Origin of the sequence: Limnomicrobium aquaticum (assembly GCF_040545545.1) — a bacterium.
Classification (GTDB): domain Bacteria; phylum Pseudomonadota; class Alphaproteobacteria; order Rhizobiales; family Rhizobiaceae; genus Ensifer_A; species Ensifer_A aquaticum.
On the sequence record NZ_JBEPMB010000010.1, the window covers coordinates 57,194 to 111,808 of the forward strand.

Here is a 54,615-nt window from a genome sequence, read left to right on the forward strand (position 1 = left end):
TCGATGAACTTCCCGTTCCCCGCCTCGTGATCGTGACAATTGATGAAAGCGCGCCGCCTGATTTCGCGGCTCTGCGCGATGCGCTGGCGAAGAAAATTCCGCAGGCCTCGCTCGATGATCACCGCACATGGGTCAACAGGCTGGTCTCCATGGCCCGGACCACAGTTGCCATCGGCACCGGCGTGCTGATCCTTGTCTTTTCCGCCATGGTTCTGACGGTCATCTTCGCGACACGCGGCGCGCTCTCCGGCAACCGCCATATCGTGGAAGTGCTGCATTTCGTCGGCGCCGAAGCCTCCTTCGTCGCGAATGAGTTCCAGAAGCACTTTCTCATCATCAGCCTCAAGGGGTCCGGCGCCGGCAGTGCGCTCGCCGCCCTCTTCTTCATGATCGCCTCCTGGTGGCAGTCGCGTTCGCTGGCGACGCCAGCCAGCGACCAGGCCACCGCCCTCTTCGGCACGTTCTCCGTCGGCTGGCTCGGCTATGTCGGTATTGCGCTGACCATGATCCTGATAGCGGCCCTGACCACGCTGACCGCCCGGCTCACCGTCATGCGCACCATCTACGAGATCGACCAGATCCGCTCCGATCCCGCCCGCAGCGATGGATTGAACACATGAGCGCGCCTGTCTGTCACCCGCCACAATCGGATGGTAGAAAATAGCCATGGCCCATGTGAACGCACGGACCCAGAGGGACAGTCGAGGCACGTGGCAACCCGCGCGCCCCATCTACCGCGTCTTCCTGCGCCGGCTGAGCTATGTCGTGCTGATTCTCGCCGGTCTTCTCTTCGGCGGCTTCCTGCGCTTTGCCGACGCGGTGGCAGGGCTCACTCCGCCCGAAAAGCCGAAAGCCGACGCCGTCGTCGTGCTGACGGGCGGCACGCAGCGGATCGACCAGGCCGTCAATCTGCTTGAAACCGGCACAGGCCAGCGGCTTCTTATTTCCGGCGTTCACCCCGATACGTCGGCCGCCCGCATCCGCGAGATGACCCGCGCGCCGCAAAGCCTCTTCGTCTGCTGCGTCGACCTCGGCTATGACGCGATCGACACGGTCGGCAACGCGCTGGAAACCGCGAAATGGGTCAACGCGCATAAATATCGCCGCGTCCTCGTCGTCACCAGCAACTACCACATGCCACGCAGCCTGCTGGAGCTGCACCGCATCGACCCAGAGACGCAATATATCGGCTACCCGATCGTCTACACCGATCTGAAATCGGAGAACTGGATGGCGATGCCTGAAGTGGTCAAGGCCATGGTCTCGGAATATGTGAAGCTGCTCGGCGCAACCATCCGCGCCCATCTCTTTACGCCCGACACGTCGAGCCTGCGCAGCAGGAAAAACGAGCGCTGAGAAGTTTGCGCGCAACGCGTTTTCCTTGCTTTTGTCCGGAATGGTTTTCGTGTAGCTCTTCCCCGACCTCCGCCCGGACGGGCAGGAGAGAGCTGAATGAAAGCGGAAGACAAGGTATGGTCTGGGTCCGGTCGGTCATCTTCAACGTGCTGTTCTACATGATGTTCATCGCCGAGATGATCATCTTCACGCCGATCTACTTCATCCTGCCGCGCAAGAAGGCCTATTTCGTCCCCAAGTTCTGGGCGCGCTCGAATCTCTGGCTGATGAAGGTCATCGTCGGAACGCGGGTGAAAATCGAAGGGCTGGAGAACTTGCCGAAGGGGCCCTTCATCTTCGCGCCCAAGCATCAGAACTTCTGGGACACTTTCGCCTTCCTGCCACATATCGAGGACCCGCTTTATATCCTCAAGCGCGAGCTTCTCTGGATACCGGTCTTCGGCTGGTATGTCGCCAAACAACGTATGATCGGGATCGACCGATCCGCCCGCGGCAAGGCCATGGCCGAGGTGATGACGCGTACGCTGAAAGAAATGAAGGGCGGCCGCCAGTTGATCATCTATCCGGAAGGCACGCGCCGCCCGCCAGGAGCCGAGCCCGTCTACAAATACGGCATTGCGCGGCTCTATCGCGATCTGCAGATGCCTGTCGTTCCCGTTGTCCACCAGGCGGGTATCTTCTGGCCGCGCCGATCCATTCTGCGTCAGGGCGGCACCATCATCGCGCGAATTCTGCCGCCCATCCAGCCGGGCATGGAGGAAAAGGAATTCTTCGAACATCTGGTGAAGACGATGGAAGCGGCAAGCGACCAGTGCCTTCTCGACACGGTCGAAGCCAATCCTCATCTCATCCTGCCCGATACGGTGAAGAAGCGTCTGGCGGAGCTCAACGCCCGCTGACGCGCGACGTCAGCCCGTCGGCATGATGCAGCACGCTCTCGAGCCAGTGATCCCGTATGCCAAGCTCGCGCATATGCGTAACCGTGTTGCGCACATAATCAAGATTGTCGCCGGATGCCCCAACGGCGCTGGCCACGATGTCCGCCGCCTCTTCCGGACTTGAGGGGCGCTCGAACTGTTCGTGCGTCGGATCGGCCACATAGATCAGCGTGCGGACCCAACGCCCGTCGGCAAGACGGGCCTGGGCGAAACGCTCCAGATAAACATTGGTGACCAGTTCCCGCTCGCGCAGATAGGCAATCACCGCCTCGCGCTCCGCCTTCGAAACCCGAAACGCGACACCCTTGCAGCTGCCGCCGCGATCGAGCCCAAGCACCAGACCCGGCTTTTCGCGCGTGCCGCGATGAACCCACGAGCGGATGCAGAGCGAGCGCCGATAGCCATAGGCTCGGGCAATCTGCCGCTCTTCAAAGGCAAAGCCCGGCTTCCACATCAGCGAGCCATAGCCAAAGACCCAAAAATCTTCCATATCGCGCATCAGTATACGCCTGTTCGATCATCAACACGGAGTTTTCCATGCCGACTTACAGCGAGCCCGTCAATCGCCGCCGCCGATTTCCCTGGTGGGCCAAACTGATCCTGCTCGTTGTCGTGCTCTACGGCGCAGCGCTTTACGTCGCCGCGCATCAGGCAAAGGTTTACCTGAATGCGGTTGTCGCACCGCCCGGCACAGGGGCGGAAGAATGCGCGAAACTCGATTTCGGGGGGCTGCCGACACGTGTCTCCGCCGTCTGCCAGTCCGCCAAGTTCGTCGATCCGGTTACAGGCCTCGACCTCAGCACCGGCTCGGTGCGCACCACCACTTTTGTCCACAATCCGACACACGCCAGCTTTTCCATTGCAAGCCCGGTGAAGGCGAAGCTGGCGAACGGCCTGACGACTGACACGAACTGGCAGAGCCTCGACAGCGATATCGGCGGCGACCTGTCAGGCATCACATATGGAACGGTCACGATTGGGAAGATCGACAGTGCAATCACGCTGCCCGGCGCACCGGCACCGCTGAAGATCACCAGCGACCACGCGGATTTCAACGTCCGCCAGAACGGCCCCGATCTGGACATCGCATCCCGCTCGACCGGATCGAAGCTCGAAACCGGCATTATTCCGGTCAACCTTCCCGGCTTTTCGACGCGCTTTGAAGCAACATTGGATGGACGCGGCAATGTTCTCTCCGGCGCACCGATCGTTCCGGGCGAAGCCGTACAGGGCAGCATCAAGCGCCTCGCGATCGATTTCGGCAATAACGGAACGCTCGCCGTTTCCGGACCGTTCCGCGTCGCCGAAAACGGTCTGCTCTCCGGCGACTTCACGATCGACGTGGAGAACTACGCCGCGCTGCAGGCGACGCTGAGCAAGAGCTTCCCGCAGGCCATCACGGTGATCGACACGGCAACGATCTTGCTCAAAAGCCTCTCACCCGACGGCAAGACCGGCAAGGTAACGCTGAACGTGCGCGACGGGCGCGTGCAGCTCGGCATCATTCCGCTGGGAACTATTCCCCCGCTTTGAGCTCGGGCGCGGCACCGTTGCGGCCAAAGTTCGGTGCGGCAGTGTCCTGCCCCGCCTCGATGATCGAGCGGCGGATGGCGCGGGTGCGGGTGAAGAGGTCGAAGAGCTTCTCGCCATCGCCCCAGCGGATGGCCCGCTGCAGATAGGCGAGGTCTTCCGAAAAACGCGCCAGCATTTCCAGGATCGCATCCTTGTTGTGCAGGCACACATCCCGCCACATGGTCGGATCGGAGGAGGCCAGACGCGTGAAGTCGCGGAAGCCGGAGGCGGAATATTTGATGACTTCCGATTCTGTCACCGTCTCCAGGTCGTCCGCCGTGCCGACAATGTTGTAGGCGATGATATGCGGCAGATGCGACACGATGGCGAGCACCTTGTCGTGATGCACCGGATCCATTTCCTCGACCTTGGAGCCGAGCGAATTCCAGAAATCGCGCAGTCTGGCAACCGCGCCGGCATCCGTTCCGGAAACGGGGGTCAAAATGCACCAGCGGCCGACAAACAGACCGGTAAAGCCCGCATCGGGACCCGAATGCTCGGTGCCGGCCAGCGGATGGCCCGGAATGAAATGCACATTCTCCGGCATATGCGGCTGCATTTGCGCAATGACGGATGCCTTGGTGGACCCGACGTCGGTGACTGTCGCGCCGGGCTTCAGCGAGCCGGCAATTTGCCGGGCAACCGCCTCGGACGCACCGACGGGAACCGAAACGATGACAAGATCAGCATCACGCACGGCCTCAGCCGCGTCAGCGACATAGGCATCGCCGAGTTCCAGTTCTTCCGCGCGCTTCAGCGTCGCGGCACTGCGCGACGAGATCGTCACCTTGCTCGCCAGACCATGCGCCTTGATGTCGCGCGCAATCGACGAGCCGATGAGGCCGATGCCGATCAGGGCGATGTTTTCGTAAAGATGTGTCACGTTATGCCTGCCCCCCGTTCTGGGCCATAAATTCGCCGAGCGCTTCGATGACACCGCGATTGGCCTCTTCGGTCCCGACCGTCATGCGCAGCGCATTGGGCAAGCCATAGCCGGCCACACCGCGCAGGATATAGCCGCGCGAAGACAGGAACGCATCCGCATCCGGCGCGCGCTTGCCATCCAAATCGGGGAAATGGATGAGCACGAAATTGGCCACCGACGGGGTGACCTTCAGCCCGATCGCTTCGAACGCATGCGTCAGCTTCTCAAGCCATAGAGAATTATGCGCCACAGCCTTTTCGACAAAAGCCTGATCGCGCACCGCTGCGGCAGCTGCCGCAAGACCCGGCACCGTCATGTTGAACGGCCCGCGCACCCGGTTCAGCGCCGCGAGAATCTCCGCCGGCCCGTAGAGCCAGCCGACTCGGAGTGCGGCGAGACCGTAAGCCTTGGAGAAGGTGCGGCACATCACGACATTGCGATTGGCCGAGACCAGTTCAACGCCCGTTTCGTAATCGTTGCGGCGGACATATTCGGCATAGGCCGCATCCAGCACCAGCAGCACATGTGCAGGCAGGCCGGCATGCAGACGGCGAATATCGGACATCGGGACATAGGAGCCGGTCGGGTTGCCCGGATTGGCGATAAAGACCGCCTTGGTCTTTTCGGTCACAGCGGCGAGAATGTGGTCGACATTCACCCGGCAGTCGTCTTCCTTGACTGTCACCGGCGCTGCACCGGATGCCATGATCTGGATGCGATAGACGAGGAACCCGTGTTCGGTGATGATCGCTTCATCTCCGCTTCCGAGATAGCAACGGCAAATGAGGCCCAAAAGCTCGTCAGAACCGGCACCACAAACGATATTGGCCGCATTCAGCCCATGCACCGCACCGATTGCCTCGCGCAGCTCCGTCGCCTGCCCGTCCGGATAAAGCTCCAGATGTTCCGCCGCATGCCGATAGGCTTCGATCGCAGCCGGGCTCGGGCCCAGCGGGGTCTCGTTGGAAGACAGCTTGAAGATGCGGCCGGAAAAGCCTGCCCCATCCTTGCCCGGCACATAGGCCGAAATCTCCATCACGCCGGGACGCGGAACGGGTGCGGATGCAGTCGTAGTCATGCCAAAAGCCCCTGAGTTGGAAGCCAAAGGCAATAGTGCGGAATGGGGTTCTTGTCGAGGGCGGGGATTTGGGACGGATCAGCGCAGATTGAACCTCATCTAATTTTAGAGGCACACTCGACGACGCTTCTGTCCGTCTCCCCCCTTGTGGTGGAGATGGCGGCAGCCAGAGGGGGAAGCGGCAAATTCCGACTTTGCGAAGAAGACCCCTCTCGAACCCTCCACAAGGGGGAGGGAGAGGAGCTCGCCGCTCCCTAGCGTTCACCTTGCGAGCCAGTCGGGCAATTCACCCTCCGACGGCCAATCGTCGTCAGAAATCTGCGGTCCATCGGGGAGTTCCGGCTGCTCTCGTCCGTTCGCGAGGAAATCTTCACTGAGGCCGCGCGCGCGATTGCAGCTTTCAGGGACGCCCAAGGGTCATCATCGGCCACTTGAGGCTCGGTCAAAGCGACATCGCGATCCTGAGTTTTCTTACTGGATTCGATAACGGTCATCCCTCTCCTCCGGATAAAAACAAAAGATATCCGCCTCGCAAAGGTCTTTCAATCCACCCCAACCCGCGTTGTCGGCACGCCTTGCGGCGCCAGCACCGGGACGAACACCCGGCGAGAGGCGCGGACCGCAACGGGCAGCCCCTGATAGAGCCGCTTGTGCGCCTCGATGATCACGACACCGGAAAAGGCGGGCCAGAGCTTGCGGCCGACAGTTTCCATGCCCTGCCACATTCCGAGCAGCGACCGCCGCGCGGCGGGCGGGAAGAACAGGGCCTCACTCATCGCGCCGGGCGTGAAATTCGTTTCGCGCAACAGGCCGATGAGCTGGCTGCGGGAATAGGGCCGCCCGGTTCCGAACGGCGTATTATCGAGCCGCGCCCAGAGCCCGCGCCGGTTCGGCACGACGATGACGAGGCGCCCGCCGGGGGCAAGCACGCGCCATAGCTCCTTCAGCGTCTCGCGCGGGCTTTCGGCAAATTCCAGCGAATGCACCATCAGCACGCGGTCGATGGCCGCATCGGGAAGCGGCAATTCCTCGTCAAAGACGAGCGCTGCGGCAGAAAGGCCCGGAACCGGCCAGTTCACCGCCCCCTGCCCTGCCGGCATGAAGGCGAAGGTACGTTCCGCTCCGGCCTTGAAACGATCAAGATAGGGCAGCGCATAGCCGAGCCCCATCAACCGTTCGTCGGGCACGCCCTGCCAGATTGCAGAGAGCGCCATGGTGATGGACTGCTCCGCCATCCGCCCGACAGGCGACAGGTAGAATTCTCTCAAATCGACGATATCGGCATACATGAAACGATTGTTACCAGCTGACGGGTGGACATCAAGCGTCGAGCGACTAGATTCAGAGATAAGGTCAACAACCGGGAAAACCAAATGACAGCGCTGGATATCGATCTCTTCCCCTGCCTCTCGGACAATTTCGGCGTCCTCATCCACGATCCGGAAACCGGCCAGACGGCCGCCATCGACGCACCGGAAGAAGGCCCGATCCTCGAAGCCTTGGAAAGGCGCGGCTGGACGCTGAGCCATATCTTCATCACGCATCACCATCACGACCACGTCGGTGCCATCGCCCCACTTTCGGCCCGTTTCAAGCTTGATGTGATCGGCCCCGAAGGCGAGAAGGACAAGATTGCAGGCCTCACGCACACCGTCGAGGATGGCGAGCGATTCGAATTCGCGGGCCACCCGGTTGAGGTGATCCTGACACCCGGCCACACGCTCGGCCATATCTGCTACCACCTGCCCGAAGACAAACTGCTCTTTGCCGCAGATACGCTCTTCGCGCTCGGCTGCGGCCGCGTCTTCGAAGGTACGATGGAGCAGATGCACAATTCGCTCCAGCGGCTCGGCCAGTTGCCGGACGACACGACCGTCTATTTCGGGCACGAATACACACTCTCCAACGCCCGCTACGCGCTGACGGTGGAGCCGGAAAACCCGACGCTGGTGGCCCGCGCCGAGGAGATTTCCGAACTGCGTGACAAGAACCGTTTCACCGCACCGACAACGATCGCGCTGGAAAAGCTGACGAACCCCTTCCTGCGCGCGAAGGATGCGGCGAAATTCGCCGAAATCCGCAAGGGCAAGGACAATTTCAAGTGAGTGTTGCGAACATGAAGCCCGCCGACATCATCCAGGCGCTGAACATGGAGCGTCATCCGGAAGGTGGGTGGTATGTCGAGACTTTCCGCGATTCGGCAGGCGGCCCCCGCGGCCATTCCACCGCAATTTACTATCTGCTGGAAAAGGGTGAGCGCTCGCATTGGCACAAGGTGACGGATGCCAGCGAAGTCTGGCTCTATCATGCGGGCGCGCCGCTGACGCTGTCCCTTTCGGAACATGGCAAAACGATCGAGACCTACAGCCTCGGCCCCGACGTTGTTGCAGGCGAGCGACCGCAGGTCGTGGTACCGGCCGGCTGGTGGCAATCGGCGGAACCGACAGGCGATTTCACGCTCGTCAGCTGCACGGTCGCTCCTGGCTTCACCTTCGACAGCTTCGAAATGGCCCCGCCGGACTGGCGGCCGGGTCCGTAACTCCTATGTAGCAGCGCGGCGCTTGAAGATCATGTCGCGCGCCGCGATGATCGCGCCGGCAGTGATCAGCAGCCCCGCGCCAGCAATCCGCCAGGACGGCTCGGCAAAGCCGCCGAGGATCAGCGCGCCAGTCGACAAGAGCGGCGCGGCATAGCTGGCAGCACCGAGCAGCTGGATATCGCCCTTCTTCACCCCGTAATCCCAGGTGTAGAAGGCAAGCCCGACCGGAAAGAGGCCAAGCCCGATCACGGCGACCCATTGGCTTGTCGTTTCCGGCCAGACCGTCTGTTCGAGCGCCAGATGGCTGATCAGCGAGAGCGCCGAGGTGGCAAGGCAAAAGGCCGTCACCGCATCCGTCGGCACCGAGCCGAATTTCCGCGACATCAGCGAATAGACCGCCCAGGTGAAGGCGCACAGGAAAGCCATGACATAGCCGAGCGTATAGGCACCCTCGAAGGAAAGGCCGTTGCGCGAGACGATGAGGAAGGAGCCGGAAAGCCCCAGCATCGCGCCGATGACATGATGCGGCCTCAGCCGCTCGCCCGGCAGCAGCGCGGAGCCCAGCACGATGAAGAGCGGCCAGAGATAGGCAATGAGCCCGGCCTCCGCCGGCGGCGCGTTGCGCAGCGCGGTGAAATAGAGAAAGTGATAGCCGAAAAGCCCGGCAATGCCTGTCAGCCAGACCGGCCAGGGTTGCCGAAATGCGGCAATGCGGGAGGGCTTTGCCGCCAGCATGATCAGCCCCGGTAGACTGCCGATCAGAAAGGTCACGGCGGCAAGCTGGAAAGGCGGCATCTTGCCCGAAGCCGCCGTCATTAGCGCCAGCAGCGACCACATGAGAATGGCGGTAAACCCGATGAGGGTAGCGCGGGATTTCATCGGCTCGTCTCCGGCCTGCGGCCGGAAAAGCCAGCCGTCAGGCACCAAATCGGGTTGCAGCGATCTCGACTGATCCGAACCCTGTCGGCACGAGGATCTTCACCGGCGCATATACATCCGCAACCGGAGATTTGGCAAACCAGATCTCCATATCCTTGAGCTTGGCGACATATTCCATGTCGCTCTTGCCCTTGCGATAGCCGGCCTTCAGTCCGATCCTGAAACCGCAGACATGCGCTTCGAGCTTTTCGCGCCCGTTGCTATAGGTCTTCACACCCTTGTCGGTCAGCTGAAAATCCGTCCGTGCCTCGCCGTCAAAGACGGGAATGGTCGCGGCGCATGGATTGGTATCCGCCGGCAGGATCAGACCGGACAACGGATCGACCGCACGGGCGATATCGGCAGGCGTGACCGGCACCCAATTGGCCGGCGGATTGAGCGGCGGCTCTGCCTGGAACGACTTCACGCCCCCGCCGGCAAACGACACCTGATAGACCTTGTGGGCCGTGCCCGCGACATAGTCGGACCGGTAGCTCTCGGCGACGAAATTGTCGCCCTTGAGTTTGCCCGACACATTGGCCGTGCCCTCGACCTTTCTGAACAGGCGGGCAAGGCCGGTTGTCTTGAACTGACCCTGAATCTGGAAGTCCTTGCCGGCGATTTCGGTGCGGAAGGAAGCCTTGGCGAGGCTCAGGCCCGAAAGCGTGATCGAATAATCGGTCACATGGCTGATGGTCGCCGCCGGCAGGGCTGAATTCAAAGGTGCGGCAACACCAAGTGCGGACAGGGCAAGCAAGGCCAGACGGGCCGGGCGATAAAGGGCAATCACGCGTATCTGATCCATGGTTTCAAACCGAAAAGGAGGAAAACGATCCGGAAGCGATCCTCTCACCGGCCCGCTGAATGCCGGCTGAACGATCTCGTCGGCAGATATCAGGCCTGAATTTCGGCCTTTTCATGAGGTTTGGCTTGACGTGTGTCCGCCGTATGACTATAGAACCGCAACTTTCCAATCACGGCCAGATGGAAAAAGCCGTTCCGGCAACGGAAACCTTTTGCCCGGCCGCACGAAAAACATAGGGTGTAACCATGTCGCGCAGCTGCGAATTGACCGCCAAGGGCGTCCAGGTTGGCAACAACGTCAGCCATGCAAACAACAAGACGAAGCGCCGCTTCCTGCCGAACCTCGTCAACGTGACGCTGATTTCGGATGCACTCGGCCAGAGCTTCCGCCTGCGCGTTTCCGCTGCAGCGCTCCGCTCTGTCGAGCATCGCGGTGGCCTTGATGCCTTCCTCGCCAAGGCAAACGAAAACGAACTCAGCATGCGCGCCCGCCTGCTGAAGCGCCAGATCGCCAAGAAGCTCGCTGAAGCTGCTTGATCGACTGAGCTTTGAAATTTCTGGCAAAGGCTTGGATGCCCCGCATCCGAGCCTTTTGTCATGAATGAGACCTCGTCGGTCTCCCCACATCACATTGTCGTTCCTCCAACTGGTGGCATCACCCAGGATAAAAAAATGCTGATAGACAAGCGTACTCTGCCCTATGTGGCCCTGATGACCCTCGTGGTCGTCGCCTCCAACTATCTCGTCCAGTTCCCGTTCAACGCGACGCTCTTCGGCATCAATCTCGCCGACCTGCTGACCTATGGGGCCTTCACCTATCCCTTCGCCTTTCTGGTCACCGACCTGACGAACCGGCAGTTCGGCACGTCGGCTGCGCGCAAGGTGGTTGCCGTCGGCTTTGCCGTTGCGGTTTTCTTCTCCATCTTCGCCTCCACCCATCGCATCGCGATTGCCTCGGGAACGGCCTATCTGGTCGGCCAGCTTCTGGACATAACCGTATTCAACCACCTGCGCCGCCTGTCCTGGTGGAAGGCGCCGCTGGTTGCCAGCCTGCTTGGCTCGGCCATCGACACGGTCATCTTCTTCTCGCTGGCCTTCGCACCGATCTTCGCCTTCATCGGCCCGAATGACGACTTCGCCACCGGCTGGTCCTCCATCCTCGGCGTCTTTGCAACGGAAGCCCCGCGCTGGATCTCCTGGCTGATCGGCGACTTCGTGGTGAAGCTCATCTGCGGCGTGGTGCTGCTGCTGCCCTACGGCGCCTTCATCTCGGTGGTGAAGCCGATGCCGGCAGCTGCGAAGGCCTGAAACAGCCATCGAGCGCGCGTCTCCCCACACCGTCATACCGGACTATATCCGGCATCCAGCCAGCCCGCGTCTGCGGGCTGAAGGACTCTTGGAAGTCAGAGTCTCTGCAACATGAGAGTATTCCGCGCGTTGGATAACGGGTCGAGCCCGGTATGACGGAGAGGTAGGAGGGCTTCGCGCAGCTCTCAAAGCTTCCGCCCCCCCGATGCCCTCAATCCTTCAGCCGGAACTCCAGCATGAGATTGCTCTGCAGGAAGGAATTATTATCGTCGGAGACGAGGATCAGATGCGTCGAACCGTCGGCAGCGCGGAAGGCGTCGACGCCTTCCATATTGTCGATCCGATAGCTCGAATCGGCCACCATCAGTTCTTCGCCATCCACCGTCGCATCGGGCTTGATATCATCGGCGCGGATCAGCCTGAGCCGCATCGCAACACCCTGCAACAGGCTGAAGCTGCGCTCCAGCAGCACGAGATCGCCACTCGGCAGGAAGGTGCCATCGCTGATGTCGAAAGAGCCGTGACGCCGGACATAGAAAATGCCCTTGCGCGGTCCCTCAAGCACGGCCGCATAATTGTCGCCCGCCGCATTCAGGCTCTCTTCCGCCACGATGACCGGCGCTCCGGCCAGAGGTCCGTCGGTAGGGGCAACAACGACCGTTTCGAGGCTCTTGTTCGCCTTCAGCCGCGCATCCGGGATGAGCTTCGACAGCGTCCGTTTCGGCGGCGAGGTCGCAAAGCCGGGGTCGGGATAGACGTCGACGCGGTGAACACGCTCGAAACTCACCAGCACCTCGCCCGGCCGAAACGCCAGGCTTTCGGCATCGACCATCTGCTTGCGCGCGTCCGGCTTGCCGGATTTTGTCAGCATCGGCGTCACATCGACATCCGTGATCCCGGCGAGACGACCGGCGGCATCACGCACCAGCGAACCGCTGATCCAGTCGCCATTGTCGATCACCCCGACAAAATGCATCTGACCCGGCCGCAGACGTATGGAAGACCAGCCGCCGAAATTCGGGTCCGACGATTTCATGACCAGACCGCCGAGGAATTCGAGACGGCCGAAGATGGTCTCGGAACTCTTCCCGCGAAAAGTCTCGATCCGCTCGCTCGTCACCATGACGGGAGCGGAAAATACCGGGCCAGCCAGCAAGGCGAAGATAGCAACGGAGGACAAGAACCATTTCGGCAAATCAGAACGTCCTTGTCCGTGGTACGACGTGTTACGCGGTCAATCAGCCTGCGCGGCGCAAACCGCGCCGGCCGCTACCACCCGCTTCGCTCTCGTCTGCAAAGAGTGCCGCCAGCTGCTCGGTCATGGCGCCGGCAAGCTCGTCCGCATCCACGATGGTCACGGCCTTGCGATAATAGCGCGTCACGTCGTGACCGATGCCGATAGCGAGCAGTTCGACCGGCGACTTCGTCTCGATCTGTTCGATGACGGCGCGCAGGTGCCGCTCGAGATAATTGCCGGGGTTCACCGAGAGCGTCGAATCGTCGACCGGCGCACCATCCGAGATCATCATCAGGATACGGCGCTGCTCGGGCCGGGCGAGAAGACGGTTATGCGCCCAGATCAGCGCCTCGCCGTCGATGTTTTCCTTGAGCAGGCCTTCGCGCATCATGAGGCCCAGATTGGCCCGCGCGCGCCGCCACGGCGTCGCCGCCGACTTGTAGATGATGTGGCGGAGATCGTTGAGGCGGCCGGGCGTCACCGGCTTGCCGTCGGCCAGCCACTTCTCGCGCGACAGACCGCCCTTCCACGCCTTGGTGGTAAAGCCGAGGATTTCGACCTTCACGCCGCAGCGCTCCAGCGTGCGCGCCAGGATATCGGCGCAGGTGGCGGCCACCGTGATCGGCCGACCACGCATCGAGCCGGAATTGTCGATGAGCAGAGTCACGACCGTATCGCGGAACTTGGTGTCGCGCTCCTGCTTGAAGGAGAGCGGCTGCATCGGGTCGATGACCATGCGCACCAGCCGCGCCGGGTCGAGATAGCCCTCTTCCAGATCGAAGTCCCAGGAGCGGTTCTGCTGCGCCATCAGGCGGCGCTGCAGGCGGTTGGCAAGACGGCCCACCGCGCCCTGAAGATGCGCCAGCTGCTTGTCGAGGAAGGCGCGCAGGCGCAAGAGTTCCGATTCGTCGCACAGCTCTTCCGCCGGGATTTCCTCATCGAATTCCTGCGTGAAGACCTTGTAGTCGACCTTGTCGTTAAAATCGTCGAAGGGGCTCATCGGCCGCTTCATTTCGCCGGGCGTTTCGCTGTCCTCGTCGCCGTCGTCGCTCATGTCGTCGTCGGAGATTTCCGCGCCGTCCATCTCGCCGTCGTCCAGCTGTTCGTCCGAGGTCTCGCTGTCCTCGGACGGGGCGGCATCGTCGCCGGCCTCTTCCTCGACATTGTCCTGATTTTCCTCGTCGCTGCGCGGGCTATCGTCCTCGGAGGAATTGTCCTCGTCGTTATTGTCTTCCGTGTCGTTGTCGCCGTAATTCTCGGCCATTTCCATCGAGGTCAGCAGATTGCGCACGAGCTTGGCAAAGGCCTGCTGGTCTTCGATCGCCGACGGCAGCTTGTCGAGATCGACCGCGCCCTTTTCTTCCAGAAATTCGCGCCACAGATCAAGCACCGGACCAGCCTCAGCCGGCGTCTTGCGCCCCGTCAGCCGCTCGCGCACCAGAAGTGCAACGGCATCATGGATCGGCGCATCCTCACGCCGCGTCACGGTGCGATAGTTGGACTTCGCCAGACGGTCGGAGAGCACGACATCGAGATTGTCGCCCATGCCCGCCATGCGGTTGGAGCCGATCGCCTCCACACGGGCCTGCTCGACGGCATCGAACACGGCCTTGGCATCCTCGCCCTGCGGCGACATGACGGCATGAACCTTGGCATTGTGGCAGGCCTTGCGAAGCGCCATGGAATCGCCAAGACCGCGCGTCATCGACACATCGTGCGCGGTCGGACGCTTGGAAAGCTCGGGCAGGCGCATGCGGTCGCCGGCAAAGCCGGGCCGCTCGCTCGAAAAGACAACCTCGATCTCCGGGCTGCCGGCAACCGCGCGGATGCAGCCCGTGATCGCCTGCCGCAACGGCTCGGTATCAACCCCGCCGCCCGGTTTGGCCTTCGAATTGTCGCCTCTGCCTGCCATCGTTCAGATCCCTCAAGCGGTCAGAACGATATTGGCAGCGCTTTCCTTGAGCTCGACGCCAAAGGCGCGCTGGTAATGTTCAGCCACCAGCGTCCGCTCCAGCTCGTCGCACTTGTTGAGGAAGGTGAGGCGGAAGGCAAAAGCGACATCGCCGAAGATTTCCGCATTTTCCGCCCAGGTGATGACAGTGCGCGGGCTCATGACGGTCGACAGATCACCGTTGATGAAGGACGCACGCGTCAGATCGGCCACGCGGACCATCTTGGAAACCGTGTCACGGCCGTTCTTCTCGCGGAAGCTCTTCACCTTGGCGAGAATGATATCGACTTCCTGCTCATGCGGCAGGTAGTTCAACGTGGTGACGATCGACCAGCGGTCCATCTGCGCCTGGTTGATCTGCTGCGTGCCATGATAGAGGCCCGTCGTGTCGCCGAGGCCGACCGTGTTGGCGGTCGCAAACAGGCGGAAGGCGGGGTGCGGACGAATGACGCGGCTCTGGTCGAGCAGGGTCAGGCGGCCGGAGGACTCCAGCACGCGCTGGATGACGAACATCACGTCCGGGCGGCCGGCGTCGTATTCGTCGAAGACGAGCGCGACATTGTGCTGGTAGGCCCAGGGCAGGATTCCGTCCTTGAACTCGGTGATCTGCTTGCCGTCCTTCAGGACGATCGCATCCTTGCCGACGAGATCGATACGGCTGACATGGCTGTCAAGATTGACGCGTACGCACGGCCAGTTGAGGCGGGCAGCAACCTGCTCGATATGGGTCGACTTGCCCGTGCCGTGATAGCCGGAGACCATCACGCGGCGGTTATGGGCAAAGCCTGCGAGAATGGCCAGCGTCGTGTCGCGGTCGAAGAGATAGTCCGGATCCAGATCGGGAACGTAGGGGTCACCTTGCGAATAGGCCGGGACCATCAGGTCGCTGTCGATGCCGAAAACCTTGCGAACCGAGACTTTGGTGTCAGGGAGGTTGGAAATTTCCAAATCGATCTTGCTCATTGCGTCTCCATCGCGGCGGACCCTGTCCGGCCGACCGCGCAAGGCCTTCCCTGGCGGCTTTGTTCAATCTTGTCCTATCTCGACGGGTTAGCAGAAACCCGCCTGCTTTAGCAACTGATAGGCCTGGACGACGGCGCGAAAACGCTCCTCCGATCCACGGTCGCCGCCATTTGCATCCGGATGATGCTTTTTGACAAGCTCTTTATAGCGCGACTTGATGTCTTCCGGCGTCGCATTTGCGGCAAGGCCCAGCGTCTCGAAGGCCTTGCCTTCCAGAGGCTTCAGTTTCTTCACCCGCGGCTCGAAACGCGGACCGCGCCCGCGCCCCTGCTCGACAAAGCCGAACGGGTCCTTCATGCGTGCCTGCGAAGCGGCAGAGCCTGAGCGGGTGGTCCCCTGCGTCGGTCCATGTTTGGCGTTCTTGTTGACGCCCACGGTCCAGGTCGGGCGATGGCCGGTGATCGCCTCTTTCTGGTAGCGCGCGATCTCGGTGTCGGAGAGACCCGAGAAGTAGTTGAAGCCCTTGTTGTATTTCTGAACGTGTTCGAAACAGAAGAGAAAATACTGCCCCTCCGCGTGACGCCCGACAGGCGCGCGGTGCTTTCCCGGTTCGTCACAGCCGTCCCACTGGCAGGAGGGAGCGGAAGGCTCCGGCCTCGCCTGGGCATGCTTGCGCGTGCGGATGCGATCAAAGTATTTGGAATCAAGTTTCATGAGGCGCTGAGTATGGGGTTTGAAAAGCCCCACAACAAGAATTGACAAGCAAGAATGTTGGTGGCCTTCTGGAACCCTTTTTCCCGCTTTGCAAGGGTAGATATGTCCGTTCAATCCGAGATTGAGGAACTGCTGGAAACACACTTCCAGCCAGAACGCCTCGCCGTGCTCAATGAAAGCGACCGCCACGCCGGTCATCGCCCGGAGGAAGAGGGTAATGAAACGCATATGCGCGTGCGCATCGTCTCCCCCGCATTCGCCGGCCTGACCCGCATCGCCCGCCATCGCGCCATCAACGATGCGCTGAAACCCGCCTTCGACAAGGGCCTGCATGCGCTGGCCATCGAGGCAGCCGCCCCCGGCGAGGCAACCCGGTGGTAACGCCCGCCGTGACGCGGCCGTCTTTTGCTGGTAATGCGCAGCCAGCAATGTAAATGTACAACACATGAGAGACGACAAGACAGTGCGTGACAAGCGCGGCTATCATCACGGCAATCTGCGCGAGGCGCTGATTGAGGCAGCACTCAAGCTCATCAACGAGCATGGCTCGGATGGCGTCACGCTGTCTGAGGCCGCACGTCTTGCCGGTGTCAGCGCCGCAGCCCCCTATCGCCATTTCAAGGACCGCAACAGCCTGATGACGGCGGTCGCCGAACAGGGCTTTTCGACCTTCGCCGAGGTTCTCGAAAAGGCCCGCGCCGTCACGCCCGGCAATCCGGTGAAATCCCTCCTGGCAATCGGCGAGGCCTATCTTGATTTCGCCCGCCGTGCGCCCGCCCATTACGCGGCGATGTTCGAGGCCGGTATCGCGCAAGGCTCGACGCCCGATCTTGCCCGCGAAAGCGCCCGCGCCTTCAACGTGCTGCGCGATGCCGCCGCCGACATACACGCCATCCTTCCCGCAGACCGCCGTGCCCCGGCGCTGATGATCGCGCTCCATATCTGGTCCCTGATCCACGGCATTTCTTCCCTCTTCCTGCGCGGCGACAATGCGCGGCGCAACCTGCCGGTCAAGCCGGAAGAACTGCTGGAATCCGGTGTCCTGATCTATCTCGACGGCCTCGGCTACGCGCCGCGCTGACAACAGCTGCAACCCACCCGATCAAATATTTTCGCCGCCTTCTTGACTTTCTCCCGCACTCCGCCAATCTATGTGAATGTTATTAACATTAACACCAACGGAGGCAGCGATGAGCATCGCCACCAAACTTGATGAAGTGGGACGTCCCGCATGGATCGTGGCGATGATTGCCGGCTTCATAATCTTCTGGCCGATTGGCTTGGCCATTCTGGCTTTCACCATATGGAGTGGACGAATGGGTTGCAGATCTTACGCATATGCCGGCTATCGTGACGAACGCCGCGCATGGAAGGAAGCATGGCGGGAACGCAAGCGCGAAATGCGCGAGATGTTCCGCTCCGAGCGCAACCGCTTCGGCGGCGCGATGAGCACCGGCAACAGCGCCTTCGACGACTACAAGGCCGAAACGCTTCGCCGCCTCGAAGAAGAACAGGCCGAGTTCAACGAGTTCCTCGAAAACCTGCGCCGATCCCGCGACAAGGCCGAGTTCGAGCAGTTCATGCAGAGCCGCCGCAACGCGACCACGCCGGCAACGACCGAGAACAACAACGGCGCGTCGAATGGCTCGAACAACCTTGAGCCATGGCGCGACCAGTCCGGCGAAAGCAACACGCCGAACTACTGACGATCGGTTTGAAATGACATGAAGAACGGCGTCGCTCTCAGGGCGGCGCCGTTTTCGCTTGTCGCCCTCACAGGAACAAATCGCGCGTACCCCGCGTTAGCCTCTCCGAATGTCGCAGGCTCAAGCGGCATTGTTCAGCGCAGCAGTGCGGAGGTAAAGACTATGCTGAAATGGGCTCTGATATTTCTCATCATTTCCGTCGTCGCCGGTCTTTTCGGCTTCACCGGCATTTCCGCGGCAGCAGGTGGCGTTGCGCGCATCCTGTTCTTTATCGCGATCGTGATCTTCCTGATCTTCGTGGTACTGGCCCTGCTCGGCATCGGCGCAGTCGCCTAAAAAGCGAGCTCGATCAGATATCGTCCTCGGCAGCGGGGCGGATGCGCAGCTTGGTGATCCGGTTGCGCTCCCGTTTCATCACGATGAAGCGCTTGCCGTAGAAGGTGAAGGCCTGCCGCTCGTCGGGGATGGATTTAGACTCGTGGATGACGAGGCCGGCAATGGTCGTTGCCTCCTCATCCGGCAGGTTCCATTCGAGCGCGCGATTGAGGTCGCGGATCGGAACGGACCCATCGACCACCATCGACCCGTCCGCTTCTTGGCGGACCCCCTGCATGTCGAGGTCGTATTCGTCGGAAATGTCGCCGACAATCTCCTCCAGAATATCTTCCAGCGTCACCAGACCCTGCACCTCGCCATATTCGTCTACGACGATGGCGAAGTGGCCCTTGCGGCGGAGAAACGCGTTGAGCTGGTCTTTCAGGTTCGTCGTATCCGGTACGAACCAGGGCTTTTGCGATAGCTTGACGATGTCGATCTTCGATGCGTCGGAATCGACATCGGCCATCGCCCGCAACAGGTCCTTGGCATGCAACACGCCGATGATGTTGTCCGTCGAACCGCGCCAGATCGGCATGCGCGTATAGGGACTGTCGAGGATGATGCGGACATTGATATCCACCGGATCGTCAGCATTGATCGCCCGCATCGCCACGCGATGCACCATGATGTCGGAAACTTCCAGTTCGCCGAGATCGAGCACGCCGCCGAGGCGGTCGCGGTCGGCCTTCACCACAGAGCCTTCCTTGTGAAGATAATCCACCGCGCCGCGCAATTCCTCATGCGCGGTCAGCATCGAGACTTCGCTGGAGAGCCTGACGCCGAAAAAGGCCAGGATCGCACGTACCAGCCAATTCACGGCCGCAGAGACGGGCCCAACGACCAGCACGAAGAGGCGAACCATCGGCGCAACAGCCAGCGCAAAGCGGTCAGGCCCGGCAATCGCCCAGCTTTTCGGCAGCACTTCGGAGAAAACAACGACGATGGCCGAGGTAACCAGCGTCGCAATTGCCACGCCGGAATCGCCGAACACATCGAGAAACAGGCTCGTCATGAGCGAGCCGGCCAGAATGTTGACGATCGTGTTGCCGATGAGCAGCGCACCAATCAACCGGTCGCGGCGCTCGATCAGATGCGTGACGATGCCGGCCCGCACCTCGCCATTGTTGCCGAGCGTGTGCATGCGCGATTTGGACGTCGCCGTTAAAGCGGTCTCCGACCCTGAGAAGAACCCCGACAGCAGCACCAGCGCAAGAATGCTGGCAATGCTGATCCAGTAATTTCCCAGAAACGTCAGGATCGCGTCGAACGTCATTGGCCGAGTTTCTCCTCCAGGAAGCGAACGACTTCCGATGCGGGGACGTCATCGGCAATGAAGGATTCACCGATGCCGCGTGTGAGGATGAAGGTGAGCTTGCCGCCCTTGACCTTCTTGTCCTGCGCAATCGCGTCCATCAGCCTGTCTACCGTGGGCATCTCGCCGGGGATATCTTGCAGGGTTGTCGGTAGGCCGACTTCCTTGAGGTGACGAATGACGCGCGCCGCCGCATCCGGGCTTGCGAGATTCATACGCGCCGAGAACTGATGCGCCAGCACCATGCCGATCGAAACGCCCTCGCCATGGACGAGGCGGGCGCTGTCATATTGCGTATAGGCTTCCAGCGCATGGCCAAACGTGTGGCCGAGATTGAGCAGCGCGCGAGCACCGTTTTCGCGCTCGTCGGCTGCCACGACATCGGCCTTGGCCTGACAGCTTGCCGCGACAGCCTCGATGCGAGCCTCGCCACCGGCAAACACATCGCGCCAGCTCTTCTCCAGCCAGGCAAAGAAATCAGGTTTGTCGATGAGGCCATATTTCGCGACTTCCGCATAGCCGGCGCGGAACTCGCGCGGGGTGAGCGTGTCGAGCACATCGGTGTCGGCCAGTACCAGATCCGGCTGATGGAAGACGCCGACAAGGTTCTTGCCATGGCGCGTGTTGATGCCAGTCTTGCCGCCAACAGAACTGTCGACCTGCGAAAGCAGCGAGGTCGGCACCTGGATAAAGCGTGAGCCGCGCCTTACGATCCCGGCCGCAAAGCCTGTCAGATCGCCGATGACCCCACCGCCCAAAGCAATCACGGCATCGCCACGCTCGATCCGCGCTTCGAGGACATGATCGACGACGCTGATCAGATGTTCGAAGCTCTTGGTCTTCTCGCCGGCCGGCAGCGTCAGTGACGTCGCCGTAAGCCCGGACTGACCGAGACTTTCCATGAAGGCCGGCAGATAGAGCGCGCCGACATTCTCATCGGTGATGATCGCTAGTTTACGACCCTTCAGCCGTGCGGAAATTTCGCGACCGGCGGACGCGATCAGGCCGGGGCCGATCAGGATGTCGTAGGATCGGTCCCCGAGCGGGACGCGAACGGTGCGTTTTGCTTCAGCCAGCATGATCGGCCTCTTGTATGGAGGCGGGAACGGCATGGGCGGCGACAGCCTCCAGCACCTCCCGCAGGATAACTTCCTTCTTGGCGTCGCGCGACATCACCTCGATATCAGCCTCGGCATAGATCGGGTAGCGCGCCGCCATGAGATTGGCGAGCGTTTCGCGCGGATTGGCGGTTTTCAGCAGCGGACGATTGTCGCGCTTGGACACACGCGCCCAGAGCGTTTCCAGGTCGGCATTGATCCAGACGGTCAGTGCGCCCATGTCGCGGATGACACGGCGGGTATTGTCGTTGATGAAGGCACCGCCGCCGGTGGAAATGACACGCGGCCCCGTTTTCAGCAGGCGCTCGATCACGCGCGTTTCCAGGGCCCGGAATTCCGGCTCGCCATAGGCGGCGAAAAGCTCGTTTATCGTCATGCGCGACACGCGCTCGATCTCATGATCGGAATCGACAAAAGGAATGTCCAGCGCCTGCGCCGCGATCTTGCCGATGGCGGACTTGCCGGCACCCATCAGCCCGACAAAGACGAGATCGCGCTTGCCCAGCGCCCGCCGTGCCAGCGTCACCACATCGTCGTCATGGATCACTTCGGACACGCTTCATCCTCAAGTCTTGCCGTCTCTTCAGTTCCTATCGGCAAAAGGACAGCAGGCGTCAAGTGCGCGTTGACCACTGTTGCCTAGCGTTACCTTGTGTTGTCGACCGGAAGGCCGCATATAGACAAGAACTCGAATCGCTTGCGGATAGCACATGCCCACTCTGTTCCGCCTCGTCCTTTGGTGCGCGATGATCGCCGGAACCGGCTATGCAATCCTCTATGTGCTGGCCTATGGCGTTCAGCCGACACCGCGCGAGGCCTATGTCAAAATCCCCTCCGAGCGCGTCAATGTTCAATCGACGGGGCAGTGATATGGCGGACCTCTCCGGTGCCCATGTCGAAGCCTTTCTGGAAATGATGAGCGCGGAACGGGGTGCTGCCCAGAACACACTCGCCTCCTACAAGCGCGACCTCGATGACGCCCGCGCCTTCATGAAACGGCGCGGCGTTGCGCTGACCGAGGCCGCCTCCGCCGATCTCTCCGCCTATCTGTCCGATTTGGCCGCTCAAGGCTTCGAAACCTCCTCGCAGGCCCGCAGGCTTTCGTCACTCCGGCAATTCTACAAGTTCCTCTATGCCGAAAACCTGCGCGGCGACGACCCGTCCGGCATTATCGATGCGCCGAAGAAGAACCGGCCGCTGCCGAAGATCCTGAACGAGGACACGGTCGGCAAGATGCTGACGCTGGCGGCGGAAGAGGCGCAACGCACCGGTCCCGGCCAGACCGACCGGCTGCGGATGGCCGCCCTTCTCGAGCTTCTCTACGCCACGGGAATGCGCGTCAGCGAACTCGTCTCGCTCCCCGCTCGCGTTTTGAACGGCGAAGGCCGCTTCCTGCTGATCAAGGGTAAGGGCAACAAGGAACGCATGGTGCCGCTCTCGCGGCCGGCCATTGCCGCGCTCGACGCCTATGGCGCGGCGCTCAAGGCGGAGTTCGCGGCCAAGGACGGCCCTGACAGCCCGTGGCTTTTCCCGGCCCGCAGCAAGGAGGGCTACCTGCCCCGCCAGGTCTTCGCCCGCGACCTCAAGGCGCTGGCCGCCCGCGCCGGCGTTCCGGCCGCCTCCGTCTCGCCGCATGTGCTGCGCCACGCCTTTGCCAGCCACCTCCTGCAGAACGGCGCGGACCTTCGCGCCGTGCAGGAATTGCTCGGTCATTCCGACATTTCGACCACGCAGATCTACACGCATGTGCTCGACGAACAGCTGCAGAAATTGGTCCACGAGCATCACCCCCTTGCAAAAAAGCCAAAAACCGACGATTAGGGTCCGCGTAACCTGAAGCTGCCAGCGCCGAGAGCGCGGCTCACGCGTGCGCCATGAAGCGACCGGAACGGATCAGATGCACAATTACCTCGACTTCGAGAAGCCGATCTCCGACCTGGAGGGCAAGATCATCGAGCTGAAGAAGCTCGCTGAACAGGACGACAGCGTCGACACGTCCGATGAAATCCAGAAGCTGGAAGCCCGCGCCCATGAGGCGATGGTGGAAATCTATGCCAAGCTTTCCGCATGGCAGAAGACGCAGGTGGCCCGCCATCCGCAGCGCCCGCATTTCGTCGACTATATGGAAGCGCTCTTCGAAGACTTCACGCCGCTTGCCGGCGACCGCGCCTTTGCCGAAGACGCCGCGATTCAGGCCGGCCTTGCCCGTTTCCGCGGCCAGCCCGTTGCTCTGATCGGCCAGGAAAAGGGCAACGATACGAAGTCGCGCATCAAGCACAATTTCGGCAGTCCGCGCCCTGAAGGCTATCGCAAGGCGATCCGCGTGATGGAACTGGCCGACCGTTTCGGCCTGCCGATCGTCTCGCTCATCGACACCGCCGGCGCCTATCCGGGTGTTGACGCCGAAGAACGCGGCCAGGCTGAGGCCATCGCCCGTTCCACTGAAATGTGCCTGAACGTCAAGGTCCCGGTCATCTGCATCGTGCTCGGCGAAGGCGGCTCGGGAGGCGCAATCGCCATTGCCACCGGCAACCGCGTCTATATGCTCGAACATGCGATCTACAGCGTGATCTCGCCGGAAGGTGCCGCCTCGATCCTCTGGCGCGATTCCGCCCGCGCCAAGGAAGCCGCGACCAGCATGAAGATCACGGCCGAAGACCTGAAGGGCCTCGGCGTGATCGACGGCATCATTCCTGAACCCGTCGGTGGTGCGCATCGCGATCCGGAAGCCGTGATTGCCGCAACGGGCGACGTGATTGCCCGCGCGCTCGCGGATCTCAAGAGCGTGAAGGACCTGCGCAAGCAGCGCCGCGAGAAGTTCCTGGCCATCGGCCGCAACCTCTAAGGAAGGGGCTCGATAGCCCCTTCTCCGCCCAAAGCGCCCAATAGGGATTGTCAGCCAGCGAACATTCATGTTTTAGCTGGTCACAGTCCTTCCACATTTGCCCAAACTTCAACACATTTGGGCTGTTTGCAGTGGATAAAGTTCGAATCCATCCTGCGGCGGTGCGTCCTGATAAGGTCCGCTTAACGATTTGTGAACTATAACAGGCTGCCGGTCTCCAGGCCGGGTGTCAGGCGTCAGTTTATCGAGCGGTGAAAATGCGGTTCAAAGCCTTTATCGTCATGGCCTTCGCGGCGACCATGCTTTCGGCGTGCCAGCAGGAAGACGTGCTGGACGTTTCGCGCCTCCACGGCAAGCCGGAGCTGCGCCTCACGAACGCGACACTCTCGCGCATGAAGGCGCTGAACATGGATCGGAATTCACCGATCATGATCCGCATTTTCAAGGAAGAAGGTGTGATGGAGGTCTGGAAGGCCAATACCTCCAACCGCTATGCACTCCTGAAAAGCTATCAGATCTGCGCCTGGTCGGGCATGCTCGGCCCGAAGACGAAGGAAGGCGACCGTCAGGCGCCGGAAGGCTTCTACGACATTACCAAGGCGCAGATGAACCCCAATTCGCGCTACTATCTCGCCTTCAACATCGGCTATCCCAACGCCTATGATCGCTCGCTCAACCGCGGCGGCACGAACCTCATGGTCCACGGCGCGTGCTCGTCCTCGGGCTGCTATTCGATGACGGATGCGCAGGTTCAGGAAATCTTCGCCCTGGCGAATGACGCCTTTGCAGGCGGCCAGGAGGCCTTCCAGATTCAGGCCCTGCCCTTCCGCATGACGGCCGAAAACATGGCGCGCCACAAGGCGAGCCCGAATATCGACTTCTGGAAAATGCTGAAGGTTGGCTACGACCAGTTCGAGATCAGCCACCGCCCGCCGGTCGTCAACGTCTGCAACCATGCCTATGTTTTCAATCAGGTCGCGGCCCCCGGCCAGAGCTTCAATCCGTCGGGCGCCTGCCCCGCCACCTCGACCCCGCCGGAAATGGCGCAGGCCTATGCGGCTTATCAGGCAAAGTACAACACGGACTATGCCGCGGCAGAGAAGAAATATGCAGGCTATATCTGGAATGAGCCGACCGAAGCGCAGCGCAAGGCCGCCGTCGCTGACCTGAAGAAGAAGAGCACCGACCTCGCCTTCGCCCCCACCGGCAACGGTCTTCAGGCCGGCAAGTTGGTAAAAATCGAGGAATTCCAGGCCGCTGAACAGCAGCGCGCCCAGACCGAGGCCGACAAGGCGCTTGCCGCCGCAGCCATCAAGGCCGTCGAAAAGACGAAGCGCGCGCCGGTTCCACAGGCCAACCCGCTGGCGCCTGCCGCCCAGCCGACCACGGCCAGCGTCGCCTCCAACGTGCCGGAAAACCGGCCCTTCTGGAAGCTCTGGAACTGACCGGCATGTCCGGTCAGGTGTCGTCTGACACGCCGTCTGATAAACCAGACCTGATCCTCGACCTCAAGGGCCTGAAATGCCCCCTGCCGGTCTTGCGCACCCGCAAGGCCCTGAAGCCTCTTGCCCCCGGCACCCTCATCGAACTCGAAACCACCGACCCGCTGGCCGGCCTCGACATCCCGCATATGTGCAACGAGGATGGCCACACGCTCGTCTCGTCGGAACGGACGGAGACGGGGCATCGGTTTCGGGTGCGGCGGGGTTAGGGACGTAATTCCAGCCCAACACCGTCCTCTAGAACTTCATCCCCGGCACCGCCAGCGGATTGTCCGTCAGCGCCGCGCGATCCGCCCCGCCCACACGGGGTTTCCCGATGAACGCATCAAACAACTCGCGCACGAAATGCTCGTCGAGATCCTTGGTAATCAGCACCAGCCGCGTGCGGCGATCCTCGCCGGGCCAGGCCTCCAGCCGCGCCGGCGGGTGGAGCGTCGATTGGGCGGCATGCAGAACAAGCGGCCGCGACGGATCGTCGGAGAGCATGACGATGGCCTTCATGCGTAACAGCTTCTCGCCATGGGCCGAGCGCAGGAGGTCCACGAACATGGCAACGGCGTTCCGGTCAATCGGCTGGTCATGCACGATGGAGAAGGAGCGGATGCTGGCGTCGTGGCGGTTCACGTCGTCATGATGATGGTGAAGATGGTGGCCATGGGCGTGATGGTCGTGGCCGTGGCCGTCATGGTGATGATGGCCGTGATCATGATGCGCGTGGTCATCGTGATGATGATCCTGCGCCTTGTCCTCGTCCGCCAGCCAACGCGCCACATCCGGGCTCTTGGCCGTCACGTCGAAATAACCGGCGCGCAGAAGGGCGGCCGTGCCCGCCTCCTCGCCATCGGCATCGACAATCCGCGCATTGGGATTGATCGCCACCAGCCGCGCGGCCAGCGCATTGACCTCGGACGGCTGCGCCATCGTCGTCTTGGACATCGCCAGCCGGTCAGCCACCGCCGCCTGCCGACGCGCCTCCTCGTGATTGTCGAGCGATCGCATGCCGTTCAGCGCGTCGATCACCGTCACGACGCCGTCGAGATGGAAATTCTGCGCCAGAACCGGGTTGCCGATGACCGATTGCAGCACCGGCACCGGATCGGCCAAGCCGGTCGTTTCGATGACGACGCGCGAGATCGGCTTCATCTTGCCCGTCTGCATCAGGTCGATGAAGGAGGCGAGCGTATCGACCAGTTCGCCGCGCACCGTGCAGCAGAGGCATCCGTCGGAGAGCTCCACCATCTGGTCGCCGGAGGTCTCGACCAGCATATGATCGATCCCGACATCGCCGAACTCGTTGATGATGACGGCGCAGTCCGAAAGCTGCCGATCCTTCAGCAGCCGGTTCAGCAGCGTCGATTTACCGGCGCCGAGAAAGCCGGTGATGATGGAAACGGGGATGCTGTTCACCGGCCTGCCCCGTCCTTATTCCTGCGACGGGCGCGGCGTCGGAACGGGCACGCGCTTGAGCTTCGGCCCACCATCGCCCTGTTCGATCCCGTCAACCTGCGCAGCGCCCGGCTCCGGCGGCAGAAGATCGGCAACGACAAAGCGCGGATCGTGATCCATCTCATGCAGATAGGCAGATTTGAGCTTCATCTTGCCTTCCTCGTCGCGCCCCTCGGATCGGATCTTGGCCGCCTTGGGGTTGCAGATCACGTCGCGGATATCGGCGACCTGATCGCGCGTCGAGCCGTAAGGCACGAGGCTCGACAGCGTGTCGCTGCCCGCCGAAGGTTTGGTAAGCCCCATCTGCAACAGGTCTGCCGCCTGGTCGGCGCGTCCGCCGAGACTGTCCGCGCCAAGAACCACGGCCACCACTGTGCGGCCGCCACGCGTCGCCGAGCCTATCTGGTTGAAGCCGGAGGAGCAGATGAAGCCCGTCTTCATCCCGTCCGCGCCATCGAAGCGGCCGATCAGGAGATTATAGTTCGTGTATTTCTTGGTGCCGTTGATGAACCCTTCCGTCGCGAAATAGCCGGCATATTCCGGGAAATCGCGGCGCAGCGCGACCGTCAGCACGGCGAGATCGCGCGCGGTCGTATACTGACCCGGCTCCGGCATACCATTGGCATTGACGAAATGGCTGGAGAACATGCCGAGCCGAGCCGCTTCCGCATTCATCATCGACACGAAATTATCGTCCGAACCGCCGACCGTCTCGCCAATCGCCATGGCGATATCGTTGGCGGATTTGACCAGCATGATCGTCAGCGCCGTATTCATGGTCATGCGCGCGCCGGGCTTGAAATACATCTTGCTCGGCTTCTGCGCAGCGGCCTGTTTCGACATGACAACCGGCGTGTCGAGGGTGATGCGGCCGCTCTTCAGCGCCTTGAAGGTGACGTAAGTGGTCATCAGCTTCGTGAGCGAAGCCGGATACCAGCGCTGGAAGGCTTCCTCGTGATAGATCACCTTGCCGGTCGCGACATCGACAACGATCTTCGGATTGGCAAGCGCATCCGCAGGCAGGGCCATCGTTGCCGCCAGAGCCAGCGCCACCGCGCCACCCATGATCTTCCGCAGGATGCCAACCGCTACCATGTGTGAAACTCCTTGAATTGATCGCCCGTCGCTCGAAACCTCGGGTCTCTTACCCTATATGGACGGGACGAGGAAAGGCCATTGATTGATTTGGCCTGCCGGTCCAAGATCGGCGGCATATTGATCTTGCCCGCCGCATAGCCACCAAAGAAGACAGGATTTCGACCATGCCGATTTTGAACCGCGCCGCAGAGCTTCAGGACGAAGTTGCCGGCTGGCGGCGGAAGCTGCACGAGAACCCGGAACTTCTCTTCGACGTTCACGCCACCGCCGCGTTCGTCGCCGACAAGCTGAAGGAACTGGGTGTTGACGAGGTCGTCACCGGCCTTGGCCGCACCGGCGTCGTCGGCATCATCAAAGGCAAGGGACCAGGCCGCACGATCGGTCTTCGCGCCGACATGGACGCGCTGCCGATCAACGAGCAGACCGGCAAGCCCTGGGCCTCGAAAACACCCGGCAAGATGCATGCCTGCGGCCATGACGGCCACACGGCGATGCTGCTTGGTGCGGCAAAATACCTCGCCGAAACGCGTAATTTCACCGGTTCCGTGGCGGTCATCTTCCAGCCGGCCGAAGAAGGCGGCGGCGGCGGCAACGAGATGGTAAAAGATGGCATGATGGAGCGCTTCGGCATTGCCGAGGTCTATGGCATGCACAATTTTCCCGGCATCCCGGTCGGCACGTTCGCCATCCGCAAGGGCGCCATCATGGCCTCGACGGACGAGTTCATCATCACCGTCAAGGGGCTCGGCGGCCATGCCGCCATGCCCAACCGAGGCGTCGACCCGGTCGTTATCGGCGCGCAGATCGTCATGGCGCTTCAGACGATTGCCTCGCGCAACGCCGACCCGCTGGAATCCGTCGTCGTGTCGGTGACCAAATTCAACGCCGGCAATGCGCATAACGTCATTCCCAACGAAGCGAAGCTTGCAGGCACTGTCCGAACCCTGAAAAAGGAAATACGCGATCTCGCCGAAAAGCGCCTGAAGGAGATCGCCCACGGCATCGCGCTGGCTGCCGGCGGAAGCGCCGAAATCTGGTACGACCGCAACTATCCGGTGACCTATAACCACGATCTGGAAACCGAACACGCCATTGAAACCGCGATTTCGATTGCCGGCGAGGCCAATGTCGAGAAGAACGTCAACGCCACCATGGGCGGCGAGGATTTCTCCTACATGCTCGAAGCCCGCCCCGGCGCCTTCATCATGATCGGCAACGGCGACACCGCCGGCCTGCATCATCCCCTTTATGACTTCAACGACGAGATCATCCCGCACGGGATTTCCTATTGGGTGAAGCTGGCCGAGAGCCGGTTGGCGGGGTGAGGGAAAAATACCCCCTCTCTTGCAAAATCTAACACTTAGCCTTTGGCTAAGAGTTAGATTTTGCTTTCTCCCCCACCAAGGGGGAGACTGGAATTCGCGGGAACGGCATTCTCTCAATCTCCCCCCTTGTGGGGGAGAAAGCGATTTCGATGGCTTAGCCGAAGGCTAAACATCTGAAATCACAAGAGAGGGGGCGACGTCGAGGACTCATATCGTCCCCGAGCCCGCTACCCCACATTCTCCGCAAACAATGCCAGCGTCCGCTCCCAGGCGAGCTTGGCAGAAACCGGCTCATAGGCCGAGCGCGCGTCGCAGCTGAAACCATGCCCCGCCGGATAGATATAGACCGGCACTTCCAGGCGCTTGCTCTTGACGATTTCCGCCTTTTCGAGCGGAATCGACTGGTCGGTCTCGCCGAAATGCACGATGGTCGGACACTTGGGCGCCATGTCGGCCATGTCGGAAACCATGCCGCCATAATAGCAGGAGGCCGCCGCCAGATCGTCGCGGGAGATCGCCGCGCGATAGGCCAACGACCCGCCGAGGCAGTAGCCAACGACGCCGACCTTGCCATACTGCTTCACCGCATCGACAGCGGCACCGATGTCCAGCATCACGGCATCACGGTCAAAGTTCTGCATCATGGCGATGCCCGCCTGCACATCTTCGGGCGCGTAGCCGCGCTCGTAGCCGGGTGACTGCCGATCAAAGATCGCGGGCGCGGCAGCCACATAGCCTTCCGCTGCATAACGCTCGCAGACCGCGCGGATATGTTCGTTGACCCCGAAAATCTCCTGGAGCACGACAATCGCGCCCTTCACCTTGTCATCGGGGATAGCGATATACATCTTAATGGTCTTCCCGTCGGAAGCGGTAATGTCCAGCCATTCCGTTTTCAAAGCACTCTCCATTTTTCGCTGATAAGCGGACGTAACAAACCCGAGGCGCAAGGCCGTTTCAAGTGAAGATGCGGTAACAAATCGGAACTTCGTACATTTTCGTCACCAGCATTGACCACCCAAAGAGGATATCCCCATGGATCAACCGACAATCCAGTTCAACGACGGCAAAACCATTCCGCAGATCGGCCTCGGCGTTTGGCAGACGCCCAACGCGGAAGCCGCGCCCGCCGTGCGCAAGGCGCTCGAAGTTGGCTATCGCCATGTCGACACCGCCGCGATCTACGAGAACGAGGAAGGCGTGGGCGAAGGCATCCGCCAGTCGGGCGTAGCGCGCGGCGATATCTTCCTGACGACGAAACTCTGGAACGATCGCCAGAGCTACGACGCCGCCCTGAAGGCCTTCGACGAGAGCCTGACGCGGCTCGGCACCGACTATGTCGACCTCTTCCTCATCCACTGGCCCTCGCCCCATCGCAGCACCTATGTCGAGGCCTGGAAAGCGCTGGTGGAACTCAAGAAACAGGGCCGCGCCCGCTCCATCGGCGTCTCCAACTTCGCCGAAGAGCACCTTGAACGGATCGTTGGCGAGACCGGCGAAACGCCCGTGCTGAACCAGATCGAGCTGCATCCAGACTTCCAGCAGAAGGCGCTGCGCGCCGTGCATGAGCGGCTGGGCATACGCACACAGTCCTGGAGCCCGCTGGGCCAGGGCAAGCTGCTGGCGAACCCGGAGATCGCCAAGGTCGCAGAGCGCCTCGGCAAGTCGGTGGCCCAGGTCATCATCCGCTGGCATCTCGACAACGGCCTGATCGTCATCCCGAAATCGGTGACACCCTCGCGCATCGAAGAGAACTTCAAGGTCTTCGACTTCACGCTCGACGCTGACGCCAAGGCCGTTCTTGACGCGCTCGACGGCGACAACCGCGTCGGTCCGGACCCGATGACGGCGAAGTTCTAAGCCGGCTAACAAGCCGACAAACAAAAAGGCCCGCTTCATTCGAAACGGGCCTTTTTGATTGGAAGCCTGAGTTCTAAAATCAAGCAGCGCCGACAGCGCGGCTCTTTTCGAAGCGCTTGCGATCGTTGGCGTCGAGGAACAGCTTGCGCAGGCGGATCGACTTCGGCGTGACTTCCATCAGCTCGTCGTCCTGGATCCAGGACAGCGCGCGGTCAAGCGTCATGCGGATCGGCGGCGTCAGCTTCACGGCTTCATCCTTGCCGGCGGCGCGGATGTTGGTGAGCTGCTTGCCCTTCAGCACGTTGACTTCCAGATCGTTGTCGCGCGAGTGGATGCCGATGATCATGCCGGCATAGACCTTTTCACCCGGCTCGATGATCATCGGGCCGCGATCTTCCAGGTTGAACATGGCATAGGCAACCGCTTCGCCCGAGCCGTTCGACAGCAGCACGCCGTTGACGCGGCCGGCAATCGGGCCCTTGTAGGGCTGGTAGTCGTGGAACAGGCGGTTCATGATCGCCGTGCCGCGTGTGTCGGTGAGCAGTTCCGACTGGTAGCCGATGAGGCCGCGGGTCGGCGCGAAGAAGACGAGGCGCACGCGGTTGCCGCCCGACGGACGAAGCTCGACCATTTCGGCCTTGCGCTCGGACATCTTCTGCACGACGACGCCGGAATGTTCTTCATCCACGTCGATGACGACTTCTTCGATCGGCTCCATCGTTTCGCCGGTCGTCTCGTCCTTGTGCATGACAACGCGCGGACGCGACACGGCCAGCTCAAAGCCTTCGCGGCGCATGGTTTCGATGAGAACGGCGAGCTGCAATTCGCCACGGCCGGAGACGAAGAACGAATCCTTGCCTTCGGCTTCTTCGATCTTCAGCGCGACGTTGCCTTCGGCTTCCTTGAAGAGACGGTCGCGAATGACGCGGCTCGTCACCTTGTCGCCTTCGGTGCCGGCCAGCGGACTATCGTTGACGATGAAGGACATGGTGACCGTCGGCGGGTCGATGGGCTGCGCATGCAGCGGCTCGGAAACGGACGGGTCGCAGAACGTATCGGCAACCGTACCCTTGGAGAGACCCGCAATCGCCACGATATCGCCCGCATGGGCTTCATCGATCGCCGTGCGCTCGATGCCGCGGAAGGCGAGGATCTTGGAGATACGGCCCGTTTCGATGAGCTTGCCGTCCTGGCCGAGAACCTTGACCTGCTGGTTCGGCTTGATCGAGCCGGAATGGATGCGGCCGGTGATGATGCGGCCGAGGAAGGGGTTTGCTTCCAGGATCGTGCCGATCATGCGGAAGGCGCCGTCTTCGTCGCCGACGCTCGGCGTGGGAACATGCTGCAGAACGAGATCGAGCAGCGGTGCGAGGCCCTGATCCTTCGGGCCTTCCGGATTGACGTTCATCCAGCCGTCGCGACCTGAACCGTACAGGATCGGGAAGTCGAGCTGTTCGTCAGTGGCGTCGAGGTTTGCAAAGAGGTCGAACACCTCATTGATGACTTCCTCATGGCGGCCATCCGGACGGTCGATCTTGTTGATCGCAACGATGGGACGAAGACCAACCTTCAGCGCCTTGCCGACCACGAACTTGGTCTGCGGCATCGGGCCTTCCGAGGCGTCGACGAGAACGATAGCACCGTCCACCATCGAGAGAATGCGCTCAACTTCACCACCGAAGTCGGCGTGGCCGGGCGTGTCGACGATGTTGATGCGAACACCCTTCCACTCGACCGAGGTCGCCTTGGCAAGAATGGTGATGCCGCGTTCCTTTTCGAGGTCGTTCGAGTCCATCACGCGTTCTGCAACGCGCTGGTTTTCGCGGAACGAGCCCGACTGTTTCAGAAGCTCGTCGACAAGCGTGGTCTTGCCATGGTCAACGTGCGCGATAATCGCGATATTGCGAATTTCCATCGTCTTTAAATCTCTGAGGCTTGGGCGCGGCAAAAATGCGGGGAGGGCAGCGCCAGTTACTTTGCCGCGCTCATACCTGTTTTTTCGCGTTTGCGAAAGGGGGGTGGGCGGAATTGGAGTCGACTGCCTCGGCCCGGTTCTCCGCTCATGGCGGAGGACGCGACCGCAGCTCACCAGCTCCTCCTTGGGCTTATACCAAAGATCACTGAGAATGACCTATTTGACCGGATCGATTTTGGCTTCCGGCTAGGAGAAAACCGCAGTCGGACCACCAGGTCCGGCGAGGATTTGCGACAACGTCCGGAAGTCAAAATCGGCCGGCCCCACTCGCCAGGCCGCTTTGCTGAAAGCAAAGCGATTGCACTGGCGAGCAGCTTTATCCGTTTGCAGGATTGCAATCGCAATCCTGCGGGCGGGAGGCATGGAAATCGGCCACCGGAGGGCGTCGAAATCCTCGACCGATGCCTAAGCATCGCTCTCCGGTTTCTCCTACCCGGATGTCTGTTTCCATGCCATCAAATGGGTCATTATCAGTGACCTTTGGTATTACCCCGAAAAGCTGTTCACGCCGAATTCGTACCGGAACGTATGTTGCTTGGCATCGTCAACACCGGGCCAGCAATCTGGAGTTCAGGCTTCGGCTGTCTCTCGAACGTCATCGAGCAGAAAATGCACGATAACATAGCGTCTTGTGTAACGCTGGCCGCTGTCAGAAATGTCTTCGACGCTTCCACCGTCTGACGGATGCCAATCGCGGTAATGCGGATTGGATGTGATCAGTGTGATCGCCTTGCCCACCAGATTTCCGGAAAGGCGATAGCGCGTCTCGGCAAGGGGCCATATTTTTTCGAAATCCTCCTGGCTGATACGCGCTTTCAAAGCCTTCCGCGTGATTGCCTTCCGAGGCGAAGCATCATCCGGCGTCAGAGGTATTATGGAAATGCCGACCTCTTCCGCGTCGTTCAAGAGAAAGGCAAATTCATCTGGCCACATCCGTCTCACGTATCGCTCCTCCCAAAGCTGTCCGTCCTTCGACAACAGTATTGTAACGGTAACGCGGTGAGAGGCAATGCGCGTGTGCGCCGAGTCGAAAAATGCGGGCGGCAGAGCCGCCAGCCGGCTCAGCAATAAAGCTCGGTCCCCACCAGCTGCGCGTCGGTGTAACGTGTTCCATGCGCAAAACCGACGGGAAGCAACGTCTCTATTTCGGCGAGCTCGGAAGCACCAAGCCGGATATCGACCGCCTGCGCCAACTCCTCCAGATGGCCGGGCGATCGCGTACCGGGGATCGGGATGATATGGTCGCCCTGCGCCAGCGTCCAGGCGACTGCCAGCGCCGACGTGTTCCAGCCGTGATCGCGGGCATAGGCGCGGAAGCGCTCGATCCGGGCATTGTTGCGGACGTAATTATCGCCCATGAAGCGCGGATTGGTCTTGCGGAAATCGTCATCCGCCATGGCACTCGGATCGGGTGCCTGATCGGCGAAGACACCGCGACCAACCGGTGAGAAGGCGACGAAGGCGGTGCCGAGCCGCGCGCAAGCCTGCACGAGGCCGAGATCTGGAAGCCGCGTCCACAGCGAATATTCGTTCTGCACAGCCATGATCGGATGCACGGTGCTCGCCCGCTCAAGCGTTGCCGGAGAGATTTCGGAAAGACCGATGCCGCCGATCTTGCCCTCCGCGACCAGCTCGGCCATGAAGCCGATGGCGTCTTCCACCGGCACCTCGTGGTCGCGGCGGTGGAGGTAATAAAGCGGGATGTGGTCGACACCCAGCCGCTTCAGCGATCCTTCCAGCGCCTCGCGGATATAGGCCCGCTTATTGGAGAAGTGTCGCGTCGGCTGGGGCACGATCCCGCATTTCGAGGCGATGGTGAAGCTGTTGGCATTGTCGCGGATGAACTCGCCGATCAGCGCTTCGGAGAGGCCAGCGCCGTAGATGATCGCCGTGTCGAGATGGGAGACGCCGAGATCGAGTGCCTTCTTGAGCGTGGCGAAGCTTTCCGCCTTGTCGGTCGGCCCATACATGCCGCCAAAGCTCATACAGCCAAGGCCAAGCGCCCCGACCTCCGGTCCATTGCTGCCCAGCCTGCGTGTCATCATCGTCAAGACTCCCTGCACCTTCACATGCATGCATATCAACCGGAGTGGCCGATGCAAGGCGTCTGCCCCGCATTTCCGGCTTGCGCGGCGCGCGGCGATGCGGAAAATGCCGCCGAAGGCCAAGGAGGACAACGTCATGATGAGACCCGCAGAAGCGACCCATGGAGCTCTGCATGGCTGAACGCACCGGCCCCTCCACCCGCGCCGACTATCGCGCTTTTCGCACCATCCAGACGCGCTGGATGGACAATGACATCTACGGCCACATGAACAATGTCGTGCATTACTCGCTATTCGACACGGCCGTGAACGGCTGGCTGATCGAGGCAGGGCTGCTGGATCTGAAGGCTGGAACGGAGGTGGGGCTCGTGGTGGAAACCGGCTGCCGCTATCATGCCGAGATGATGTTTCCGGATGTGATTTCCGCGGGCATCCGCGTCGCCCGCATCGGCTCGTCCTCGGTGCGCTACGAGGTCGGCCTCTTCAGAAACGACGAGGATCAGGCCAGCGCGGAGGGTTTCTTCATTCATGTCTATGTGGACCGCGAGACGCGCCGGCCGAGGGCGTTGAGCGAAGGCATGCGGGCAGGTCTCGAAACGATTGCGGTCTGAGCGGTATCAGGGATGCGCCTTCGGCCATTCCTGTTCCTGAAGATCGGCGAGCAGCCATCGCGCCGCCTTGCCGAGCGGCATGTCGCGGCGATGCATTGTGAAGAGCGGCAGCAGGCCGGGCAGAACACCGGTATCCTCGATTTCAAGACGCACCAGCCGTCCCTGCGCCAGATGGTCGACCACCAGATGATACGGCATGTTGCACCAGCCGAAGCCTCCGAGTAGAAATTCCAGCCGGCGGCCGATATCGACAAAGCGCCAGACCCGCGGGCTCACCACGCTGAAGCTCGGGCCGCCCTGCTGCAGCGGATCGGTCAGGATCAACTGGACATGTTCCGCCAGCACCTGCCGATCGACGGGCGGCTTGGCCTGTGCCAGCGGATGGGCCGGAGACACCACCGGCACGAGCGCCACCGAGCTCAGCGGATAGGCCCGCAGCTCCTGCGACATGTTCGGCTTGAGCGCGCAAAGCGCAATCGCGGCGGTGCCGTCTCGCACCCGCCGCTCAGCGCTCCAGAGCCCTTCGGTGAAGATCGTGACGGCAAGATCGGGAAAGGTCTTTTGCAACCGCGAAAGACTGTTCAGCACCGGCGCTGTCGGCACCATGCTGTCAACGGCAATACCAAGCTCCGGCTCCAGCCCGGCCGAGATGGCGCCGGCCATGCGGGAAAACTGCTCGGCCTGGCGCAGGACCTGCCGGGCCTGCGTCGCCAGGACCCGACCGGCATCCGTCATCTTCGGCACCTTGGCGCTTCGGTCAAACAGTTGTACCTGATGGACATTTTCCAGCGATTGCACCGCATGGCTGATCGCCGATTGCGCCCGCCGCAGCTTGCGGCCGGCAGCGGAGAAGCTGCCCGTGTCCTCAATCGTCACCAGCACCAGCAATTGGTCGAGGGTCAGCGCATTCAGCATCATCCATCTCCGATTTGGATCGATGATATCGAAATTCCATCTCTTTTTCAAATGGGTCATGAAGAGTAAAGTCCGGTCATCGTCAAGTTTAGGGAATTAAGACATGGACACTGTTGCAAACGTCGGCTGGTCCGGCAAAACGATCCTCCTCTGGGTGCTGCGGATTCTTTCGGCCGGCATCTTTCTTGCAGCCGCGTTCATGAAGCTGAGCGGTCAGCAGCAGATGGTCGATGAATTCGCCATCATCGGCCTCGGCCAGGGCTTCCGCTATCTGACCGGTATTCTGGAACTCGCAGGCGGCATCGCGCTTCTTATCCCGCGCTTTTCGCCGCTCGGCGCGCTGCTTCTGCTAGCCGTGGATGCCGGCGCCTTTGTCGCGCAGGTCGCCGCCCTCCACCAGGACTGGATTCACACGATCGTCATCGGCGCGCTCCTCGTCGCAGTCGTCGCTCTGCAGCGCCCTGCTCTCAAGGCGCTGATCGGCCGCTGACCGGCCACCTTCCCCGAAAAGTGGGCATGAAAAAACCGGCCGGATCACCCCGGCCGGTCATTTTATCTATCAGAACAAGCCACGGGATCAGGCGCTGCGCGTCGGATCAAGTGTGATCTTCCAGAGCTCGTTGTCGTCGCGATCCATGAGCCGCACCGTCAATTGCTCGCTCTTGCCGTCGACATCGACAATGCCGAAGAATTGCAGGCCGGCGGACGGCGGGAGGTTCTGACCCTGCTCGGCGGTCGGCGCCTTGATGAACTTCAGCTCGGGGCCGAAGGTCATGTCGAGATCGTTCGGGCCGAAGGTTCCGGCATGAACCGGCCCGGAGACGAATTCCCAGAACGGATTGAAATCCTGGAACTGCGCCTTGTTCGGGTCGTAGTAGTGCGCGGCGGTGTAATGCACGTCCGCCGTCAGCCACACCGTGTTGTTGATGCCGGCGGTCTTGATGAAGCGCAGCAGATCGGCGATTTCGAGCTCGCGGCCCTTGGCCGGACCGTTATCGGCGTTCGCCACCGCTTCGTCGCCCTTGCGGTTGGCATAATCGTCCCACACGATCAGGCTGAGCGGCATGTCGGCGGCGATGATCTTCCAGGTCGCCCTGGAATTCGCAAGCTCGCGCTTCAGCCAGGCCACCTGCTGTTCGCCGAGAATACGCGACTTCGGCGAAAGCTCGGTTTCCAGCGCATCGTGGTTCGGGCCGCGATAGGTGCGCATGTCGAGGAAGAAGACGTCGACCATCGGACCATAGGCGATCTTGCGGTAGACCCGGCCGGGCTCGGACGGCATATAGCGGATGGGCGACATCTCGTGGAACGCACGGGCGGCGCGGGCCGAGAGAAGCTGGATCGACTTCTCCTTGTAGCGGTCGTCCTTGGAAAGGTCCTTGGAGTCCGACCAGTTGTTCAGCACTTCATGGTCGTCCCACTGGTAGAAGGTCGGACAAACGGCCGAGAACTCGCGGACATGCTTGTCCATCATGTTGTATTTCCACTGCGCGCGATATTCGTCGAGCGTTTCGGCGACCTTGCGTTTTTCGTCGATGAGAACGACGTTCTTCCACTTGGTGCCGTCCTTGAACTCCACCTCGTCCTTCATCGGCCCGTCGGCATAGATGGTGTCGCCGGAATGCAGGAAGAAATCCGGCTGATGCTTGGCCATCGTGGCATAGGTCTTCATGCCGGTCTCATCGATGCCCCAACCCTGCCCGGCCGTATCCCCCGACCAGACGAAACGCACGTTACGGCGCGACGAGGGCGCGGTGCGGAAACGACCAATGATCGGCTCGGAGACATTATTGATGTCCTGCAGATCGGCGGCAACGAAGCGGTAGAAGATGTCCTGGTCGGACGGCAGGCCCTCGATCAGCCGCTTCGCGGCGAAATCGCTATCCGGCATGGCATTGACCCAGGGTAGACGCACGGCATTTGTAAAGCTCTCGGTGGTCGCATATTCCATCATGATCCGCGCCGGGCGGTCGGTACGCGCCCACACCATGCCGGATGTCATATCGACATCGCCGGACTGTACGCCGTGAGTAAAGACGGGACGGGATGCGGCTTTCACATAGGCCGGAAGCGAAAGGCCGGACGCGGCCGCAAGACCGGTAACACCGGCAGATTGCAGAAAGCGGCGGCGCGAAAATTGCAGGTTGGTCATGATGATCCTCTCCTGATCGTGAGCGGGAAAATACCCGCGCGGGAGGATGGGATCGCTTCGTGTCAGCGCCTTGAAGCTCACGTGACGATGAAGAAAAGCTTTTGTGACGCCCCAGGCACCAGACGCGAAAAGGCCCCGCCGCAGGGATCGGCGGGGCCTCGAAGGCAACTCCCACAAGAGGAAAACAGGCTCCCCTCCGGAATTGCACTGAAACATGTCACGCCGGCATGAACGAACCGAACGTGACCTCCGTGTCGATGACCGGGACCATGGTGCCACGGGAATGCGAGTAGACATCGCTCGTCCCCGTAACCTGGAACCCCAGCTTGTCCTGCACCTTCAGCGAGGCCGGATTGTCGGCAATCGCGCCGGCATAGAGCGTTTCGCCCATCATCCTGCCGATGAAGCGCTCGACAAGCGCGCTCACCGCCTCGGTCATATACCCGTCACCCCAATGAGAGGGCGACAGCCAATAGCCGAGGTGCCAGCCGGTGCGGTCGCCGGCGTCGCGCCATTCGATGGTGATGCAGCCTTCCAGCGCACCGCCGTCGAAGGTGATGGCATAGGCCCAGCCGTTTATTTCGCCAGCTTCCCAGAGCCGGATCCAGTCCAGCGCATCGTCGCTGGCATAGGGAACCGGAACCGAGGTCAGCATGCGGACGACCCGGATATCCTGCATCGCAGCAGCAATCCGGTACTGGTCCTCCGGCTTCAGCTTGCGCAGCGTCTGCCGCGGCGTGCGGATCGTCGGCTGGCTGGCGAAATCGAGGCTGCGGGTCGGTAACAGGGCGGACCGTTGGCTCCTCTGCGGAAGTGCGAGCGCGCTCATCTCGAACCTCCCCAGCTTCTCAACGACATCCAGGTGCGCCGGTCGAGCCTGTACCATTCGACCGGAACCGGCCCGCCCATCGCGAGAACCGAGACCATGCCCGTGCCCTGGAACTGGAACCCGCACTTGTGGATGACCCGCCGCGAGGCGACATTGACAACCCGGCACCGGGCATCGATCGTCTCGATCGGCCCGGAGCGGAAGGCAATGTCGACGAGGACCTGCGCGGCCTCCGTTGCATAGCCCTGGTTCCAGAAGGGTTCGCCCAGCCAGTAGCCGATCTCGGCGCGCTCGGGATCGCGGGGATCCTGCTCGATCCCGCAGCAACCGAGAAGTCGACCGTCGTCCGCCTTGGTGATGGCATAGACGGCCTTGCCAATCCCGCCATGGGCGGCACGACCGACAAAGGCTCGCGCATCGGCCACCGTGTAAGGGTGGGGCATGCGCGAAACCATCGTGGCGATTTTGGCATTGTTGGCGAGATGGGCAAGGGCGTCGATGTCGTCATTGTGGGGAGCGCGCAAGACAAGCCGCTCGGATAACAGGACGGGGGACGCACTTAACGCTCTCTGCGGCGCAGATTGCGGTTCGGGCCGCTCTATCGGGGACCGGGATGGTCCCTCTCTCAACAGTTCGCTTTGCATCGGTTCAGTCCTTTCTGAGACAAAAGAAAAAGGGGAGTTGGGTATCGCCCCATCTCCCCTTTTTGTCTCTGGCCTGAACCTGTTTCCAGGGTGCGCCAGCCGGGTCCATGGGACGCCGGCTGTTTTAGAGCGCTACCGGCTTATTCCGCTGCTTCTGCCGCTTTCGGCATTACGGACACGTACGTGCGGCCGTTGCCTTTCGTACGGAAGTTCACATTGCCGGCGGTAAGCGCAAAAATCGTATGATCCTTGCCGAGGCCGACGTTGTCGCCAACGTGCCACTGCGTACCGCGCTGACGCACGATGATGTTGCCTGCAACGACGGCTTCGCCGCCGAACTTCTTCACGCCAAGGCGCTTGGACTGCGAGTCGCGACCGTTGCGCGAGGAGCCGCCAGCTTTTTTGTGTGCCATGGGAGTTCTCCTTTAAACCTAGTTCTTACTTGCCGGCCGCGATGTCCAGGATACGGACAGTCGTCTGATGCTGGCGATGACCACGGGTGCGCTTGGAATTCTGCCGACGGCGCTTCTTGAAGGCAATGACCTTCTTGGCGCGGCCATGTTCGACAACTTCCGCCGTCACGACAGCGCCTTCCACAACGGGAGCGCCGATCTTCGTGCCAACCATGAGAACTTCGGTGAATTCGATCTTGGCGCCTGCTTCGCCTTCCAGCTTTTCAACTGTCAGAACGTCGTTGGCGGCCACGCGGTACTGCTTACCGCCGGTCTTGATGACTGCGAACATTTTTTAACCTTTCATGTCCGTTCCGGCTCTTTCCGCACAATGTTGCACAGACGGCCGTCTTTTTATCAGTCGATTGAGCAGGAGTTCCAAAGCCTTGCGACCTCGCCTCACCTGCCGGTGAAACCCGCAAGTCCTGCGGGTACAAACGGCGGACGGAGTCCGTGCCATTTGACCGTCGCGGGATACGTGAAGGTTGAATGACTGTCAACCCAAGGCCCGATGATTTCTTGCATTTTCGCTCTTGCCAGCCCATCTAACTCTCGCTATGAGACAGCCCGCGCGTCAAACCGCGCCGACCAGACATGCGGAGAGGTGGCAGAGTGGTCGAATGCACCGCACTCGAAATGCGGCATACCTTCACGGGTATCGTGGGTTCAAATCCCACCCTCTCCGCCATTCTGAACCATTGAATTTGTCTTTCAAGCTGGGCCTGTGACCTGGTTTTGTACCGTACGTTACGCCAAGTATTTAAATGTATTTGACGAGATCGGGCGATCGCTTTTGCTTCCCATTGGGCATTCCGACAATCGATCCCGTCGTCGCACGCATCCGATGGCTGCGAAACAAGACGCTCGCTAAGAACGGCGGCGGTGGCAAACGCCGCCGGCGCGCATGACCAAACTGAGACCAGATACGCTCTTCGCCGCCCTTCGGGGCGGTGTCTTCATGTGCCTGAGATTGCCGCCTTGAGAAAGGACACATATTTCAGTTGCAAGCCGGGCACGAATTGCTCGAGAACCGCGCAGCCAGAGAGATATTTGACCGACGCGTTCCTTTCTCCCCTGGCCTTTCTGGCCAGTGCCAGCCCCGTGTCCGGCGTTCCGTCAGGCATCCGGAGAATCTGATCGAGACCCAAATCGATGAGATCGGAAGCCTCGCCGTTCTGCAGTTTGGTGATAGCCTCCGCCGTCAGGCCGGCATTTTTGCGGCTGATGAAGACATAGAAGTCGAGGCCCCGGATGAGCGATTTGTATTTCTGGAATTCCGCTGTCAGTCCCGCAGCCAGATAGCTTTTCAGCGCGCTCTCCCTCACCACCTCTTCCGTCGACCACTGGCTTGCATTGTAGCGGTAAATGATCGAGGGATCGCTCTTGAGTTTGCCGATGACCCAGAAGGCAAAGGCGAGCTGCCAGTCGCAGAATCCTCCCCTCGTAGGATGGCGGGAAAGAAAAAACCTCGTCAGGTCCATGAATGGCGCTGTGCGAAATATGCTGTAATAGGCGACATTGCTGCCGTCGCTATAGGCCAGATAGTCACGCAGCCTAAGCCCCGGATCGTCCTTCTCGAGCCCGAACTCCTGCCTTCTTACAGGTCCCATGCCGGGCAGAAACATCTCGGTGACCGGCTTGACGCCGATATAGTCGTCACCGAGTGCGCCAAGATCGACCGGCACGACTTCCGGGTTGCTGAAGATCTCATCGTCATCGCCGATCTGCAGCAGAAACGGTGTCCTTGCGGCGCCAAGCGCCGACAGTTGATTGTCCGTCGCCGCAATCGGAGCCTCGGGAATGTAATGCAGCACCGGTGACCGTCCCTGCCAGTAGGCCGCCTTTTCAGCATCCCTGGAATTGTCCGAAACGATCAGCACCGCATCGCGAGCCTCGCAAAATGCGACTGCCGTCTCGATAGCCCGCCGGGAATTTGCAAAATCCCTGTTGCTGGGCATACAAACTGACAATTCCGGCATGACTTTCGGCTCCGTGACGAAGGGATTCGCTGCTGCTCATGATTTCAGCCCCACCCAAGTGAAGTCAACGCCCCGCAGAGAGCGGCGAATGAACTTGCCCGGCACAATTTCAGGCTCGCGCAATCAAAAGAGAAAATGCTGTGCATGTGAGCAGGAAGCACATGCAGTTGCGAATCATCCGTGCAAGAGCTTTGGATATGGAGCACGTTGCCAACGGTCTCTTTCTTGACGCAGACGATATTGTATTCGTGGCCGGATCAAGAGAGTTTGCAAATGCCGCGACCCTGACAGGAATGGGATCGCGCGATGGAGCGGTCAGACCACCGCAATCGGGCCAGATATGAAGAACAGGACGGATCCAGGAGCATGACAGAGCAGCGGCTTCAAGGACTGCAATATCCAATCCCCTACGTGAAGCCCTCGATCACGGATCTGGAAATTGCCTATGTCAATGATGCCATTCGCACCGGATGGGGGCCGCGCTGTTATGATTACATCAACCGCCTGGAAGCCGACTTCGCCAAATGGCTGGGGGTGAAACATGCGGTCGCCACCTCCAGCTGCACCGGCGCGCTGCATATGGGCCTGCACGCTTTGGGGATCGGTTCGGGCGACGAGGTCATTCTGGCTGATACCAACTGGATCGCCTCCGTGGCACCCGTCGTGCATCTCGGAGCCACGCCCGTTTTCGTGGATATCCTCGAAGACAGCTGGTGCCTTGACCCCGCCCAGGTGGAAGCCGCCATCACATCACGCACAAAGGCAATCCTGGCGGTGCATCTTTACGGCAATCTGTGCGAGATGGACCGTCTGCGAAAACTTGCGTCAGACCACGGCATTCCTCTGATCGAAGACGCGGCCGAGGCCATCGGATCCGTCTGGAAAGGCGCACGGGCGGGCTCCATGGGGAAATTCGGGGTCTTTTCCTTTCATGGCACGAAGACCGTAACCACCGGAGAAGGTGGCATGTTCGCCACCAGCGACAACGCGCTTTATGAACGTGTGCGGTCACTCAACAACCATGGTCGGCATCCGGCGCAAACGAAACAGTTCTGGGCAGACGAGATCGGCTTCAAATATCGCATGTCCAACCTCGACGCGGCACTCGGCTGCGCACAATTGGAGCGCGTTGAAGAACTGGTCGCGCGCAAACGGGAGATCCTTGCGGGCTACAGGAAGCGACTGTCCGCGGTACAGCAGATCAGTCTCAATCCCGAGCCGGCAGACGGTATCAATGGCGCATGGATGCCCACAGCCGTCTTTGTATCGGAGGCCGGAGTCACGCGTGAGGCGCTTCTTGCGGCCTTCAAGGCCTGCCAGATCGATGCGCGGGTCTTTTTCTACCCGCTCTCCGATCAGCCGATGTTTTCGCCAGTACAATCGAACACCCGCGCTCGCGACATATCGTCTCGTGCTATCAATCTTCCGAGCTTTTATGATATGACCGAGACTGATTTGGACCGCGTCGTATCCACCTTACTGTCCTTCGTGAAAGACTGATTAAAAATGAAAGACGATCGACAGGAGTTCGAAGACATGCGCCGTGCCAAGTCTCTGGCATTGGGTAACGATGGCGCAGCTTTTGACCGGGCGGTTGAGTTGCTGGTGGACCTTGACCGCTACAACTACTCCTATCTCTGGACGTGGATGGGCGTGCCGGTGATCCAGTTGCCCGCCGACATCATGGCCACGCAAGAGGTGATCTGGAACAGCAAGCCCGACGTGATTGTCGAGACGGGCGTCGCCCGCGGCGGCTCCGTTCTGATGCTGGCGTCATTGCTTCAGCTCACCGGCGGACGGAAGGTGATCGGCGTCGATATCGACATCCGCGCGCATAACCGGGACAGTATCGAAAACCATCCGATGAGCAGGCATGTGGAACTGATCGAAGGCAGTTCCACGTCGCCGGAGACGCTTGAGAAGGTTCGGTCGCATATCAATCCCGGCGATCGGGTCATGGTCATTCTCGACAGCGACCACTCGTTCGAACATGTGCTCAACGAATTGCGGACCTATGGCCCGATCGTGACGGAAGGTTGCTATCTCGTCGTCGCGGACACGCTTTTAGGTTTCCTCTCCGAGGATCAGACGCCGCGCGAACGTTCACACGTCTGGCTGAAGGGCAATGAACCCCTGAGCGCCATACGCCAATATGTGACAGAGACAGATCGTTTCGAACTCGACGAGGTTCTCAACGGCAAACTGGTCATGTCCTCTTCGCCTGCGGGTTATTACCGCTGTATCAAATGAACACGACGTTGCATCTGCGCCAGGTCCGCGAAGCCGACAAGGAGGTTCTTTGCTCCATTCGGCAGGACGCGCTGATGCTCGATGCGCTCATGAGCTACCCTGACCCGGAGCCGATAGGCCGCGATGCGGCGGAAGGCTGGATCAAGGCAAGGCAAATGGATGCCACCCGCGTCGTGCGGAGCATTGCCGACGATAAGGATCGCGCCGTTGGCTATGTGCAGATCACGGGCCAGCATGGCAAGGGACGCTTTGCCTGGTTTGCGATTGCATTGGCTCGGGAAGCTCAGGGCAAGGGGCTCGGTGCGGACGCCATGAAACTGCTCATGGCCTTCGCCTGCGATGAGTTACAGCTCCGGAAACTGCTTTGTGAAGTGCGCACCGACAATTCCCGCGCCATCAGGCTCTATACGCGTCTCGGCTTTTCGACCGTGGGTACGCTTGCGCGACACTACCTTGATCTGTCCGGCCATTGGCGAGACGTGAACATCATGGAGCGCATGTTGCCATGACCACGATTGTGATCTCCCAGCCGATGTACTTCCCCTGGGCTGGATTTCTCGATTTGATGAGGCACGCCGACGTGCTGATCTGGCTGGATGATGTGCAATTTTCCAAAGGTTCCTTCACCAATCGGGTCCAGGTGAAGCTGCCCTCGGGGACGCATTGGATGACCGTGCCTCTGGAGGGAAAGGGCACGGGGCAAAAGATTGCCGACCTCAGTGCCGCGGGAGATGGCTGGATCTCGTCGCATCGCGCAATGCTGGGACAGAGCCTTGCGAAATACCCCTTTGTACAAATGGCCCTCGACGTCTTTGATGCCGTAACCGAGCCGGCCTTGCCTTTGAACGAAACCTTGATCCGGAGCGCGGAATTGCTCCTTGAGGCTCTGGATGTTCCCCTGCCCCCACGCCTCCGCGCCAGCGAAATGGGCGTTCAGGACCGCTCCTGGCAACGTGTTCTCGATCTGGTCAAGGCTGCGGGCGGCACCCGGTATCTCAGCGCCGCTGGCGGTGCGCGCTATCTTCGTCACGATGCTTTTGATGACGCGGGCATTGCCGTTGTCTATGCCGACTACGCTTTCACCCCCTGGCCGCAAGGCCATGGAAGTTTTACACCCTTTGTAACCGGTCTCGACTTGCTGGCCAGCAGGGGCAGGGAGGGAACGCGTCATCTCGACGCCCGCCTCGTACCCTGGGCCGATTATCTTCCGATGAAAGGAATAGCGCCCCAATGACGAACGCCGCCCTCGATTTTGCAGAAAACGGCTACATCCTCCTCAAGGGATTCTATGATGTGGCCGATGACATCGCGCCCATCCAGGAAACCGCGCGCCAGATCATAGCCCACGTGGCCACCCAGCATGGCGTCGCCGCTCCTCATGCGACGTGGGAAGAGGCATCCACCGTCGGGCTGATGGCACTCGCCACGCATGACCGGCGCCTTGGTGCGCTGGTCTATGACGCCGTCAAACACATTCCGGCGCTGGGGCGGCTTGTGTACAAGCGCCGCAACGAAGAACTTCTCGCCACCCTGCGGGATGGCCTGCTGCCGGGCGTTGCCTATGACGGCTATGGAATCCGGCTCGATTTTCCGCACGAGGAAAAGTTCAGGGCCTATTGGCACCAGGAGTTCCCGGCCCAGCAACGAAGCCTCGACGGCGTGGTTTTCTGGACACCGCTCGTGCCGATCCTCGACGACATGGGACCAGTGCAGGTCGCGCCGCGATCTCACCGCGAGGGGCCAATCGCAACCGTCGAAGATAGTGGCGGCGTGGGGCGCACCGGGGCCTATTCCATGCGCTTGCCGGACGAGGAAGCGCTGGTGGGCAAATATGACATCATCGCACCGCTGACCGAACCCGGCGATCTGCTGGTCATGGATTACCTGACCTTGCACCAGTCGGGCTACAATGTTTCGGACAGGGCCCGCTGGTCCGTGCAGTTCCGCCTTTTCAATTACAACAACACGACGGCGATCAAGACCGGCTGGCAGCGCACGGCTGCACCCACTGCCGAGCTGTTTGATATCGCCCGCGCCGATTACATGGGCCGTAAAGGGACGGATTGATGCTTTGCCGTCTCTGCCATTCCGACTGCGGGTCGCCTCTCCTGGATTTTCCCAGCCCCTCCATCGTCTCCACGACCGCCATTCTGGACGCGCCCACAACGGCCTATGTCTGCCCTTCCTGCGGACACATCCAGAAACCGGATTTCGCGGAAGTCGATGCGTTCTATGACCAGAGCTACCGGATCTCCCTCGACAGTGGCGACCACGACCAGCTCTATGCGGTTGTGAATGGCCAGCCGGTCTATCGAACGCAATTCCAGGCGGAGCTCGCCACACGCCTTCTGGACATCGGCAGCCGCATGGCCGTGCTGGACTATGGTTGCGGCAAGGCCGCCACGCTCGAACGGATCAGGCAAAATATTCCCGGGATCACGCCCGCAGTCTTCGACATTTCGTCCAGCTACAAGGCACATTGGGATCGGTGGATCGCTCCGGGAGACCAGGCCATGTATCGTGTGCCGCCGGAGTGGTCGGGCCGCTTTGACAGGGTGATGGCGCATTTCGTCCTCGAACACGCCACGGATCCACGAGACGTATTCTCCGAAATAGGACGCGTGCTTGCGCCCGGTGGCAAAGCCTTCGTCACGGTTCCCGATGTCTTCGGAAATCCAGGCGATCTTCTGGTCATCGACCATGTCAACCACTTCACACCTGCTTCCCTGTCTCGCGCGGCCACGGAGTCAGGATTGGCGCTGGAAAGCCTCAGTGACGGAGACTACCGCGGTGCTTACGTGGCCATTTTCGTCAAGGGAGAGGCAAAGGCCTGCCCCACTGGAACCGGCAATATCCAGGCGATCGCCGAAGACTGGCGTGCGTCTCGCGCGCGCATCATTGCCCATGCCGATGCCCATGCCGGCGCGGATGTGGAAATCTATGGCGCCGGTTTTTACGGTGCTTTCATCGCCATGCTGGTGAAGGATCGCCAGAGGGTGCTGCATTTCCTTGATCGCAACCCGTTCCTGCAGGGGACGACGCTTTTCGGCATCCCGGTGCGCAATCCCGACGACGTGCTAGGGCGACCCGCCCACGACGCCCCGAGAACACTGTATGCCGGACTGAACCCGGCTGTTGCGGCAACTGTCATGGACGGCTGGTGCACCCAAAGCGGGCGCGACCCGCTGAGCATCATCTACATCTGAGCGCACACCCATGCCAGCTTGTTAAAGCGAGCTGACGTATAGCGACTCCTCCAAACGCGCCTGCCCGAACGTCACCGCTTCGGCATGCCCGCCGGGCGCGCAAGTCGTCTTTGTGCGGCGATGCGGAAAGGCGCGTTCATGGCGCCGTAGCCTGCATAGCCGCCTCGGCGTTCGATGATTTCGAAGAAGAAGCCTTCGCCGAAGGTGCGGCTGTAGATCTGGAAATATTCGCCCTTCTCGTCGCGATCATAGAGGATGCTGGCGGCGCGCAGCGCATCGGAAAAATCGGGCTCCAGACCGAAGCGGGCTTCGAGATCATCGTAATAGTTGCGAGAGATCGGGAGTGCCTGGAAGCCGAGGTCCTTGAGCCGGGCAGCGGTGGCAAAGATATCGTCGGTCGCAAACGCAATATGCTGGATGCTGGTGCCGAAGCTCTCTGCGAGAAATTTGCCGGCAAAGGTCTTTCGGTTGTCGGCCCCGTTCATTGTCACGCGGAAATACGGCTCCGGGTCGCCCTCGATCGCCTGGCTGCGGACGAGTCCGCCCGGATCGACCACATCGACCATGGGCGTGCGGCGCACGGCGAAGATCGAGTGGTAGAAGAGCAGCCAGGTCAGCATTTCCTGATACTGCGTGGTCTGCGCCAGATGGTCGATCCGGGTCAGGTGCGCGCCCTCGGCCTCGGCAGAAAGCAACGAGAACTCGCGTTGCCAGATGCCGGAAAGCTCCGGCGTTTCATCCAGGAAATAGATGACGCCATTGCCGACGCCTTGCACGGCGGGAACCGAAACTTCGCCGGATTTGCGATCCTCTGAAAACGCCGGAGCGCCGAGCGCGGTGGCGCGGGCGAGCGCGTCGCGGGCATTGTCCACTTTCAGGCCGAAGGCATAGGCATTGGTGCCGTGAACGGCATAGGAGGCATCGGCGAATGTGTCACCGGTCTTGTCCGTATTGATGACAATCCGGATATCGCCCTGCGTATAGAGTTCCACGGCGCGATTGCGGTGCTCTGCCGATTTCACGAAGCCCAGCGTGATCAACAGGGCAGCCAGATTGTCCTTCTCTTCCGCGGAGGTCGCGAACTCCACGAATTCGACGCCACGCGCCTCGACGCGGTCAGGCATCACCGGTGCCTCAATGGCGATATCCGGCTCCAGCCTTCGCACGCGATCCATCAGGTTGACGAGCGAGCGGTGGCCGTCTTCGGCAAGCGCCTTGGCCGAGCCACCACGGAACTGGTCGTTGAAGATTTCGAGCGACAGCGGTCCATTATAGCCGGTTGCCGCGACCGCACGCATGAAATCCACCACCGGCAGGTCGCCTTCACCCGGCATGTTGCGGAAGTGGCGGCTCCAGTAGAGCAGGTCCATGTCGAACAGCGGCGCATCGGCAAGCTGCACGATAAAGATCTTGTCGCCGGGAATGGAACGGATCGAATTGGGATCGATCTTGCGCGACAGCGTGTGAAAGCTGTCGAGGATCAGGCCGATATTCTCGTGGTCAGCGCGCCGCACGATCTCCCAGGCGTCGCGATGGTCGTTGATATGCCGGCCCCAGGCGAGCGCCTCATACCCAACGCGCACGCCGTGGCGAGCCGCAAGTTCGCCGAGTTCATGGAAATCGCCGGCCGCACGGTCGATGCCGCCGATCGAGATGGGCGACACGTTGGAGCAGATCAGCATCAGGTCGGTGCCGAGCTCGCCCATGATTTCGAACTTGCGTTCCGCCCGTTCGAATGTACGTTTGCGCTGCGGCTCCGGCATGCCTTCAAAGTCGCGGAACGGCTGGAAGAGCGTGATCGAAAGCCCGTGATCCTTGACCATCTGCGCCACTTCGCGTGGCGAGGCGTCATAGGTCAGGAAGTCGTTTTCGAAAATCTCGACGCCGGTAAAGCCGGCCTTGGCGATGGCGGCCAGCTTTTCGGGGAATTCGCCGCTGATCGAAACGGTGGCAATCGAGGTCTGCATTGAGGCAGGCGCCCGGCGGGTCTCGCGATATGCCATATTGCCATCCTTTCCTGCGTTATGTACTGCTTGGTTAATTAAGAGGCGAAGCAGGCGCATGCGCGGCTTCGAGGGAGCACTGATGAGAGAGGCGACTGAGGTGACAAAGTCGAAGGAGGCCAAGCCCGCCGTCCGCGATCCCGAGGGCGTCCGGCGTGATATTCTCACGGTGGCGATGGAAGAGTTCTCGCAGAACGGCCTGTCCGGTGCGCGCATCGACGAGATCGCGGCGCGCACGAAGACGTCGAAGCGCATGATCTACTACTATTTCGGCGACAAGGAAGGCCTTTACCAGCGCGTTCTGGAAGAGGCCTATGGCAAGGTCCGCGGCGGCGAACACGACCTGGAACTGGACGCGCTTGATCCGATTGCGGCCCTCGACAAGCTCTGCCGCTTCACCTTCGATCATCATCGTGCCAACCCGGATTTCATCCGCATGGTCATGGTGGAAAACATTCACCACGGCCGGCACATGCAGATGTCCAAGACCATTCGCGACCTGAACCAGCCGGCGATCGAGGAACTGGAAAAGGTGCTGCGGCGCGGTCAGGCGGATGGGCTGTTCCGCGAGGGCCTGACACCGCTGGAACTCCACTGGCAGATCAGCGCGCTCTCTTTCTTCAACGTGTCGAACAGCGCGACCTTCTCGCTGATTTTCGGCGGCGATCTGTTCACGGACGAAGGCCAGCGCAGACTGTCCCGCCATGTGGCGGATATGGTTCTGCGCTATGTCCTTCGCCCTGATCATTTCGACGCTATCCTTGCTGACAATTCGTAAGTCATAGCCTACATTCAAGTCAGGCCGCCTTGTCGGAGGCGCAAAGCCTGAGAAAATCGGCGCTCATACGCGCCGCATCGGGCTCGCGGCCGCAGAACAGCCGGAACGCGCCCACGGCCTGGTAGACCGTCATGCCGCCACCGGGCAGGATGCGGCAACCTCTTGCCTTTGCCGTCGCCAGCAGCTGCGTTTCCAGCGGTACATAGACGATATCGGCCACCCAGTGGCGCTGCTGCAGCAGCGCGGGATCGATCGGCATGCCGGGATGCGCGAGCATACCCACCGGCGTCGCGTTGACGAAACCGTCGGCCTGCGGAAGAGAGTCCGCAGCATCGGTGACAGCAAAGGCACGTTCCGCGCCGAAGCGGGCATTGAGATCATCAGCAAGGCGCTGCGCGCGCGCCGGATCCTGATCCAGAATGTCGAGATGCCGGATATCGAGTTTCAGCAGCGCATGCGCGACGGCGACACCGGCTCCACCCGCACCTGCAAGAAGCGCGCGGCTGCGCTTCACATCCGGAAGGCCCTGCGCAAAGTTCTCATAAAAACCGTACCAGTCCGTGTTGTGTCCGATCCGTTTACCGTCCTTGAAGACGACGGTGTTGACCGCACCCAGCATGCGGGCATCTTCCGACAGCGCGTCGAGCAACGGGATCACCGCCTGCTTGAACGGATGGGTGATGTTCGTGCCGGCAAAGCTCCTCGCCTGCAGCTCGGCGACCAGCTCGGGCAGCGCGCTTTCTGGCAGGCCCCGCGCGGTGATGTCGACCAGCTCGTAAATATAGTCGAGGCCGTGCGCGGCGCCTTCATGCATATGAAGGGCCGGCGATTTGGAAAGCTGTATCCCTGCGCCGATCAGGCCGACGCGATAAGTCGTTTGCGATGTCATGGTCCGAACCCGTTTGGCGGTTTGGAATTTCAAGAAACTGCGGAGGCCGCGGCCTAATGATGAGCGAGGATTTCGCCAAGGAAGGCGCGCGTGCGCTGATGCTGCGGATTACGGAAGAATTCTTCCGGCGGCCCTTCCTCGATGATCTCGCCCGAGGCCATGAAGACGACACGGTCTGCGACCTGACGGGCAAAGCCCATTTCATGGGTCACGCAGATCATCGTCATGCCGTCACGGGCGAGCCCGATCATCGTGTCGAGCACTTCCTTGACCATTTCCGGATCGAGCGCCGAGGTCGGCTCGTCAAAGAGCATCGCCTTCGGCTCCATGCAGAGCGCGCGGGCAATCGCTGCGCGCTGCTGCTGGCCGCCCGAAAGCTGGGCCGGATATTTGTCCGCCTGATCGACGATGCGCACGCGCTCGAGATACTTGCGTGCGGTGGCTTCAGCTTCCGACTTGGAGACCTTCTTCACCCGCATCGGCGCGAGCGTACAATTCTCCAGAATGGTCATATGCGGAAAGAGATTGAAGCTCTGGAACACCATGCCCACTTCGCGGCGCACGGCATCAACGGCGCCGGTGCTGTCAGTCAGCACCGTCCCCTCGACCGTGATCTTGCCCTCCTGGATTTCCTCCAGATGGTTGATGCAGCGGATCAGCGTGGACTTGCCCGAGCCGGAGGGGCCGCAAAGGACGATCTTCTCGCCCTTTGCAACTGAGATGTTCACATTCTTGAGGGCGTGGTAGGCGCCATACCACTTGCCAACGCCTTCCATGGCGATGAGTGGCGTCTGGTTTGCGGTGGTCTGCGGCATGGTCGCCTCCCCTTACTTCACGGCGAACGGGATATCGGGCAGCGAGTCCGGGAAAGCCGGAACGTCGCGCTTCATCCACTTGGCATAGATCTTGGCCAGCGTGCCGTCGGACTTGATCTTGTCGATGAAGCTGTTGATCGACTCGTTCCAGTCCTTCTCACCCGGACGGGTGCCGGCGCCGTTATAGAGCGTCGAAAGATCGAACTTCGATTCATACTTGCCAGCGGCTGCCGTGTTCAGGCGGTCGCCATAGAACTGGTTCCCGCCAACGGCTTCTACCTGACCTGCAATCAGCGCCTGGATATTGGCGGCGTCGTCGTCAAAGCGCAGGATGTTGGCGGTCTTGGCGCCGGCCGTCAGGGACGTGTCCATGGCGCTCGACTTCGGAACGCCGACATTCATCCCCTTCAGATCGTCATAGCCGGCAATCTTCTTGTCCTTCGGGCCATAAACCGACAGAACGTTGCCGGCATAGGGCTTGGAATACTGGATGGTCTTGGCGCGTTCGGCGGTCATGCCCATCGTGGCGAAGAGTACATCGACCTTGCCGGTCAGAAGCGCCGGAATGCGGTTCGCCACGGCCAGCGGCACGAACTCGGCCTTCACACCGAGAAATTCGGCGTAAGCCTTGCCGATATCGGCGTCGAGGCCGTCCTGGACGCCGCTCGAGTTGACGAAGCCCCAGGGCGAGTTGTCGCCCTGAATGCCGATGACGACCTTGCCGGCCTTCTTGGCGTCCGCAAGCGAGCCGGCAAAGGCATCGCTGGCATGAAGCGCCGGAAATACGGCGACTGCGGCGGCCGCCAGGGCCAGAAGGCTACGGCGCTTGATGGATTTCGGTTGGTTCATCTTTTTGCTCCTCCTTAAAAAGCTGATGAAATGGGCATGCGTGGGTCTTAACGGGTTGCGGTCTGCAGGCGGCGCTCGGCTCGGGCGCCCCAGAGCGACAGAGGCCAGCAGATCAGGAAATACATGACGCCGACGATGGCAAAGACGGTGAGTGGACGGAACGTCTGGTTCGAGACGATCTGGCCGGCGCGCGACAGTTCGACAAAGCCGACAATGGCGGCAAGCGACGTACCCTTGATCAGCTGCACGAGGAAGCCGACCGTGGCGGGCAGCGAAATCTTCAGCGCCTGCGGCAGGATCACATCCTTGATGCGCGAGACATAGTGCAGGCCGAGCGCCTTGGCGGCTTCCGTCTGGCCCTTCGGCACGGCCTGAATGCCGCCGCGCCAGATCTCGCCGAGATAGGCGCTGGCATGCAACGTGAAGGCGATCGCCACCGCAATCCAAGCATCGACATTCAGACCCACCAGCGCCACGCCGTAATAGACGACGAAGAGCTGCATGAGCAGCGGCGTGCCCTGGAAGATCGCGATATAGCCGGTCGTCGCCTTTTGCAGGACCTTGCTTTCCGCCGTACGGGCCAGCGCCACAAGAAGACCGAAGACACCGCCGCCGATGAAGCCGATGATGGTCAGCGCCACGGTCCATTTCAGGCCCTGCAGCAGGAAGTAGAGTTCGTTGAAGCCAATCGATGCCATTTCGCGCGCCTCACTTGACCGGGTAGCTGAAGGAAATGCGGGAAATGAGGGCGAAGACGCCCATCATCAGCGACGAAATGATGAGATAAAGCACCGTGATCGAGAAATAGACCTCGAAGGAGCGGAACGTATCCGCTTCGATCTTCTGCGCCACCGACGTCAGTTCGTAAGCCGCAATCGACGTACAGACCGAGGTTGTCAGCGTCAGCATGATGAACTGGCTGGTCAGCGACGGATAGACCGCGCGCAGCGCCGGCTTGAGCACGATGAAGCGAAAGATCTGCGCCTTGTGAAGCCCCAGCGCCAGTCCTGCCTCGATCTGCCCCTTCGGGATCGCATCGACGCCACCGCGAATGATTTCGATGGCATAGGCGCCGCCATTCAGCGCCAGCGCGATGATCGCGGTCACGGTCGGGTTGAGCCTGACGCCGAGCTGCGGCAACGCGAAGAAGATGAAGAAAATCTGCACGAGGAAGGGCGTGTTGCGAATGACTTCAACGAAACCGATGACGAGCGCCCGTAACCAGGCAAAGCGGGAACGCCGCGCAATCACGCCAAGAACGCCGATGACGGTGGCCAGCGACATGCCGGCAATGGCGAGCCCGATCGTCGAAAGACAAGCCACCAGAAGC

The 54,615-nt window shown here is 61.0% G+C and carries 61 protein-coding genes and 1 tRNA gene (2 of these 62 only partly in view); 29 read left to right on the top strand and 33 right to left on the bottom strand.

From position 1 onward, the window contains the following. The 3 genes from ABID16_RS21255 to ABID16_RS21265 form a co-directional block, all read left to right on the top strand. Positions 1-620, top strand: partial view of a cell division protein FtsX gene (locus tag ABID16_RS21255; RefSeq protein WP_435532460.1) — the 3' portion only. Its footprint begins 328 nt before the window's first position; only the last 620 of its 948 coding nucleotides appear in the window; its start codon lies beyond the left edge, outside the window; its stop codon occupies positions 618-620. A 46-nt stretch (positions 621-666) separates the two neighbouring features. Next, entirely contained in the window at positions 667-1,356 is a 690-nt protein-coding gene (locus tag ABID16_RS21260; protein WP_354558383.1) for a YdcF family protein, read from the top strand. A 116-nt stretch (positions 1,357-1,472) separates the two neighbouring features. Then, a complete protein-coding gene (locus tag ABID16_RS21265; RefSeq protein ID WP_354558384.1) occupies positions 1,473-2,255 on the top strand; it encodes a lysophospholipid acyltransferase family protein in 783 nt (260 codons plus the stop codon). On the opposite strand, the gene ABID16_RS21270 is transcribed toward ABID16_RS21265, so the two are convergent. Beyond that, positions 2,242-2,784: a gamma-glutamylcyclotransferase gene (locus ABID16_RS21270; protein ID WP_354558439.1), complete on the bottom strand. Its 543-nt coding sequence runs from the start codon at positions 2,782-2,784 to the stop codon at positions 2,242-2,244. The genes ABID16_RS21265 and ABID16_RS21270 overlap by 14 nt on opposite strands. 47 nt (positions 2,785-2,831) lie before the next feature. Here ABID16_RS21270 and ABID16_RS21275 point away from each other — a divergent pair, with 47 nt between their 5' ends. After that, positions 2,832-3,827: a DUF2125 domain-containing protein gene (locus tag ABID16_RS21275; RefSeq protein WP_354558385.1), complete on the top strand. Its 996-nt coding sequence runs from the start codon at positions 2,832-2,834 to the stop codon at positions 3,825-3,827. Here the strand turns inward: ABID16_RS21275 and ABID16_RS21280 are convergent. From ABID16_RS21280 to ABID16_RS21290, 3 genes are all read right to left on the bottom strand, one after another. After that, positions 3,811-4,749 (bottom strand): prephenate/arogenate dehydrogenase family protein, encoded by a 939-nt coding sequence (locus ABID16_RS21280; protein ID WP_354558386.1) that lies wholly within the window; start codon positions 4,747-4,749, stop codon positions 3,811-3,813. The two genes, ABID16_RS21275 and ABID16_RS21280, sit on opposite strands and share 17 nt — an antisense overlap. A gap of 1 nt (position 4,750) precedes the next feature. After that, on the bottom strand, positions 4,751-5,869 hold the full coding sequence (hisC, locus tag ABID16_RS21285; protein ID WP_354558387.1) for a histidinol-phosphate transaminase: 1,119 nt from the start codon (positions 5,867-5,869) through the stop codon (positions 4,751-4,753). Positions 5,870-6,411: 542 nt separating this feature from the next. After that, the gene (locus ABID16_RS21290) at positions 6,412-7,158 is read right to left on the bottom strand and encodes a class I SAM-dependent methyltransferase (RefSeq protein ID WP_354558388.1); all 747 of its coding nucleotides are present in this window, start codon (positions 7,156-7,158) and stop codon (positions 6,412-6,414) included. Between the two features lie 84 nt (positions 7,159-7,242). On the opposite strand from ABID16_RS21290, the gene gloB reads away from it, so the two are divergent. Then, positions 7,243-7,974 (top strand): hydroxyacylglutathione hydrolase, encoded by a 732-nt coding sequence (gene gloB / locus ABID16_RS21295; RefSeq protein WP_354558389.1) that lies wholly within the window; start codon positions 7,243-7,245, stop codon positions 7,972-7,974. An 11-nt stretch (positions 7,975-7,985) separates the two neighbouring features. Further along, complete coding sequence (locus ABID16_RS21300; RefSeq protein ID WP_354558440.1) at positions 7,986-8,408, top strand: cupin domain-containing protein; 423 nt, start codon at positions 7,986-7,988, stop codon at positions 8,406-8,408. 3 nt (positions 8,409-8,411) lie between these two features. On the opposite strand, the gene yddG is transcribed toward ABID16_RS21300, so the two are convergent. Then, entirely contained in the window at positions 8,412-9,287 is an 876-nt protein-coding gene (gene yddG, locus ABID16_RS21305) for an aromatic amino acid exporter YddG (RefSeq protein ID WP_354558390.1), read from the bottom strand. A 37-nt stretch (positions 9,288-9,324) separates the two neighbouring features. After that, positions 9,325-10,131 carry a DUF3108 domain-containing protein gene (locus ABID16_RS21310; RefSeq protein WP_354558391.1) on the bottom strand — a complete coding sequence of 269 codons (807 nt, stop codon included), beginning with the start codon at positions 10,129-10,131 and terminating at the stop codon, positions 9,325-9,327. 245 nt (positions 10,132-10,376) lie between these two features. Here ABID16_RS21310 and rpmB point away from each other — a divergent pair, with 245 nt between their 5' ends. Together rpmB and ABID16_RS21320 are read left to right on the top strand one after the other, a co-directional pair. Further along, complete coding sequence (gene rpmB / locus ABID16_RS21315) at positions 10,377-10,667, top strand: 50S ribosomal protein L28 (protein WP_109856484.1); 291 nt, start codon at positions 10,377-10,379, stop codon at positions 10,665-10,667. 135 nt (positions 10,668-10,802) lie between these two features. Continuing rightward, complete coding sequence (locus tag ABID16_RS21320) at positions 10,803-11,438, top strand: queuosine precursor transporter (RefSeq protein ID WP_354558392.1); 636 nt, start codon at positions 10,803-10,805, stop codon at positions 11,436-11,438. 211 nt (positions 11,439-11,649) lie between these two features. Here ABID16_RS21320 and ABID16_RS21325 read toward each other — a convergent pair whose 3' ends face one another. The 4 genes from ABID16_RS21325 to ABID16_RS21340 form a co-directional block, all read right to left on the bottom strand. Further along, entirely contained in the window at positions 11,650-12,618 is a 969-nt protein-coding gene (locus ABID16_RS21325) for an esterase-like activity of phytase family protein (protein WP_354558393.1), read from the bottom strand. A gap of 58 nt (positions 12,619-12,676) precedes the next feature. After that, a complete protein-coding gene (gene cobT / locus ABID16_RS21330; RefSeq protein ID WP_354558394.1) occupies positions 12,677-14,587 on the bottom strand; it encodes a cobaltochelatase subunit CobT in 1,911 nt (636 codons plus the stop codon). 12 nt (positions 14,588-14,599) lie between these two features. Further along, positions 14,600-15,589 carry a cobaltochelatase subunit CobS gene (cobS, locus tag ABID16_RS21335; protein ID WP_354558395.1) on the bottom strand — a complete coding sequence of 330 codons (990 nt, stop codon included), beginning with the start codon at positions 15,587-15,589 and terminating at the stop codon, positions 14,600-14,602. 87 nt (positions 15,590-15,676) lie between these two features. Beyond that, on the bottom strand, positions 15,677-16,303 hold the full coding sequence (locus ABID16_RS21340) for a J domain-containing protein (RefSeq protein WP_354558396.1): 627 nt from the start codon (positions 16,301-16,303) through the stop codon (positions 15,677-15,679). A 102-nt stretch (positions 16,304-16,405) separates the two neighbouring features. On the opposite strand from ABID16_RS21340, the gene ABID16_RS21345 reads away from it, so the two are divergent. Both ABID16_RS21345 and ABID16_RS21350 read left to right on the top strand, forming a co-directional pair. Continuing rightward, the gene (locus tag ABID16_RS21345) at positions 16,406-16,684 is read left to right on the top strand and encodes a BolA family protein (protein WP_354558397.1); all 279 of its coding nucleotides are present in this window, start codon (positions 16,406-16,408) and stop codon (positions 16,682-16,684) included. A gap of 64 nt (positions 16,685-16,748) precedes the next feature. Continuing rightward, complete coding sequence (locus ABID16_RS21350; protein ID WP_354558398.1) at positions 16,749-17,384, top strand: TetR/AcrR family transcriptional regulator; 636 nt, start codon at positions 16,749-16,751, stop codon at positions 17,382-17,384. 21 nt (positions 17,385-17,405) lie between these two features. On the opposite strand, the gene ABID16_RS21355 is transcribed toward ABID16_RS21350, so the two are convergent. Beyond that, positions 17,406-17,591 carry a hypothetical protein gene (locus ABID16_RS21355; protein WP_354558447.1) on the bottom strand — a complete coding sequence of 62 codons (186 nt, stop codon included), beginning with the start codon at positions 17,589-17,591 and terminating at the stop codon, positions 17,406-17,408. Here ABID16_RS21355 and ABID16_RS21360 point away from each other — a divergent pair. Then, positions 17,548-18,009: a DUF2852 domain-containing protein gene (locus ABID16_RS21360; RefSeq protein ID WP_354558441.1), complete on the top strand. Its 462-nt coding sequence runs from the start codon at positions 17,548-17,550 to the stop codon at positions 18,007-18,009. The genes ABID16_RS21355 and ABID16_RS21360 overlap by 44 nt on opposite strands. Before the next feature lie 162 nt (positions 18,010-18,171). Beyond that, entirely contained in the window at positions 18,172-18,345 is a 174-nt protein-coding gene (locus ABID16_RS21365; protein WP_354558399.1) for a DUF1328 domain-containing protein, read from the top strand. A gap of 13 nt (positions 18,346-18,358) precedes the next feature. Here the strand turns inward: ABID16_RS21365 and ABID16_RS21370 are convergent, their stop codons facing one another. The 3 genes from ABID16_RS21370 to ABID16_RS21380 are packed head-to-tail and all read right to left on the bottom strand — an operon-like array spanning position 18,359 to position 21,373. Then, positions 18,359-19,660 (bottom strand): HlyC/CorC family transporter, encoded by a 1,302-nt coding sequence (locus tag ABID16_RS21370; protein WP_354558400.1) that lies wholly within the window; start codon positions 19,658-19,660, stop codon positions 18,359-18,361. Further along, positions 19,657-20,778 carry a 3-dehydroquinate synthase gene (aroB, locus tag ABID16_RS21375; protein WP_354558401.1) on the bottom strand — a complete coding sequence of 374 codons (1,122 nt, stop codon included), beginning with the start codon at positions 20,776-20,778 and terminating at the stop codon, positions 19,657-19,659. Before aroB ends, ABID16_RS21370 begins: the two co-directional genes overlap by 4 nt. Then, a complete protein-coding gene (locus tag ABID16_RS21380; protein ID WP_354558402.1) occupies positions 20,768-21,373 on the bottom strand; it encodes a shikimate kinase in 606 nt (201 codons plus the stop codon). The genes aroB and ABID16_RS21380 overlap by 11 nt, the downstream gene beginning before the upstream one ends. Before the next feature lie 154 nt (positions 21,374-21,527). Here ABID16_RS21380 and ABID16_RS21385 point away from each other — a divergent pair, with 154 nt between their 5' ends. The 5 genes from ABID16_RS21385 to ABID16_RS21405 all read left to right on the top strand — a co-directional run bounded on the left by ABID16_RS21385 (position 21,528) and on the right by ABID16_RS21405 (position 25,373). Next, positions 21,528-21,686 carry a hypothetical protein gene (locus ABID16_RS21385; protein WP_354558403.1) on the top strand — a complete coding sequence of 53 codons (159 nt, stop codon included), beginning with the start codon at positions 21,528-21,530 and terminating at the stop codon, positions 21,684-21,686. 1 nt (position 21,687) lies between these two features. Further along, positions 21,688-22,638: a site-specific tyrosine recombinase XerD gene (gene xerD, locus ABID16_RS21390; RefSeq protein WP_354558404.1), complete on the top strand. Its 951-nt coding sequence runs from the start codon at positions 21,688-21,690 to the stop codon at positions 22,636-22,638. A gap of 76 nt (positions 22,639-22,714) precedes the next feature. Next, positions 22,715-23,662: an acetyl-CoA carboxylase carboxyltransferase subunit alpha gene (locus ABID16_RS21395; protein WP_354558405.1), complete on the top strand. Its 948-nt coding sequence runs from the start codon at positions 22,715-22,717 to the stop codon at positions 23,660-23,662. 257 nt (positions 23,663-23,919) lie between these two features. Beyond that, positions 23,920-25,107: a L,D-transpeptidase family protein gene (locus ABID16_RS21400; protein ID WP_354558406.1), complete on the top strand. Its 1,188-nt coding sequence runs from the start codon at positions 23,920-23,922 to the stop codon at positions 25,105-25,107. Between the two features lie 5 nt (positions 25,108-25,112). Beyond that, positions 25,113-25,373, top strand: coding sequence for a sulfurtransferase TusA family protein (locus ABID16_RS21405; protein WP_354558407.1), 261 nt, complete (start codon positions 25,113-25,115; stop codon positions 25,371-25,373). Between the two features lie 28 nt (positions 25,374-25,401). Here ABID16_RS21405 and ABID16_RS21410 read toward each other — a convergent pair whose 3' ends face one another. Together ABID16_RS21410 and ABID16_RS21415 are read right to left on the bottom strand one after the other, a co-directional pair. Beyond that, a complete protein-coding gene (locus ABID16_RS21410; RefSeq protein ID WP_354558408.1) occupies positions 25,402-26,571 on the bottom strand; it encodes a CobW family GTP-binding protein in 1,170 nt (389 codons plus the stop codon). Between the two features lie 15 nt (positions 26,572-26,586). Continuing rightward, positions 26,587-27,705, bottom strand: a complete 1,119-nt coding sequence (locus tag ABID16_RS21415; protein ID WP_435532458.1) for a D-alanyl-D-alanine carboxypeptidase family protein — start codon at positions 27,703-27,705, stop codon at positions 26,587-26,589. 167 nt (positions 27,706-27,872) lie between these two features. On the opposite strand from ABID16_RS21415, the gene ABID16_RS21420 reads away from it, so the two are divergent. Then, complete coding sequence (locus ABID16_RS21420; RefSeq protein ID WP_354558409.1) at positions 27,873-29,033, top strand: M20 aminoacylase family protein; 1,161 nt, start codon at positions 27,873-27,875, stop codon at positions 29,031-29,033. A gap of 227 nt (positions 29,034-29,260) precedes the next feature. Here the strand turns inward: ABID16_RS21420 and ABID16_RS21425 are convergent, their stop codons facing one another. Further along, positions 29,261-29,881 carry a dienelactone hydrolase family protein gene (locus tag ABID16_RS21425; protein ID WP_435532461.1) on the bottom strand — a complete coding sequence of 207 codons (621 nt, stop codon included), beginning with the start codon at positions 29,879-29,881 and terminating at the stop codon, positions 29,261-29,263. Between the two features lie 187 nt (positions 29,882-30,068). Between ABID16_RS21425 and ABID16_RS21430 the strand changes: the two genes are divergently transcribed. Continuing rightward, positions 30,069-30,893 (top strand): aldo/keto reductase, encoded by an 825-nt coding sequence (locus ABID16_RS21430; RefSeq protein ID WP_354558411.1) that lies wholly within the window; start codon positions 30,069-30,071, stop codon positions 30,891-30,893. 79 nt (positions 30,894-30,972) lie between these two features. On the opposite strand, the gene typA is transcribed toward ABID16_RS21430, so the two are convergent. The 3 genes from typA to ABID16_RS21445 form a co-directional block, all read right to left on the bottom strand. Further along, positions 30,973-32,808, bottom strand: a complete 1,836-nt coding sequence (gene typA / locus ABID16_RS21435) for a translational GTPase TypA (protein WP_354558412.1) — start codon at positions 32,806-32,808, stop codon at positions 30,973-30,975. 630 nt (positions 32,809-33,438) lie between these two features. Next, positions 33,439-33,801 (bottom strand): hypothetical protein, encoded by a 363-nt coding sequence (locus tag ABID16_RS21440; protein ID WP_354558443.1) that lies wholly within the window; start codon positions 33,799-33,801, stop codon positions 33,439-33,441. Positions 33,802-33,929: 128 nt separating this feature from the next. Then, the gene (locus tag ABID16_RS21445; RefSeq protein ID WP_354558413.1) at positions 33,930-34,913 is read right to left on the bottom strand and encodes an aldo/keto reductase; all 984 of its coding nucleotides are present in this window, start codon (positions 34,911-34,913) and stop codon (positions 33,930-33,932) included. A 173-nt stretch (positions 34,914-35,086) separates the two neighbouring features. Between ABID16_RS21445 and ABID16_RS21450 the strand changes: the two genes are divergently transcribed. Further along, entirely contained in the window at positions 35,087-35,524 is a 438-nt protein-coding gene (locus ABID16_RS21450; protein ID WP_354558414.1) for an acyl-CoA thioesterase, read from the top strand. A gap of 6 nt (positions 35,525-35,530) precedes the next feature. Here the strand turns inward: ABID16_RS21450 and ABID16_RS21455 are convergent, their stop codons facing one another. Beyond that, the gene (locus ABID16_RS21455) at positions 35,531-36,499 is read right to left on the bottom strand and encodes a LysR family transcriptional regulator (protein ID WP_354558415.1); all 969 of its coding nucleotides are present in this window, start codon (positions 36,497-36,499) and stop codon (positions 35,531-35,533) included. Between the two features lie 43 nt (positions 36,500-36,542). Here ABID16_RS21455 and ABID16_RS21460 point away from each other — a divergent pair, with 43 nt between their 5' ends. Next, positions 36,543-36,929, top strand: coding sequence for a DoxX family protein (locus tag ABID16_RS21460; protein ID WP_354558416.1), 387 nt, complete (start codon positions 36,543-36,545; stop codon positions 36,927-36,929). A gap of 87 nt (positions 36,930-37,016) precedes the next feature. On the opposite strand, the gene ABID16_RS21465 is transcribed toward ABID16_RS21460, so the two are convergent. The 5 genes from ABID16_RS21465 to rplU all read right to left on the bottom strand — a co-directional run bounded on the left by ABID16_RS21465 (position 37,017) and on the right by rplU (position 40,808). Further along, entirely contained in the window at positions 37,017-38,591 is a 1,575-nt protein-coding gene (locus ABID16_RS21465; RefSeq protein ID WP_354558417.1) for an alkaline phosphatase D family protein, read from the bottom strand. 217 nt (positions 38,592-38,808) lie between these two features. Next, complete coding sequence (locus ABID16_RS21470; RefSeq protein ID WP_354558418.1) at positions 38,809-39,420, bottom strand: GNAT family N-acetyltransferase; 612 nt, start codon at positions 39,418-39,420, stop codon at positions 38,809-38,811. Next, on the bottom strand, positions 39,417-40,064 hold the full coding sequence (locus tag ABID16_RS21475) for a GNAT family N-acetyltransferase (protein WP_354558419.1): 648 nt from the start codon (positions 40,062-40,064) through the stop codon (positions 39,417-39,419). Before ABID16_RS21475 ends, ABID16_RS21470 begins: the two co-directional genes overlap by 4 nt. Positions 40,065-40,204: 140 nt before the next feature. After that, the gene (gene rpmA / locus ABID16_RS21480; RefSeq protein WP_354558420.1) at positions 40,205-40,477 is read right to left on the bottom strand and encodes a 50S ribosomal protein L27; all 273 of its coding nucleotides are present in this window, start codon (positions 40,475-40,477) and stop codon (positions 40,205-40,207) included. 25 nt (positions 40,478-40,502) lie between these two features. Then, complete coding sequence (rplU, locus tag ABID16_RS21485; RefSeq protein WP_354558421.1) at positions 40,503-40,808, bottom strand: 50S ribosomal protein L21; 306 nt, start codon at positions 40,806-40,808, stop codon at positions 40,503-40,505. Between the two features lie 306 nt (positions 40,809-41,114). Between rplU and ABID16_RS21490 the strand changes: the two genes are divergently transcribed. Then, positions 41,115-41,204, top strand: a tRNA-Ser gene (locus ABID16_RS21490). A 268-nt stretch (positions 41,205-41,472) separates the two neighbouring features. On the opposite strand, the gene ABID16_RS21495 is transcribed toward ABID16_RS21490, so the two are convergent. Next, entirely contained in the window at positions 41,473-42,474 is a 1,002-nt protein-coding gene (locus ABID16_RS21495) for a glycosyltransferase family protein (protein WP_354558422.1), read from the bottom strand. 387 nt (positions 42,475-42,861) lie between these two features. Here ABID16_RS21495 and ABID16_RS21500 point away from each other — a divergent pair, with 387 nt between their 5' ends. From ABID16_RS21500 to ABID16_RS21525, 6 genes are read left to right on the top strand one after another with little or no spacing between them, the layout of a single operon-like run. Beyond that, entirely contained in the window at positions 42,862-43,995 is a 1,134-nt protein-coding gene (locus tag ABID16_RS21500) for a DegT/DnrJ/EryC1/StrS family aminotransferase (RefSeq protein ID WP_435532459.1), read from the top strand. A 6-nt stretch (positions 43,996-44,001) separates the two neighbouring features. Further along, complete coding sequence (locus tag ABID16_RS21505) at positions 44,002-44,745, top strand: cephalosporin hydroxylase family protein (RefSeq protein WP_354558423.1); 744 nt, start codon at positions 44,002-44,004, stop codon at positions 44,743-44,745. Then, complete coding sequence (locus tag ABID16_RS21510) at positions 44,742-45,254, top strand: GNAT family N-acetyltransferase (RefSeq protein WP_354558424.1); 513 nt, start codon at positions 44,742-44,744, stop codon at positions 45,252-45,254. The genes ABID16_RS21505 and ABID16_RS21510 overlap by 4 nt, the downstream gene beginning before the upstream one ends. Beyond that, a complete protein-coding gene (locus ABID16_RS21515) occupies positions 45,251-45,979 on the top strand; it encodes a WbqC family protein (RefSeq protein WP_354558425.1) in 729 nt (242 codons plus the stop codon). Before ABID16_RS21510 ends, ABID16_RS21515 begins: the two co-directional genes overlap by 4 nt. Next, a complete protein-coding gene (locus ABID16_RS21520; protein WP_354558426.1) occupies positions 45,976-46,812 on the top strand; it encodes a phytanoyl-CoA dioxygenase family protein in 837 nt (278 codons plus the stop codon). Before ABID16_RS21515 ends, ABID16_RS21520 begins: the two co-directional genes overlap by 4 nt. Then, a complete protein-coding gene (locus ABID16_RS21525) occupies positions 46,812-47,951 on the top strand; it encodes a class I SAM-dependent methyltransferase (protein ID WP_354558427.1) in 1,140 nt (379 codons plus the stop codon). Before ABID16_RS21520 ends, ABID16_RS21525 begins: the two co-directional genes overlap by 1 nt. Positions 47,952-48,022: 71 nt before the next feature. On the opposite strand, the gene ABID16_RS21530 is transcribed toward ABID16_RS21525, so the two are convergent. Beyond that, positions 48,023-49,918 (bottom strand): bifunctional sugar phosphate isomerase/epimerase/4-hydroxyphenylpyruvate dioxygenase family protein, encoded by a 1,896-nt coding sequence (locus ABID16_RS21530; protein ID WP_354558445.1) that lies wholly within the window; start codon positions 49,916-49,918, stop codon positions 48,023-48,025. A gap of 118 nt (positions 49,919-50,036) precedes the next feature. Between ABID16_RS21530 and ABID16_RS21535 the strand changes: the two genes are divergently transcribed. Further along, positions 50,037-50,732 (top strand): TetR/AcrR family transcriptional regulator, encoded by a 696-nt coding sequence (locus ABID16_RS21535; protein WP_354558428.1) that lies wholly within the window; start codon positions 50,037-50,039, stop codon positions 50,730-50,732. Positions 50,733-50,751: 19 nt separating this feature from the next. Here the strand turns inward: ABID16_RS21535 and ABID16_RS21540 are convergent, their stop codons facing one another. The 5 genes in view from ABID16_RS21540 to ABID16_RS21560 are tightly spaced (at most 53 nt apart) and all read right to left on the bottom strand, a layout consistent with a single transcriptional unit that may run on beyond the window. Continuing rightward, positions 50,752-51,621 (bottom strand): shikimate dehydrogenase, encoded by an 870-nt coding sequence (locus tag ABID16_RS21540; RefSeq protein WP_354558429.1) that lies wholly within the window; start codon positions 51,619-51,621, stop codon positions 50,752-50,754. Between the two features lie 53 nt (positions 51,622-51,674). Beyond that, entirely contained in the window at positions 51,675-52,436 is a 762-nt protein-coding gene (locus ABID16_RS21545) for an amino acid ABC transporter ATP-binding protein (RefSeq protein WP_354558430.1), read from the bottom strand. A 12-nt stretch (positions 52,437-52,448) separates the two neighbouring features. Next, positions 52,449-53,285, bottom strand: a complete 837-nt coding sequence (locus ABID16_RS21550; RefSeq protein WP_354558431.1) for a transporter substrate-binding domain-containing protein — start codon at positions 53,283-53,285, stop codon at positions 52,449-52,451. A gap of 47 nt (positions 53,286-53,332) precedes the next feature. Next, on the bottom strand, positions 53,333-53,983 hold the full coding sequence (locus ABID16_RS21555) for an amino acid ABC transporter permease (protein WP_354558432.1): 651 nt from the start codon (positions 53,981-53,983) through the stop codon (positions 53,333-53,335). A gap of 10 nt (positions 53,984-53,993) precedes the next feature. Further along, positions 53,994-54,615: the 3' portion of an amino acid ABC transporter permease gene (locus ABID16_RS21560; RefSeq protein ID WP_354558433.1), read on the bottom strand. Its footprint extends 47 nt past the window's final position; the window shows 622 of its 669 coding nt (coding positions 48-669); the start codon falls outside the window, past its right edge — the gene reads right to left on this strand; its stop codon occupies positions 53,994-53,996.

Coding starts and splice junctions, on each gene's coding strand:
- ABID16_RS21260 (WP_354558383.1), top strand. CDS start 667: ATGGCCCATGTGAACGCACGGACCCAGAGGGACAGTCGAGGCACGTGG.
- ABID16_RS21265 (WP_354558384.1), top strand. CDS start 1,473: ATGGTCTGGGTCCGGTCGGTCATCTTCAACGTGCTGTTCTACATGATG.
- ABID16_RS21270 (WP_354558439.1), bottom strand. CDS start 2,784: ATGGAAGATTTTTGGGTCTTTGGCTATGGCTCGCTGATGTGGAAGCCG.
- ABID16_RS21275 (WP_354558385.1), top strand. CDS start 2,832: ATGCCGACTTACAGCGAGCCCGTCAATCGCCGCCGCCGATTTCCCTGG.
- hisC (WP_354558387.1), bottom strand. CDS start 5,869: ATGACTACGACTGCATCCGCACCCGTTCCGCGTCCCGGCGTGATGGAG.
- ABID16_RS21290 (WP_354558388.1), bottom strand. CDS start 7,158: ATGTATGCCGATATCGTCGATTTGAGAGAATTCTACCTGTCGCCTGTC.
- gloB (WP_354558389.1), top strand. CDS start 7,243: ATGACAGCGCTGGATATCGATCTCTTCCCCTGCCTCTCGGACAATTTC.
- ABID16_RS21300 (WP_354558440.1), top strand. CDS start 7,986: ATGAAGCCCGCCGACATCATCCAGGCGCTGAACATGGAGCGTCATCCG.
- yddG (WP_354558390.1), bottom strand. CDS start 9,287: ATGAAATCCCGCGCTACCCTCATCGGGTTTACCGCCATTCTCATGTGG.
- ABID16_RS21310 (WP_354558391.1), bottom strand. CDS start 10,131: ATGGATCAGATACGCGTGATTGCCCTTTATCGCCCGGCCCGTCTGGCC.
- rpmB (WP_109856484.1), top strand. CDS start 10,377: ATGTCGCGCAGCTGCGAATTGACCGCCAAGGGCGTCCAGGTTGGCAAC.
- ABID16_RS21320 (WP_354558392.1), top strand. CDS start 10,803: ATGCTGATAGACAAGCGTACTCTGCCCTATGTGGCCCTGATGACCCTC.
- cobT (WP_354558394.1), bottom strand. CDS start 14,587: ATGGCAGGCAGAGGCGACAATTCGAAGGCCAAACCGGGCGGCGGGGTT.
- cobS (WP_354558395.1), bottom strand. CDS start 15,589: ATGAGCAAGATCGATTTGGAAATTTCCAACCTCCCTGACACCAAAGTC.
- ABID16_RS21340 (WP_354558396.1), bottom strand. CDS start 16,303: ATGAAACTTGATTCCAAATACTTTGATCGCATCCGCACGCGCAAGCAT.
- ABID16_RS21345 (WP_354558397.1), top strand. CDS start 16,406: ATGTCCGTTCAATCCGAGATTGAGGAACTGCTGGAAACACACTTCCAG.
- ABID16_RS21350 (WP_354558398.1), top strand. CDS start 16,749: ATGAGAGACGACAAGACAGTGCGTGACAAGCGCGGCTATCATCACGGC.
- ABID16_RS21360 (WP_354558441.1), top strand. CDS start 17,548: ATGATTGCCGGCTTCATAATCTTCTGGCCGATTGGCTTGGCCATTCTG.
- ABID16_RS21355 (WP_354558447.1), bottom strand. CDS start 17,591: ATGGCCAAGCCAATCGGCCAGAAGATTATGAAGCCGGCAATCATCGCC.
- ABID16_RS21365 (WP_354558399.1), top strand. CDS start 18,172: ATGCTGAAATGGGCTCTGATATTTCTCATCATTTCCGTCGTCGCCGGT.
- ABID16_RS21370 (WP_354558400.1), bottom strand. CDS start 19,660: ATGACGTTCGACGCGATCCTGACGTTTCTGGGAAATTACTGGATCAGC.
- aroB (WP_354558401.1), bottom strand. CDS start 20,778: ATGCTGGCTGAAGCAAAACGCACCGTTCGCGTCCCGCTCGGGGACCGA.
- ABID16_RS21385 (WP_354558403.1), top strand. CDS start 21,528: ATGCCCACTCTGTTCCGCCTCGTCCTTTGGTGCGCGATGATCGCCGGA.
- xerD (WP_354558404.1), top strand. CDS start 21,688: ATGGCGGACCTCTCCGGTGCCCATGTCGAAGCCTTTCTGGAAATGATG.
- ABID16_RS21395 (WP_354558405.1), top strand. CDS start 22,715: ATGCACAATTACCTCGACTTCGAGAAGCCGATCTCCGACCTGGAGGGC.
- ABID16_RS21400 (WP_354558406.1), top strand. CDS start 23,920: ATGCGGTTCAAAGCCTTTATCGTCATGGCCTTCGCGGCGACCATGCTT.
- ABID16_RS21405 (WP_354558407.1), top strand. CDS start 25,113: ATGTCCGGTCAGGTGTCGTCTGACACGCCGTCTGATAAACCAGACCTG.
- ABID16_RS21415 (WP_435532458.1), bottom strand. CDS start 27,705: ATGGTAGCGGTTGGCATCCTGCGGAAGATCATGGGTGGCGCGGTGGCG.
- ABID16_RS21420 (WP_354558409.1), top strand. CDS start 27,873: ATGCCGATTTTGAACCGCGCCGCAGAGCTTCAGGACGAAGTTGCCGGC.
- ABID16_RS21425 (WP_435532461.1), bottom strand. CDS start 29,881: ATGTATATCGCTATCCCCGATGACAAGGTGAAGGGCGCGATTGTCGTG.
- ABID16_RS21430 (WP_354558411.1), top strand. CDS start 30,069: ATGGATCAACCGACAATCCAGTTCAACGACGGCAAAACCATTCCGCAG.
- typA (WP_354558412.1), bottom strand. CDS start 32,808: ATGGAAATTCGCAATATCGCGATTATCGCGCACGTTGACCATGGCAAG.
- ABID16_RS21440 (WP_354558443.1), bottom strand. CDS start 33,801: ATGTGGCCAGATGAATTTGCCTTTCTCTTGAACGACGCGGAAGAGGTC.
- ABID16_RS21445 (WP_354558413.1), bottom strand. CDS start 34,913: ATGATGACACGCAGGCTGGGCAGCAATGGACCGGAGGTCGGGGCGCTT.
- ABID16_RS21450 (WP_354558414.1), top strand. CDS start 35,087: ATGGCTGAACGCACCGGCCCCTCCACCCGCGCCGACTATCGCGCTTTT.
- ABID16_RS21455 (WP_354558415.1), bottom strand. CDS start 36,499: ATGACCCATTTGAAAAAGAGATGGAATTTCGATATCATCGATCCAAAT.
- ABID16_RS21460 (WP_354558416.1), top strand. CDS start 36,543: ATGGACACTGTTGCAAACGTCGGCTGGTCCGGCAAAACGATCCTCCTC.
- ABID16_RS21465 (WP_354558417.1), bottom strand. CDS start 38,591: ATGACCAACCTGCAATTTTCGCGCCGCCGCTTTCTGCAATCTGCCGGT.
- ABID16_RS21470 (WP_354558418.1), bottom strand. CDS start 39,420: ATGAGCGCGCTCGCACTTCCGCAGAGGAGCCAACGGTCCGCCCTGTTA.
- ABID16_RS21475 (WP_354558419.1), bottom strand. CDS start 40,064: ATGCAAAGCGAACTGTTGAGAGAGGGACCATCCCGGTCCCCGATAGAG.
- rpmA (WP_354558420.1), bottom strand. CDS start 40,477: ATGGCACACAAAAAAGCTGGCGGCTCCTCGCGCAACGGTCGCGACTCG.
- rplU (WP_354558421.1), bottom strand. CDS start 40,808: ATGTTCGCAGTCATCAAGACCGGCGGTAAGCAGTACCGCGTGGCCGCC.
- ABID16_RS21495 (WP_354558422.1), bottom strand. CDS start 42,474: ATGCCCAGCAACAGGGATTTTGCAAATTCCCGGCGGGCTATCGAGACG.
- ABID16_RS21500 (WP_435532459.1), top strand. CDS start 42,862: ATGACAGAGCAGCGGCTTCAAGGACTGCAATATCCAATCCCCTACGTG.
- ABID16_RS21505 (WP_354558423.1), top strand. CDS start 44,002: ATGAAAGACGATCGACAGGAGTTCGAAGACATGCGCCGTGCCAAGTCT.
- ABID16_RS21510 (WP_354558424.1), top strand. CDS start 44,742: ATGAACACGACGTTGCATCTGCGCCAGGTCCGCGAAGCCGACAAGGAG.
- ABID16_RS21515 (WP_354558425.1), top strand. CDS start 45,251: ATGACCACGATTGTGATCTCCCAGCCGATGTACTTCCCCTGGGCTGGA.
- ABID16_RS21520 (WP_354558426.1), top strand. CDS start 45,976: ATGACGAACGCCGCCCTCGATTTTGCAGAAAACGGCTACATCCTCCTC.
- ABID16_RS21525 (WP_354558427.1), top strand. CDS start 46,812: ATGCTTTGCCGTCTCTGCCATTCCGACTGCGGGTCGCCTCTCCTGGAT.
- ABID16_RS21530 (WP_354558445.1), bottom strand. CDS start 49,918: ATGCAGACCTCGATTGCCACCGTTTCGATCAGCGGCGAATTCCCCGAA.
- ABID16_RS21535 (WP_354558428.1), top strand. CDS start 50,037: ATGAGAGAGGCGACTGAGGTGACAAAGTCGAAGGAGGCCAAGCCCGCC.
- ABID16_RS21540 (WP_354558429.1), bottom strand. CDS start 51,621: ATGACATCGCAAACGACTTATCGCGTCGGCCTGATCGGCGCAGGGATA.
- ABID16_RS21545 (WP_354558430.1), bottom strand. CDS start 52,436: ATGCCGCAGACCACCGCAAACCAGACGCCACTCATCGCCATGGAAGGC.
- ABID16_RS21550 (WP_354558431.1), bottom strand. CDS start 53,285: ATGAACCAACCGAAATCCATCAAGCGCCGTAGCCTTCTGGCCCTGGCG.
- ABID16_RS21555 (WP_354558432.1), bottom strand. CDS start 53,983: ATGGCATCGATTGGCTTCAACGAACTCTACTTCCTGCTGCAGGGCCTG.